Origin of the sequence: Pseudomonas sp. 2024-210 (assembly GCF_045062345.1) — a bacterium.
In the GTDB taxonomy this organism is placed as follows: Bacteria; Pseudomonadota; Gammaproteobacteria; order Pseudomonadales; family Pseudomonadaceae; genus Aquipseudomonas.
Genome location: NZ_JBJGEJ010000004.1, coordinates 340,621 through 395,242, shown reverse-complemented (window position 1 = coordinate 395,242; position 54,622 = coordinate 340,621). Strand labels below are relative to the sequence as shown.

62 protein-coding genes, 4 tRNA genes and 1 pseudogene (2 of these 67 running past the window's edge) are annotated in these 54,622 nt (G+C 56.3%); 30 read left to right on the top strand and 37 right to left on the bottom strand.

Going from position 1 to position 54,622, the window contains the following annotated elements:
- From ACI7MX_RS08780 to ACI7MX_RS08745, 8 genes and pseudogenes are all read right to left on the bottom strand, one after another.
- On the bottom strand, nt 1–690 hold the 5' portion of the coding sequence (locus ACI7MX_RS08780) for a minor capsid protein (protein ID WP_314482505.1). 396 nt of this gene lie to the left of the window's left edge; only the first 690 of its 1,086 coding nucleotides appear in the window; the start codon lies at nt 688–690; its stop codon lies off the left edge, out of view.
- Complete coding sequence (locus tag ACI7MX_RS08775) at nt 665–2,083, bottom strand: DUF4055 domain-containing protein (RefSeq protein ID WP_314482509.1); 1,419 nt, start codon at nt 2,081–2,083, stop codon at nt 665–667. Before ACI7MX_RS08775 ends, ACI7MX_RS08780 begins: the two co-directional genes overlap by 26 nt.
- A complete protein-coding gene (locus ACI7MX_RS08770) occupies nt 2,080–3,402 on the bottom strand; it encodes a terminase (protein ID WP_314482511.1) in 1,323 nt (440 codons plus the stop codon). The genes ACI7MX_RS08775 and ACI7MX_RS08770 overlap by 4 nt, the downstream gene beginning before the upstream one ends.
- On the bottom strand, nt 3,377–3,853 hold the full coding sequence (locus tag ACI7MX_RS08765) for a DUF2280 domain-containing protein (RefSeq protein WP_314482514.1): 477 nt from the start codon (nt 3,851–3,853) through the stop codon (nt 3,377–3,379). Before ACI7MX_RS08765 ends, ACI7MX_RS08770 begins: the two co-directional genes overlap by 26 nt.
- 31 nt (nt 3,854–3,884) lie before the next feature.
- Complete coding sequence (locus tag ACI7MX_RS08760; protein ID WP_314482517.1) at nt 3,885–4,508, bottom strand: putative metallopeptidase; 624 nt, start codon at nt 4,506–4,508, stop codon at nt 3,885–3,887.
- 299 nt (nt 4,509–4,807) lie between these two features.
- Nucleotides 4,808–5,061: pseudogene (locus ACI7MX_RS08755) on the bottom strand (hypothetical protein).
- Between the two features lie 52 nt (nt 5,062–5,113).
- A complete protein-coding gene (locus ACI7MX_RS08750) occupies nt 5,114–5,434 on the bottom strand; it encodes a hypothetical protein (RefSeq protein WP_405590296.1) in 321 nt (106 codons plus the stop codon).
- The gene (locus tag ACI7MX_RS08745; protein ID WP_146386689.1) at nt 5,431–5,760 is read right to left on the bottom strand and encodes an MFS transporter; all 330 of its coding nucleotides are present in this window, start codon (nt 5,758–5,760) and stop codon (nt 5,431–5,433) included. The genes ACI7MX_RS08750 and ACI7MX_RS08745 overlap by 4 nt, the downstream gene beginning before the upstream one ends.
- A gap of 97 nt (nt 5,761–5,857) precedes the next feature.
- Here ACI7MX_RS08745 and ACI7MX_RS08740 point away from each other — a divergent pair, with 97 nt between their 5' ends.
- Together ACI7MX_RS08740 and ACI7MX_RS08735 are read left to right on the top strand one after the other, a co-directional pair.
- Complete coding sequence (locus tag ACI7MX_RS08740) at nt 5,858–6,193, top strand: DUF6555 family protein (RefSeq protein ID WP_405596035.1); 336 nt, start codon at nt 5,858–5,860, stop codon at nt 6,191–6,193.
- Nucleotides 6,180–6,419: a hypothetical protein gene (locus tag ACI7MX_RS08735; protein WP_146386619.1), complete on the top strand. Its 240-nt coding sequence runs from the start codon at nt 6,180–6,182 to the stop codon at nt 6,417–6,419. The genes ACI7MX_RS08740 and ACI7MX_RS08735 overlap by 14 nt, the downstream gene beginning before the upstream one ends.
- Nucleotides 6,420–6,667: 248 nt before the next feature.
- Here the strand turns inward: ACI7MX_RS08735 and ACI7MX_RS08730 are convergent, their stop codons facing one another.
- The 10 genes from ACI7MX_RS08730 to ACI7MX_RS08685 all read right to left on the bottom strand — a co-directional run bounded on the left by ACI7MX_RS08730 (nt 6,668) and on the right by ACI7MX_RS08685 (nt 12,506).
- Entirely contained in the window at nt 6,668–7,249 is a 582-nt protein-coding gene (locus tag ACI7MX_RS08730) for a hypothetical protein (RefSeq protein WP_146386617.1), read from the bottom strand.
- Nucleotides 7,246–7,845, bottom strand: coding sequence for a recombination protein NinG (locus ACI7MX_RS08725; protein ID WP_146386615.1), 600 nt, complete (start codon nt 7,843–7,845; stop codon nt 7,246–7,248). Before ACI7MX_RS08725 ends, ACI7MX_RS08730 begins: the two co-directional genes overlap by 4 nt.
- Nucleotides 7,845–8,261: a recombination protein NinB gene (locus ACI7MX_RS08720; protein ID WP_146386613.1), complete on the bottom strand. Its 417-nt coding sequence runs from the start codon at nt 8,259–8,261 to the stop codon at nt 7,845–7,847. Before ACI7MX_RS08720 ends, ACI7MX_RS08725 begins: the two co-directional genes overlap by 1 nt.
- Complete coding sequence (locus ACI7MX_RS08715; protein ID WP_146386611.1) at nt 8,258–9,124, bottom strand: hypothetical protein; 867 nt, start codon at nt 9,122–9,124, stop codon at nt 8,258–8,260. Before ACI7MX_RS08715 ends, ACI7MX_RS08720 begins: the two co-directional genes overlap by 4 nt.
- Nucleotides 9,117–9,332 (bottom strand): TraR/DksA C4-type zinc finger protein, encoded by a 216-nt coding sequence (locus tag ACI7MX_RS08710; RefSeq protein ID WP_146386609.1) that lies wholly within the window; start codon nt 9,330–9,332, stop codon nt 9,117–9,119. The genes ACI7MX_RS08715 and ACI7MX_RS08710 overlap by 8 nt, the downstream gene beginning before the upstream one ends.
- Nucleotides 9,332–10,144 (bottom strand): ATP-binding protein, encoded by an 813-nt coding sequence (locus ACI7MX_RS08705; protein ID WP_146386607.1) that lies wholly within the window; start codon nt 10,142–10,144, stop codon nt 9,332–9,334. Before ACI7MX_RS08705 ends, ACI7MX_RS08710 begins: the two co-directional genes overlap by 1 nt.
- Complete coding sequence (locus ACI7MX_RS08700; RefSeq protein ID WP_146386605.1) at nt 10,134–10,952, bottom strand: YdaU family protein; 819 nt, start codon at nt 10,950–10,952, stop codon at nt 10,134–10,136. The genes ACI7MX_RS08705 and ACI7MX_RS08700 overlap by 11 nt, the downstream gene beginning before the upstream one ends.
- Nucleotides 10,952–11,713 carry a phage antirepressor KilAC domain-containing protein gene (locus ACI7MX_RS08695; RefSeq protein ID WP_146386603.1) on the bottom strand — a complete coding sequence of 254 codons (762 nt, stop codon included), beginning with the start codon at nt 11,711–11,713 and terminating at the stop codon, nt 10,952–10,954. Before ACI7MX_RS08695 ends, ACI7MX_RS08700 begins: the two co-directional genes overlap by 1 nt.
- Before the next feature lie 61 nt (nt 11,714–11,774).
- Complete coding sequence (locus ACI7MX_RS08690) at nt 11,775–12,197, bottom strand: phage regulatory CII family protein (RefSeq protein WP_146386601.1); 423 nt, start codon at nt 12,195–12,197, stop codon at nt 11,775–11,777.
- A gap of 84 nt (nt 12,198–12,281) precedes the next feature.
- Nucleotides 12,282–12,506 carry a Cro/CI family transcriptional regulator gene (locus ACI7MX_RS08685; RefSeq protein ID WP_405590306.1) on the bottom strand — a complete coding sequence of 75 codons (225 nt, stop codon included), beginning with the start codon at nt 12,504–12,506 and terminating at the stop codon, nt 12,282–12,284.
- A 79-nt stretch (nt 12,507–12,585) separates the two neighbouring features.
- Between ACI7MX_RS08685 and ACI7MX_RS08680 the strand changes: the two genes are divergently transcribed.
- From ACI7MX_RS08680 to ACI7MX_RS08625, 12 genes are all read left to right on the top strand, one after another.
- Nucleotides 12,586–13,398, top strand: coding sequence for a S24 family peptidase (locus ACI7MX_RS08680; protein WP_146386600.1), 813 nt, complete (start codon nt 12,586–12,588; stop codon nt 13,396–13,398).
- Between the two features lie 625 nt (nt 13,399–14,023).
- Entirely contained in the window at nt 14,024–14,488 is a 465-nt protein-coding gene (locus ACI7MX_RS08675; protein ID WP_146386598.1) for a hemerythrin domain-containing protein, read from the top strand.
- 386 nt (nt 14,489–14,874) lie between these two features.
- Entirely contained in the window at nt 14,875–15,321 is a 447-nt protein-coding gene (locus tag ACI7MX_RS08670) for a hypothetical protein (RefSeq protein WP_146386596.1), read from the top strand.
- A gap of 166 nt (nt 15,322–15,487) precedes the next feature.
- Entirely contained in the window at nt 15,488–16,033 is a 546-nt protein-coding gene (locus ACI7MX_RS08665) for a hypothetical protein (RefSeq protein ID WP_146386594.1), read from the top strand.
- A 407-nt stretch (nt 16,034–16,440) separates the two neighbouring features.
- Nucleotides 16,441–16,626, top strand: a complete 186-nt coding sequence (gene csrA, locus ACI7MX_RS08660; RefSeq protein WP_146386593.1) for a carbon storage regulator CsrA — start codon at nt 16,441–16,443, stop codon at nt 16,624–16,626.
- 243 nt (nt 16,627–16,869) lie between these two features.
- Entirely contained in the window at nt 16,870–17,004 is a 135-nt protein-coding gene (locus tag ACI7MX_RS08655) for a hypothetical protein (protein ID WP_280116032.1), read from the top strand.
- A 180-nt stretch (nt 17,005–17,184) separates the two neighbouring features.
- The gene (locus ACI7MX_RS08650; RefSeq protein ID WP_146386591.1) at nt 17,185–17,436 is read left to right on the top strand and encodes a hypothetical protein; all 252 of its coding nucleotides are present in this window, start codon (nt 17,185–17,187) and stop codon (nt 17,434–17,436) included.
- Nucleotides 17,433–17,879: a hypothetical protein gene (locus ACI7MX_RS08645; RefSeq protein WP_146386588.1), complete on the top strand. Its 447-nt coding sequence runs from the start codon at nt 17,433–17,435 to the stop codon at nt 17,877–17,879. The genes ACI7MX_RS08650 and ACI7MX_RS08645 overlap by 4 nt, the downstream gene beginning before the upstream one ends.
- 158 nt (nt 17,880–18,037) lie before the next feature.
- Complete coding sequence (locus ACI7MX_RS08640) at nt 18,038–18,928, top strand: RecT family recombinase (RefSeq protein WP_146386586.1); 891 nt, start codon at nt 18,038–18,040, stop codon at nt 18,926–18,928.
- Nucleotides 18,925–20,568 (top strand): YqaJ viral recombinase family protein, encoded by a 1,644-nt coding sequence (locus ACI7MX_RS08635; protein WP_146386584.1) that lies wholly within the window; start codon nt 18,925–18,927, stop codon nt 20,566–20,568. The genes ACI7MX_RS08640 and ACI7MX_RS08635 overlap by 4 nt, the downstream gene beginning before the upstream one ends.
- Nucleotides 20,568–21,029 carry a hypothetical protein gene (locus ACI7MX_RS08630; protein ID WP_405590316.1) on the top strand — a complete coding sequence of 154 codons (462 nt, stop codon included), beginning with the start codon at nt 20,568–20,570 and terminating at the stop codon, nt 21,027–21,029. The genes ACI7MX_RS08635 and ACI7MX_RS08630 overlap by 1 nt, the downstream gene beginning before the upstream one ends.
- A gap of 78 nt (nt 21,030–21,107) precedes the next feature.
- Entirely contained in the window at nt 21,108–21,458 is a 351-nt protein-coding gene (locus ACI7MX_RS08625; RefSeq protein WP_405590318.1) for a hypothetical protein, read from the top strand.
- Here the strand turns inward: ACI7MX_RS08625 and ACI7MX_RS08620 are convergent.
- A complete protein-coding gene (locus ACI7MX_RS08620) occupies nt 21,441–22,016 on the bottom strand; it encodes a hypothetical protein (RefSeq protein WP_405590321.1) in 576 nt (191 codons plus the stop codon). The two genes, ACI7MX_RS08625 and ACI7MX_RS08620, sit on opposite strands and share 18 nt — an antisense overlap.
- Here ACI7MX_RS08620 and yejK point away from each other — a divergent pair.
- From yejK to ACI7MX_RS08590, 6 genes are all read left to right on the top strand, one after another.
- Entirely contained in the window at nt 21,994–22,998 is a 1,005-nt protein-coding gene (gene yejK / locus ACI7MX_RS08615) for a nucleoid-associated protein YejK (RefSeq protein WP_405590324.1), read from the top strand. The genes ACI7MX_RS08620 and yejK overlap by 23 nt on opposite strands.
- Before the next feature lie 55 nt (nt 22,999–23,053).
- Nucleotides 23,054–23,809 (top strand): GIY-YIG nuclease family protein, encoded by a 756-nt coding sequence (locus ACI7MX_RS08610; RefSeq protein ID WP_405590327.1) that lies wholly within the window; start codon nt 23,054–23,056, stop codon nt 23,807–23,809.
- A 405-nt stretch (nt 23,810–24,214) separates the two neighbouring features.
- The gene (locus ACI7MX_RS08605; RefSeq protein ID WP_405590330.1) at nt 24,215–26,143 is read left to right on the top strand and encodes a DNA cytosine methyltransferase; all 1,929 of its coding nucleotides are present in this window, start codon (nt 24,215–24,217) and stop codon (nt 26,141–26,143) included.
- Nucleotides 26,144–26,312: 169 nt separating this feature from the next.
- Nucleotides 26,313–26,699: a hypothetical protein gene (locus tag ACI7MX_RS08600; protein ID WP_405590333.1), complete on the top strand. Its 387-nt coding sequence runs from the start codon at nt 26,313–26,315 to the stop codon at nt 26,697–26,699.
- Between the two features lie 71 nt (nt 26,700–26,770).
- Entirely contained in the window at nt 26,771–27,010 is a 240-nt protein-coding gene (locus ACI7MX_RS08595; RefSeq protein ID WP_405590336.1) for a DUF4224 domain-containing protein, read from the top strand.
- A gap of 1 nt (nt 27,011) precedes the next feature.
- On the top strand, nt 27,012–28,061 hold the full coding sequence (locus ACI7MX_RS08590; protein ID WP_405590339.1) for a tyrosine-type recombinase/integrase: 1,050 nt from the start codon (nt 27,012–27,014) through the stop codon (nt 28,059–28,061).
- A 98-nt stretch (nt 28,062–28,159) separates the two neighbouring features.
- Here the strand turns inward: ACI7MX_RS08590 and ACI7MX_RS08585 are convergent.
- Nucleotides 28,160–28,233 (bottom strand) — tRNA-Cys (locus tag ACI7MX_RS08585).
- 379 nt (nt 28,234–28,612) lie between these two features.
- Here ACI7MX_RS08585 and ACI7MX_RS08580 point away from each other — a divergent pair.
- On the top strand, nt 28,613–29,044 hold the full coding sequence (locus ACI7MX_RS08580; protein ID WP_314486546.1) for a hypothetical protein: 432 nt from the start codon (nt 28,613–28,615) through the stop codon (nt 29,042–29,044).
- A 159-nt stretch (nt 29,045–29,203) separates the two neighbouring features.
- Here ACI7MX_RS08580 and ACI7MX_RS08575 read toward each other — a convergent pair whose 3' ends face one another.
- Complete coding sequence (locus ACI7MX_RS08575) at nt 29,204–29,767, bottom strand: helix-turn-helix domain-containing protein (protein ID WP_405590342.1); 564 nt, start codon at nt 29,765–29,767, stop codon at nt 29,204–29,206.
- A 93-nt stretch (nt 29,768–29,860) separates the two neighbouring features.
- On the opposite strand from ACI7MX_RS08575, the gene ACI7MX_RS08570 reads away from it, so the two are divergent.
- From ACI7MX_RS08570 to ACI7MX_RS08540, 7 genes are all read left to right on the top strand, one after another.
- A complete protein-coding gene (locus ACI7MX_RS08570; protein WP_405590483.1) occupies nt 29,861–30,790 on the top strand; it encodes a DMT family transporter in 930 nt (309 codons plus the stop codon).
- A 166-nt stretch (nt 30,791–30,956) separates the two neighbouring features.
- Nucleotides 30,957–33,875 carry a monovalent cation/H+ antiporter subunit A gene (locus ACI7MX_RS08565; protein ID WP_405590345.1) on the top strand — a complete coding sequence of 973 codons (2,919 nt, stop codon included), beginning with the start codon at nt 30,957–30,959 and terminating at the stop codon, nt 33,873–33,875.
- Complete coding sequence (locus ACI7MX_RS08560; protein ID WP_003446102.1) at nt 33,875–34,219, top strand: Na+/H+ antiporter subunit C; 345 nt, start codon at nt 33,875–33,877, stop codon at nt 34,217–34,219. Before ACI7MX_RS08565 ends, ACI7MX_RS08560 begins: the two co-directional genes overlap by 1 nt.
- Entirely contained in the window at nt 34,216–35,901 is a 1,686-nt protein-coding gene (locus ACI7MX_RS08555; protein ID WP_314486553.1) for a monovalent cation/H+ antiporter subunit D, read from the top strand. Before ACI7MX_RS08560 ends, ACI7MX_RS08555 begins: the two co-directional genes overlap by 4 nt.
- Nucleotides 35,898–36,386, top strand: a complete 489-nt coding sequence (locus tag ACI7MX_RS08550) for a Na+/H+ antiporter subunit E (protein WP_405590350.1) — start codon at nt 35,898–35,900, stop codon at nt 36,384–36,386. Before ACI7MX_RS08555 ends, ACI7MX_RS08550 begins: the two co-directional genes overlap by 4 nt.
- Entirely contained in the window at nt 36,383–36,661 is a 279-nt protein-coding gene (locus tag ACI7MX_RS08545) for a K+/H+ antiporter subunit F (RefSeq protein ID WP_122782357.1), read from the top strand. Before ACI7MX_RS08550 ends, ACI7MX_RS08545 begins: the two co-directional genes overlap by 4 nt.
- On the top strand, nt 36,658–37,029 hold the full coding sequence (locus tag ACI7MX_RS08540; RefSeq protein WP_314486558.1) for a Na+/H+ antiporter subunit G: 372 nt from the start codon (nt 36,658–36,660) through the stop codon (nt 37,027–37,029). Before ACI7MX_RS08545 ends, ACI7MX_RS08540 begins: the two co-directional genes overlap by 4 nt.
- A gap of 22 nt (nt 37,030–37,051) precedes the next feature.
- On the opposite strand, the gene ACI7MX_RS08535 is transcribed toward ACI7MX_RS08540, so the two are convergent.
- From ACI7MX_RS08535 to ACI7MX_RS08525, 3 genes are all read right to left on the bottom strand, one after another.
- On the bottom strand, nt 37,052–38,542 hold the full coding sequence (locus ACI7MX_RS08535; protein WP_314486560.1) for a DASS family sodium-coupled anion symporter: 1,491 nt from the start codon (nt 38,540–38,542) through the stop codon (nt 37,052–37,054).
- Nucleotides 38,543–38,634: 92 nt separating this feature from the next.
- The gene (locus tag ACI7MX_RS08530) at nt 38,635–39,660 is read right to left on the bottom strand and encodes a GlxA family transcriptional regulator (RefSeq protein ID WP_405590486.1); all 1,026 of its coding nucleotides are present in this window, start codon (nt 39,658–39,660) and stop codon (nt 38,635–38,637) included.
- Nucleotides 39,661–39,863: 203 nt separating this feature from the next.
- On the bottom strand, nt 39,864–41,900 hold the full coding sequence (locus tag ACI7MX_RS08525; protein WP_405590355.1) for an FAD-dependent oxidoreductase: 2,037 nt from the start codon (nt 41,898–41,900) through the stop codon (nt 39,864–39,866).
- Nucleotides 41,901–42,217: 317 nt separating this feature from the next.
- On the opposite strand from ACI7MX_RS08525, the gene ACI7MX_RS08520 reads away from it, so the two are divergent.
- Nucleotides 42,218–43,348, top strand: coding sequence for a carbon-nitrogen hydrolase family protein (locus tag ACI7MX_RS08520; RefSeq protein ID WP_405590358.1), 1,131 nt, complete (start codon nt 42,218–42,220; stop codon nt 43,346–43,348).
- A 4-nt stretch (nt 43,349–43,352) separates the two neighbouring features.
- Nucleotides 43,353–44,393: an AraC family transcriptional regulator gene (locus ACI7MX_RS08515; RefSeq protein WP_405590361.1), complete on the top strand. Its 1,041-nt coding sequence runs from the start codon at nt 43,353–43,355 to the stop codon at nt 44,391–44,393.
- A gap of 256 nt (nt 44,394–44,649) precedes the next feature.
- Here the strand turns inward: ACI7MX_RS08515 and ACI7MX_RS08510 are convergent, their stop codons facing one another.
- The 13 genes from ACI7MX_RS08510 to truA form a co-directional block, all read right to left on the bottom strand.
- Nucleotides 44,650–45,528 (bottom strand): DUF2242 domain-containing protein, encoded by an 879-nt coding sequence (locus ACI7MX_RS08510; RefSeq protein ID WP_405590364.1) that lies wholly within the window; start codon nt 45,526–45,528, stop codon nt 44,650–44,652.
- Between the two features lie 273 nt (nt 45,529–45,801).
- Nucleotides 45,802–45,878, bottom strand: a tRNA-Asp gene (locus ACI7MX_RS08505).
- A 102-nt stretch (nt 45,879–45,980) separates the two neighbouring features.
- A tRNA-Asp gene (locus tag ACI7MX_RS08500) sits at nt 45,981–46,057 on the bottom strand.
- A 55-nt stretch (nt 46,058–46,112) separates the two neighbouring features.
- Nucleotides 46,113–46,188: transfer RNA gene (locus ACI7MX_RS08495), tRNA-Val, on the bottom strand.
- A gap of 203 nt (nt 46,189–46,391) precedes the next feature.
- A complete protein-coding gene (locus tag ACI7MX_RS08490; protein ID WP_405590366.1) occupies nt 46,392–47,162 on the bottom strand; it encodes an SDR family oxidoreductase in 771 nt (256 codons plus the stop codon).
- 5 nt (nt 47,163–47,167) lie between these two features.
- Entirely contained in the window at nt 47,168–48,379 is a 1,212-nt protein-coding gene (locus ACI7MX_RS08485) for an O-succinylhomoserine sulfhydrylase (RefSeq protein WP_405590369.1), read from the bottom strand.
- Nucleotides 48,380–48,456: 77 nt separating this feature from the next.
- On the bottom strand, nt 48,457–49,962 hold the full coding sequence (gene purF, locus ACI7MX_RS08480) for an amidophosphoribosyltransferase (RefSeq protein ID WP_405590372.1): 1,506 nt from the start codon (nt 49,960–49,962) through the stop codon (nt 48,457–48,459).
- A gap of 41 nt (nt 49,963–50,003) precedes the next feature.
- Nucleotides 50,004–50,561, bottom strand: a complete 558-nt coding sequence (locus ACI7MX_RS08475; RefSeq protein ID WP_405590375.1) for a CvpA family protein — start codon at nt 50,559–50,561, stop codon at nt 50,004–50,006.
- A 106-nt stretch (nt 50,562–50,667) separates the two neighbouring features.
- Nucleotides 50,668–51,303, bottom strand: a complete 636-nt coding sequence (locus tag ACI7MX_RS08470; protein ID WP_405590378.1) for an SPOR domain-containing protein — start codon at nt 51,301–51,303, stop codon at nt 50,668–50,670.
- Nucleotides 51,287–52,594, bottom strand: a complete 1,308-nt coding sequence (folC, locus tag ACI7MX_RS08465) for a bifunctional tetrahydrofolate synthase/dihydrofolate synthase (RefSeq protein ID WP_405590381.1) — start codon at nt 52,592–52,594, stop codon at nt 51,287–51,289. Before folC ends, ACI7MX_RS08470 begins: the two co-directional genes overlap by 17 nt.
- A complete protein-coding gene (accD, locus tag ACI7MX_RS08460; protein WP_314487296.1) occupies nt 52,591–53,511 on the bottom strand; it encodes an acetyl-CoA carboxylase, carboxyltransferase subunit beta in 921 nt (306 codons plus the stop codon). The genes folC and accD overlap by 4 nt, the downstream gene beginning before the upstream one ends.
- A gap of 273 nt (nt 53,512–53,784) precedes the next feature.
- Nucleotides 53,785–54,408 carry a phosphoribosylanthranilate isomerase gene (locus ACI7MX_RS08455; RefSeq protein WP_314487293.1) on the bottom strand — a complete coding sequence of 208 codons (624 nt, stop codon included), beginning with the start codon at nt 54,406–54,408 and terminating at the stop codon, nt 53,785–53,787.
- 63 nt (nt 54,409–54,471) lie between these two features.
- Nucleotides 54,472–54,622 carry the end of a tRNA pseudouridine(38-40) synthase TruA gene (gene truA, locus ACI7MX_RS08450; RefSeq protein WP_405590489.1) on the bottom strand. The gene runs 674 nt beyond the window's last position, so 151 of the gene's 825 nt are visible here — the last part of the coding sequence; the start codon falls outside the window, past its right edge; its stop codon occupies nt 54,472–54,474.

Below are 54,622 nucleotides of genomic sequence, written 5' to 3'. Positions count from 1 at the left end.
CAGCGTGGCGACCATCTGGATTTCTTCGACGATATCCGTATTGGCCTTTGCCACCTCCATGCGAGCCTGGGACGACACGTGCTGAATCGCGGTGTGCACGACCGTACTAGCGTTGCGGTTGGTGGTAGCAAGAATCCCGTCCTTGTAGCCGGCCGCCTTGGTGCCACGAATGTTGCGGATGATCTGGAAGTTCGTCTGCCCTTCAAAGAAGCCCTGTCGGATCGTCCCGGTGACTCGCTCCCGCTCTGCATTAGTCCAGTCCTTGATGAAGGTCTTGAGTAACTTCCCACCACCAATACCGCGTAAGCTGAGCGGGTTCGTCAGCACTGCTGTGCGGACTGCAGCAGTCGTCGTAGCGACCACGTCCAGCGACAAGCCAATCGGCGCCGTTCTGGCAAGACTGGTCGCTTCGAACTCGGCCTCGTAGTTGGCAATATCGATCAGGTCGAGGTTCAGCTGCGCGCTGAAGCGGACAAAGATCGCCAGCAACAAACTATCGACCTCCTCCAGTAACGCCTCCAGCCGCTTGACGTTGTACTCGGTAAGGTCAGACTGGGTAAGTCGTTCGCGGATCGAGCGGTCAATCTCTTTTAGGAAGGGGGCGAACTTGCCGACCTCCCCCGCCTTCAACTTTTCGAGGAAGACCGCATGCCGGATCGTGGCGTCAAGGATTGCTTGGTTTACCGCCATTTGGTGTCACCTCGTCGTCCAAGCCCAGTCCATCACGCTGCTCTTGCAGCTCACCATCAATCTGAAGGTCGGTGCGCTCTGGCGCGATCAGGCCCAACTTACGCAGGTACGCCCGAAGATCCGCTTTGGCGAAACCACCGTTCTGCCAGAGACCAACCAGCGCGGTGATCATCTGCGGATCAGCCGTCAGCTCGACGAACTCCTGATTGATCAAATAGGCAACCTTCTTGTCAGCAATGCCCATGTACGTGCAGCACCACATAATTGCCCGAGTGTAGGCCTCGCTGACGTTGGCCACGCAGCCAGCTAGCACCGATGTCGATGCCGACTGGTCACTGCGCGACTCGGTAGCAGTCTTGGCCGCCAATGAGGTCACCACCATACGGGCGCCCAGTTCGATCATCATCTGGTTTTTATCGGCCATCGCCTCTTTAACCAATGTGTTCGGCAGTGGTTGTGCATAGCCGAAAGCACCGCCGGCCGGAAGCATCATCGGCGCCCGAGAGCCAACATAGACGCCATTTTTCTCCATCCAGTCGCGCCAAGACTCATCAAGCCCGGCAATCCATGGCTGCGCCTGTCCGCACCAGAACACACTGTCTTCATAGTCAGCACTGTTCCGGTAGTGGCCCAGGTTGATCATGGCGATGTCGTACAGCGGAGATTCATCGATGCTTGGGTCGTTGTTCTGCGCTCCAACGAAGGTGAACGGGATCTCCTTCAGTCGGCCGCCAGCACCTGAAGGACGGAATTCATCGGTAACCGCTAGAGGCCCGCCATTTTCAGGCCCGGACCGCCGCCATACCCGGCAAACAAAGCCATCATCTTCCAGAGCCAGTTCCCGGTACTGTTCTACCGTCTTGAAGCCGAAGCCATCAGGGATTTCCGGAGACTCCTTCAGTACCACCAAGGTCAGCACGCTATGGCCGTTCACCATGCCGGTGCGCCAGTTGATGATGTCCTCAGCGCAGTAGGTCAGGATAACCGCGTGCCCGCCGATGCCGTCGTCTTGGTGATAGTCGACGTATAGGCCATGACGACCAGCCTCAAGCACCTTTTCCAGTGTGCCCTGAGAATGCTGATAGATGCTCACCCCGGAGCCGTTTGCGTTGTCCTGCAAGTATTCCAACTTCGTCGGCACAGTCAGCGTCGGATCTTTGTGGAAGGCCAGCCCAAGCAGACCGTTTCGGGTGTGACCGGTGGCGTTTTTGAATACCGCACGTTCGCGGTAAGCCTGGTTCCGATCTTGATTCTCTGGCGACTTGTCGTGCGCGTTGATGTACGGCAGCCGATCGACAACCCGGTGCTGACCGGCGCAGACGTCGCGAACGGTCGCCCAGCGGTCCAGCACTGCCGTGTATTCCGCCCGCTTGAAGGAGACGTCGTTGCTCATCGGGCGTATCCCATTTTGATAGAAGTGACGATCGCTTTGATCGGATAGCGCTTGGCAATGAAGTAGCCGGCGGCGTCGTTCATATGGTCGTGACCCTTTTTCGGATCTTTGTCCGGCTCGCCCTTGTCGGTGTAGGTCTGTCGCTCCAGACACAAGGTGAGCTGAGGGCACTGGTCGATGTTGACCTTCAGCCGTCGCTCGCCGTAGGCGTTCAGGAACATGGCGTTCACCGAGTTCACACGGTCCTTCACGCCTGGATTTGTGGAGTTAACGATCACCGTGAATTTTGCTTTTTTCAAAAGCGACAAGTCGGACTCGCTCGCGTTTTTGCTGCTGGTGTTCTGCCCGCTGGCGTCGGGATAGACTGCCACCGAGTGCCCAGGGAATCGTGTCTGGATCTTCTCGATCATCTCCGGCGTGTCCCGAACGCCATGAAACTCGTCCAGGGCCAGCGGCAGATCTTTACGCACGACATAGACGACGGCCGCCATTTTCATGACGTTGAAGTCCATACCGATGTGCAACGCCTCGCCCGGCTTGATTCGCTCGCTGGTTCGGCACTCGTCTCGATTGAATGTGTAGTAGACGACGCCCGCGTAGTTCTCAAAGCCAGCTTCGTACTCTTGCCGGAAGGTGCGCGGGTCCATTTTCCGGCGAGCCGCTTCAAGCTCTTCAGGAGGAACGTTTCCGCCCTGCAATGACGTGTACTGCCAGCTCTTGTGGTCCGGCTCGCCACCTGGTTTGCCGTCCAGATAAGTGTCGTAACAGTGGTTGAAGCCCTTGGGCGTGCCGATTCGCAATGCATGACCACCCTTGCGCATACCAACACCTGGAATCTGGTACTGACAAGTCGACAGCATCGGCCGCAGCACCTCTTCCCACGCAGCCCACGGACAGTCTGCCCATTCATCCACCAGGACGAAGAACAGACCGGAGCCCCGCAGGTTGTCGTAGTTGTCGAGTCCCACCACGCGCATGACGTGGCCGGACTTGAGGGTGATTGAGCATTCCGTCTCGTTCGGGCGGTGTGCACGCCATGCTTCGGGGATAGCCTGCTTCAGGCGCCGCCAGAACACGCGCTTGGCCTGTTTGAAGGTTGGAGCGCCGTACCAGATCTCGTCCTCGACGCTTACCCCCCACTCAGCCGCGAGACGAGCAGCACGGCGCATTTCGGCCTTGCCCAAGAATGTCTTGCCGAATCGCCGACCGCACACGGCATCACGGAAGCGGGCTTCAGGCTGAAAGCCCCATACATAGATATTTGCCTGCTTCGACGTAAGCTTTACTGGCGGATCATAGGTGCGGGGTAGTCGGGACATTCTCGTCTGGCTCCAATGTGTACTCAGCGAGTGCGTGCGGTTGATCCGCTTGAGAGCCAAGAGGCTTTTCAGGTTCGAGACGACGATTTACATACACATCGCCCACCTCCTTGGCTGCCTGCTCCAACAACTGGGCAGTCAGCGCCATGTTCTTCATGTTCTCAGCCTTCTCGGCCATACGCCCCAAGGCTCGCAATCGATATGCACGGTTGGCTATCGGGATATCTGCGGTCTCTTCACGAAAGCGCTTGCGGGTGTCGTGAAACAGGGTCTGCCACTTGGCTGCCAAGTTAACCCCAGCGCGCTTGGTTGGGTCGTGCTGCTCCACCTGCTGACGGGTCACATCAACATCGAATTCTTGCTTCACCGCTTGTGAGACTTGCGTCGGTGTGTCGAAACACGCCAAAGCCTGAACGATGAAGACTTTCACATCGTTTTTCAGGGCTGCCATAGATTGGATTCCGTCTCATGCCTGTCTCATATCAGGCCGACTTGATCAGACAGGTTCCGCAGGCCCTCGCAATATTCAATTTTCCCACCTCGGCGGTTTTTTTTGCAGCGTCCACCAACGCTTGAACGTCAGGGCTCGCACCATAGCGGCGAACCACCCCGACAAACTCCTCGACGTCATGGCCTTGCAGCTTGATCTTCGGTGCACCGTCTTGGGTGAATGCTGGTTGACCGTACTTGTCGGTCGCGTGAGCCAGGTGGTAAAGCTCGTGCTCGATGAGGGCACAGAAGCCGAGGTCGCTGCACTGGGCGCAGTAGTCGGCAGCCAAGGTGATGATGAAGGCCGGCACATCGCCGAACCAATCACGCATCTGCTGCTCCATCCGTGCTTTCTGCCAGCCACCGGCGCGGAACGCTACCTGTTCAGCCTGACCCAGAACTGTTCTGCCCTGCTTCTCGAAACTCGACGAGGCCCACATGACCCGAATGCCTGCACCCAGCAGGTGGGCGTGATCTGAATTGTGAATGCTGCCGGTATCAGCAAGTATCTCGGCTTGAAGCCACTCCCACACATCTGGAGCTGGATGGAGGCGGATGCCGAAGTCGCTCAGATCGGACAGCTCAAGCAATGACGATGGAGGGTATGGCCTGTCCATAACTCACCTTAAGCTTGAAATAGTGGAGTGTTGACGGTATTTGTTTCGCGAGATGCAACGGAGATTGCAGAATGTCAGATCGGTTTATTGTCGTAAACGCCCGACCTATCGAAGGCGGCAGGCGTCGCGATAACGCTAAGCCGTCCCATTGGAAGGTTCGGGGCTATTTAATTTTGGACACGCTGGAGGATCGGAGACTACCGACTTCCTACTCAACTCGGCTTGAAGCACAAGAGGAATGCGATAGAAAAAACAGAAGCCTGTGACCCCCTCCCGTGCTGCACTCACCTGCGGCACACCTACCCTTCCCAGCTACTTAGCAGCACACTAGTCAGCTTCTGTTCACCCAGACGCATCGCGCCCAGGCATTGCAGATCGTCACACTTAGGCCTGAGACCGAATACAATAACCTCGCCCTTAGCGCCTAAATCGTAAGCGCGCCTACATTGCATTTGGGATGCTCGCTAGCATCTAGATCATCAGCAATCTTGCGCAGGGTCTTGCCGGCGTCACGCCAGTCTTCTCGTTTGAACTCCATAACCTCGAGCGTCATTCAGCTTTCAGTGTCGCGTTACAATTCGTTGGGTTCTAAAAAGTGTCGCAAGTTACTTCTGCTTGTCGCAGCCCATGCACTGCTCACAATTGAGCATCCGGCAAAGCCAAGCTTTCACCTGCTTCCAGTACATGACCATGAAGATATGCCGGGCGCCGGCGAGTGCTAAGGCGACGTGCAACGTAAGACCGGCGCTGGTCGGTCCGAAAAAGATGTTCTGGCTGCGCGCCATGACGACGAAGCCGCTGATGGCGATCGTCGAGTAGATCAGCTTGCCCAGAATGCCATCCCTGACTTTTCCGCTCAGCACGCACCAAGTCGCCCACAGTGCGATAAGGCCGCAGGCAATGGAGTTGATCAGTTCAAGATTCATGGTGGATTGCCTCCCCCGAACCTCTGACGGATAAGCGCCCAAAGGTCGGCAGCTTTAATAGCTCGATTGATCGCTGCCAGGAGCGAGCCGCCGAACGTGCCCAGCAGAAAGCCAATGCCAGCGACAATGCTTGGCTCAGTTACGCCCAAGTAAGCACTCACCATTCCTGTCAGATATAGCGAGCAGGAAACCCCAGTGATCAAGAAGATCATCCAAGCCCGCCAATCGGTCAGGTCATCTTTGTGCCACCAACTTGCGACGATCACCCCTAATAGACCCGCTATCAGGAGGTCGAGCCTGTCGAGCAGGCGGTGCAGAAAATCCATGCGCTCGACTCCGTGGGGCATGATTAATAAATGATCCGGGGCAAGCAGAGCTTGGATCTTTAGGTCAAAAGCGTCGCAACCCAAATATGAATGAATTATGAGCGCTGCTGATTGTCGGACAATTAAAGAGACTAAGACGTCAAAGCCGTCATCAGCTGGAGCTGGAATCGACATGAGTCAAGAGCACATTTTCACCATTGAATACAAACTTCATGGAGCTCCCAAAAAACTTTTAATCCGGGCATTGCACCTGACTGATGAAGATGCGTGGCAATGGGCAGGCTGTGATGCCGGTGCAGTGCCCATCCCCAAGCCTGGGAAGCCTCCACTCAAGCTATTCTCAAAGCCAATGGCTGAAAGACTCGGTATTACCGAGGTGCATTGGCGCGGTCCTGGATCTGTCCACGGGTGCAAACCACATGAACACAGTTAGATTTAGATTCGCGAAGAATGAATATTGGGAGGCGCAGATCACTCTCAATGCCAGTCTCTTTTTCGAAGCTGATAGGCTCGAGGCTGCTGCCTACGTGATCATCGCCGATGGTTTTGATAGCCCTGAGGTTTGGAAGCGATTTACAGAAGCCAAAAAAGCCGCTGAAGAGAAGCGTCAAGTGGCGTGGCTGGATTGGATGCGCATCCAACAAGCTTGGAAAGAATAACGTTGGCAGCCCTGTGTTGCTCCTCCTTACAAGCCTCAGAGGTTAGGGTGCGCAGGATATCGGTGCTTGTCCGGAGCAACGCACATCCGGCTCATCATTGTCCAGACGCCCCGAAGGCTGCTCTGGCTGCAGTGGATCGGCTTTTTCTGGGCAATAAAAAACCCGACGCAGTGGCCGGGTTTTCAGAGCAAGTTGCCGTAGGCAAAATACTAACTATGGCGAAATGATGCCGTCAGCCGGGCGGGAAGTCAAGCGGCCTCTTTCATCTGGTAAATAACCCCGCCAATTGGGCACAAGGCTTTAGCATCAATGTCATAGCAAGCATCGAAGCACAACTGCACAAAAGGCTCCCAATCTCGCCCCCAGCGATCCGAGATCAGTCCAATATCGTACTCAGCCTTAAGCCACGCCCGAAATACTTCAGGCTTGCGCATCGGATCAGGATTCGCCGATTGCCCACCCTGATGCATATACCGATATCGGCGGAACACCCCCTTGGCCACATACTCAGCACGCTCCCGCTTACTAGTCGTCATTCGCTCCACGCGCGAGCACGCCAGGTTGAACACGGCTTGCTCTGCATCCTCCACGTCATCGGCGCATGGCTCGGCGGCATACATGGCATTGCCGAATGCGCGGAGCTGGAAGTGCAGGCGAGCAATTGCTGACTGGATCTGCCCGGCCAAAGCCCCGTGCACTGCGTGATTAGCTGTAGGCCCGCGTTGAGTGCCCTGCACTACCACACCTAACTCAGCTGCATCGGAGGTCTGGCCCGGGGCCGGGTTGTAATTGCAGTCATGCCAAGCCTGACGTGCCGAGTCAATTCTCATGCTGCTGCCCTCTTCAGTTCTCTGCTCTTTGCGCGGTAGTCGGCCTTGATGACCTTTATCTCGTCTACGGTGTACTTGCGGGCCGGATGAGGCCCTTCCAGCCAATCCACCTTTTCGGCGCCGATGCGAAGCACCAAGCGGATGCGGTACTCAACGGCGTTACCTGACAGGTTGCGATTGCACCTCACGCACTGCCGGTGGATGTTCAGCAGCTCAAAACGCAGTTCAGGGCAGGCGCCCACAGATCGGTAATGCCCGGCGTCCCATCGACTACCCGTCATGAGGTCGTTGTCGCTCGGCGTCGAGTCGCAACTGATGCACGGCAGGTGTGCGTCACGCAGCCGGATGAACTCGTTCACCGCGGCCTGAGCCTCCCGCAAGTGATCCGCCCTGCTCTTCAACTGTTCCTTGCGGACCTTGATCTCCCTGCGCCCAACCTGGGCCAGCGACTTGACGGCCCGGTCCAGATTCTTTGGAGCATCAAGAATCGCGCAGGCCGGACTGCACACTGCTTGGCCAAGGCGCGCAGGGACGAATGAGGCCCCGCATTCAGCGACCCGGCACTTCTTCAACTTGCGTTGCTTGATCGCGAGCATCAGTACCGCCCTCCCCACACATCCTGGGCAGACCACTTGACACCATTTTGCGAGCCAAACGCTTCCACCCAAGTGATCAGGCTTGCGCACTGCTTAACGCTCAGCTTTGACGTATGCTCGAAAATCATGTCGATACCGTGGCCGTCCAGCGCCGGTACCAGCATTGGAGAGTGTCCGTCCTCCCTAAGCCATGCGGCGGTACACAAACGCTTCCAGACGACGACAGAGAGCTTTTGCCCGTGCCATTCCACTTGGGCGGCAACCTGAGTCAGCAGCTTGTGGAGCACTTTGTTCTGCTCTCCATTGCGGTCTTGATCGACGATCGCCAATTTCTTGGGCTTGGCCAGGTCAAGACCATGCAGGTATCCAATAGCGCGAGTTCGGTCAGATTCGTTGCGGAGCATGAGGTCAGTCATGGCTGCTCTCCCTTGTCCATGGCGGCGCTCTCTTCTTCCCACGGGAAAGGACTGTATGACTCCAAGTTAGTCTCCCAGTGCGCTGGCTCCGTCATGCCTACGTTGTCGTAATGCGCCTGACAGTGGTCACACCTGAAAATGTAAAGGCCTGATCCCTTCTCGAAATAGTCCTCCCGATACTCAAGGATCTCGGCCTGAATCAAGACCAACTGTTCGACGGTGATCTGGCCGCTGATAGCGCTAATGAACGGATCATCGCCATCGCTGTTAAAGACCTCGATCCAAACCGACTCTTCGCCATTTCGCCAAGCGTTGGCGTCGTACTCTTTCTGTTCAAGATCATCGCGCAGCTTCTCAACCTCAGCCTTCAACTCCGTATTAACCAGCTCGTAGGCCTCGAAGCCAGTCTTGAGCCCAGCGTTCTCGGCGCGGTACCTGTCTATGCTCACTTCCTGTCGGCGGATACGTGATGCAGCCGCGAGCAGAACGATGGCAAACGGATCGCTCTCACCATGATCCAAGTTGTCTTGAAAGGACTGGGCGTTGTCGACGAGCTCCTTGATCAAGTCTTCCGCCAGCCAGTCATGCGGCCCCTTTAGTGCTTCGTTCTCAGCGATCAGGGCCATTAGCTGTGGCAACGCATTGACGACAGCTACTGCCAGCCATGAATCGCGCTTGAAGCTGAAGTGAGCCCACGGCTCTTCCTTGGCCCAAGTTTTACCAATTTGAAACGGCTCGCCAGCACAGCAGATGCCACCCATGCTTTGAGCTGTCTCAGCCCATTGCCCCGGCTTGTGTTCGGCCTGCTCGATAGCGCGATTCAGCGACTCAGTCAGCCTCTTCAACTCGGAATGCTCAGCCACGACGAACACCTCGCAGTTTCAGCGCAGCCCGCTCGGCGCAGGTAATGCAGTCCCGAACACCCGGAACTGCCAGGCGACGACCTTCGGAAATTTCTTCGCCGCACTCGCATTCATGGGCGCTTTCGCCACTGTAAATCACGCGAGCAGCAAGGGCTGATGCCAGCTCTTTCTCGATACGCGCTTCTGCAAAATCAACGTCATCAGCCATTAAAAAATCTCCTTGCCGCGGTGTGATTCCCAGTTGAACGGAACAACGATCAGGCCACCCTCGCGCAAACGATCCACGCAGCGCTCACCCATAGCGCCCGGCAACTGCCCAGCGGAAAGGTTGGTAATCACCACTGTTGGGCGCTGCTGCTCGTAACGTCCGTTGATGATTGCGAACAGGGTGGTTAGCTCGAAGTCGCTCGGCTGCTCTTTGCTAACGCCGATTTCATCCAGAACCAGAAGATCGGGGTTGACCAGGCTGGACAGGATGTCTGATTCACTTCGCTCGCTTTTGCGGTCGAATGTCGCCTTGATAGCCTGCAGAACTGCACCGACGGTGCGGTACACGGCTGTGCGGGAGGTTTTGTGCAACAGCTCGTTTGCGATTGCTGCGCCCAGATGGGTTTTGCCAGTACCTGGCTTGCCAATCAGCACCATGCAGCGCCCGGACTCGTACATCCGGTCAAATTCGGCGACGTAGTGACGGCAAAATTTCAAGGCGTGACGTTGTTCGCCATGCTCGACCACGTAATTTTCCAAGTTACTGCCTTGGAAGCGCTTCGGAATCAGTGCATCCCCAAGCTTGCGGGTCAAGGACAGGCGCAGTTCGTGCGCGGCAGCGGCTTGAGCGCTCGCTTCACGCTCAGCGGCAGCGGCTCGCATGCACTCAGGGCAACCACCCTTCAGCTCACGACTCAGGATCACAGTTACCTTTTGCTCGAAAGGCCCGTGCTTCTCGCAGTCTGCTGGTTGGACGCGAACGTTGGTGCTCGTAACGGCATCTGTGATTTGAACGATTTTTTCAGAGCGCATAGGTGCCATCCTCTCGTTGAATCAGGTCGGCGGTGTAGTCGCGCTCGGCAAAGCCGGTGTGGCGGGACGGGGTTTCACGCTTCACGAACTGGCGGACGTTACTGGCGCGGTTCTTGTCGTCCTTGACCCACTTCACCAGCAGGGATACCCATTTGGATTGAGTGTTCAGGGTTCCAGCCGTTTCGTGGTGAGCCGTGAACGGGGCAACAGCCTCTCGAGTGAATAGGTCAGTGGATACACCGAAATGCACGCAGTAGGTCTTCAGGAGATTGGTGTCAGGCGTCCAGTCCAGGGTCATTTCAACCGGGGCCTTTGGGTTGACAGGTTCCGGAGCAGGCTCTGGCTCAAACTCAATCTGCGGAATTTCTTCGCCCGCGTTGAGAGAGTGGTGTTGATCTTTTGGTCCTTGGTTAGTGGTTAGTGGTTCTTGGTTAGGTGGTGATTCGTTCACGACTGGTGCACGCTTCGTGCTATCGCCTGCACGCTTCGTGCGTTTATCCGCCTCTCGCTTCTCGGCAATCTCTCTATTTTTCAAGGCCATTGCGTGATAAGCATTGACCTCATCTTGAATTCGAGCTTGAACGTAGCGACCGCCAACCAGCTCAAAGAACTTACTCAGCACGAAGGTTACAGCTGAAATTTCTTCTGGTGACCTGGCCCAACACCAGTCAATAGCCTCCTCCATAGTAGGGAAGCGTTCCCGGTCATAGCACGCATCAAGCAGAAGCGTGTACGCACCGTGCTCCACCATAGAGAGACGGCCAGCCTTCTTGTGGTAGTCGCCGATATTGCGTTTGAAGTAATGCATTACAGCTCCCCCTCAAGGTTGTATTGCGCCCACAACCCAGCCACCCAGTTGACGCCCTTGGGGGTGAATTTGGACTGGTTGTAGGCATGACCGCTGTCACTGGTGCCGGCTTTGACTTCAAAGCGCTCTGCGTCGATATGAGGCTGATAGGCCTGCCACTCACCACCCATGCGGTACATGATTTTTTTGTCGAGCAGAAATTCACGAAAGCGGGATTCGTTGGCCTTGAGCAGTTTGGCGGTTTGGCGAAAACCTTTAAGGCCGGTCGAGTCGACATAGCGGTCTACAAACTGAATTTTTGGGGCGGCCTCAATCAGGGCCTGGCTGGCTTGTTGCTGAAGCTCAAACTGTTCTGCCCAGGCGCGAGCCGCAGCTGCGGGGTTGGAAAAGTCAGGAAGGGTCGCAATCACCCGCGGGCCTTCGAGCTTCGACTGCAGCTCGTTGAGTCGACGGATCACTTTGTGGCGAAGCGGGATGCTGTAACCGGTCAGGAGCGTTTCTGTCAGTTCTTTATCCAGCTCGAAAAGCGTCGTGTACCCGCGCCCGTCCTTTGTCTCTCGGACATGGATCAGATCTGAGCCATCTTTTTGCAGCTCGGCGAGCATCTCGCGAATGTCACGGATAACGTTCTTGTGAAGCTTTCCTGTCAACTCGGCAATCTCCGAGCTGCTCATGGTCACGGTGCGCGACACGTTTTCAGTTTCGACAAAACGTGTCGCGACACGTGAAGGGGTATTGACGAGATTCGATTGTGGATTCATTATTAACTCGCAGATTTAGCAATGAGCCGGGCCGTAATCCCGGCTTTTTTGTGTCTGAAATTCAGGCGACCTTCACTGACTCATCCATCACATCCAGGCTTTCTCGGATGTGGCTGATTTCGCGGCGAATGGTGGATTTGTCGAATTGGCACACCCGACCGTCTTGCAGGGCTTCGTGCACAGCGATGGTCAGGTCGGCAAACTCTTTGCCGACGCCAATCATTGATTTGGTGAGTTCTTGAGGTTTTGGAGCGTTCTTCGCGATCAAATCAAAACCAAACTCATGGGACAGAGCTATCAGCGGACGCATGTCGCCTGTGTGCAGCAAGATCCCGTACAGATGCTCAATCGTTAGGTGATGGGCATCGTTATCCGGGTTGGCACGCTGAAGTAGGCTCACATGCGCAACACCCATCTTTGCCGCCAGCGTCTTCGCCTCGTTATCCAGAACAGCGCCCTGGCAGGCCCGCAGAAAATCTTCCATTCGTAAAACCTCAATTCTGTTTCCGTGGCGCCCTGCCAAGGAGTCGGCGAAAATTTGTTCCGCAGCGCAGCTGTAGGAGTTGCTTTAAGCGGCGGTTTTTTGGGACGGAAACGGACGCTGCTCCAGCGCCGAAAGACTCCCGTCTTCGTTACAGGTCACGACTACATCGCGACCGACTCGGATAGCTTTGCTCAGAGCACCCTGGGTGCAGACAAGCATCTGCGCAGCCTTGGTATGGCCGTGCTCTTTAGCGAAATCAGAAAGCGGGATACGACGCATGACGACGCCCTCAACGTAATTACTAGCCATCAGTATGACCTCCGGTATTGTTTACAGTCAATACCGCCGATATTGGCTGGTTGAATACCGCAGGTAATAAGATTCACTAATGACTAAAGACTCTCGAAGACTCCCTCTTGCCGATTGGCAGCTGGAAGACAGTGACCGCCTGAAAGCAATTTTTCAGAAAAAACGCGGGCAGCTAAAACTCACCCAAGAAAAGATTGCGGCCGAGCTAGGCGACGGAGTGACGCAGGGTGCAGTGAGTCATTTCATGAACCGGCGGACAGCCTTGAGCCTGCGAGCTGCAGCAGTATTTGCTCGCATGCTTGAGGTTCCAGTGGCCGACTTCAGCCCTGTTTTGGCTGAGCAGCTTGAAAAGTTGAGTTCGTCCTTGACGCCTTCTCAGGGCTCATTCCCGCACAAAGATTCAGCACTAACTGCTCCCGCCAACACCCCCTTCCCTGCTGGTGATGATGTCGAGGCCGTAGAGGATAAATACGCCTTCATCCCTCAGTACGATGCAAGCGCAGCCGCTGGTCTGGGGAGTGAAAACCCGCACGTTGAGATTCGCACCACTCTTGCCTTCAAGCGTGACTGGTTGAGAGCGAAAGGGGCAAACCCACAAAACCTAATGGTCATCTACGCCGAAGGCGAAAGCATGTGGCCCACCATTAGCGATCGTGATGTGATGCTGATTGATAGGTCGAAAGTCGAGCCTACCAACAAACAAATTTATGTTCTGGTTGGTGCGGAAAAAGGCGCGATTGTGAAGCGCCTAATACAGACGCCAATCGGCGACTGGATTCTCCGCAGCGACAACAATGAATGCGGCGAATACCCAGATCGCGTTATTTCTCGAAGCGAGTTTAATGAGCATCGCATCCTCGGCCGAGTCATCTGGCGTGGCGGAGACTTGTAGGAGGCTCCATGCCCCTCACCAAGCCCAATCAAGAACTCAAGCGCGACCTGCGGGGTATCGCCTCAGACCTGAAGTGATCCGCCGCAAAGCTGAAGATGTGCGCCGTGTTTCAGGCTGGGGGGGATCGGCTGGCGGGGTATGCGGATGAGGTGAAGCCGGGAGGAATTATGCGCGCGGGAGGCTGACTAGGTAGCTTGAGCGTCTCAAAAAACGAATATTGGCCAAGACATTTTGCATAGATAAGATTCCTTTAAAGGTTTTTATTTTCCCATCAAGCAACACCTGCTTTCCAAATGCCATATCACTGCACTCAGCAGTTCATGGATGCGTCAAAGAAACAATTGTTGTGGTCGGCAGTCTAGTTGTAGTTCGCTTCGTTACCTGTGCCAGCTCTATCCACGGTAACTCATTCGATCCTAGGTACCGAAACAATGAGCATGGCTTATTGCATCATACAAATGCCGACGCCGTGCAGTCTGCATGAGTGCCAATAGCCACTATTACACCTAACGCTCTGATTTATAAGAATTTAGTACTCCCTCAACAATGGCACAGTTAATGCGAGACCTACGCAGACCTCGCCGACAGAGATTGGCGAAAAACATCCGTGATAGTGAGGCAGCAAATGAACGCCATTGATCTTTTGAAAGCCGACCATGAGAAAGTTAAAGCCATACTGACCCAGTTGAGCGAATCAACTGATCGCGCAGTCAAGACACGCTCCGATCTTCTAAAAAAACTTGAGATGGAAATTACTATTCATACTCAACTTGAGGAAGAAATCCTTTATCCAGCTTTTAAAGCAGCCGGCGGTAAAGACGAAGCGGAGATGTATTACGAGGCAAAAGAGGAGCACCGGACAGTCGATTCACTTGTGCTTCCCGACCTTAAAGAGACCGATCCAACATCACCTGAATTTGCAGGACGAGTAAAGGTGGTAAAGGAACTGCTTGAGCATCACATCGAAGAGGAGGAAACAGACATGTTTCCCAAAGCCAAAAAGCTATTAGGTCAGGCGAAACTCGAAGAGCTAGGTGAAGAAATGGTGACTATGAAAGCCTCTCTAAAAAAGACTCTTGCAGCAGCGTAGGTAATACTTATACAGAAACAACTCGAACATATGAGCCCGGCCCATCGCCGGGCTTCTTGTATCTCCCTTGCAATCCTCCACGCCCCGCCTAGAATCCAAACACCAAGTAGAGGGTCCAACCTCTCGGTGTTAGCCCGCCTGTTGCGCAGACGGGCCTTTTCTATGCGACAGATGCCCAGCCCGCCAGTTTCATGTTTCTGCCCTCAACCTCGACAGCGTTTCGCGCCTCTTGTGCGGAGACACCTCAGCTCACAAGCACAGCTCTACCCTGCTGAATCCATCGGACTTAGTGCGCGAGTACATAATTTTCTGCGCACTCATTAAAGATTCAAATGGTCTGTCCGACACATATAGTGGCACTTAGCCGTAATCTCGGGGAGCAGTAGATGGGAATCGTTCTGGCCATTTTGGTCGGCCTGTTTGGCCATAAATTGTTAAAAACAAATTTATTCGCTGGTAGATACACAGTAAGCCAAGCATTTTGGGGGTTTGGCGCGATTGGCGGAATTATTGTGCTCGGTATCGCCGGTTCCTACGTGTCGTATGTGTTGAGCGGGGACCAAAGCAGTGGCGCTGGCTGGACTTTGGCAGCCATTCGCGGCGTAGCCGTTCCGGTAGGTCTCTACGCCTTTGTCACATTCGTAGGGATATGGCGATCAGCCGCGAACTGTGAGACTTGGGTAAAGATCGTTGTCCGCTACTTCTCCGTATTCTTTCTCAGTACTGCAGCCGCTTGCGTGATGTGGGGCTGGTTCAATTTCCTCATTGCTGGCGGAGTTTACTGGTTGATGCAACGCTGGCAACGCAATCGCACCGTCAGCGTGACGTCGTAAAGCATTAAGCTCAAACGATTATAAGATCCTGATCAGAGCCCGCCTCGGCGGGCTTTTGACTGTCTAGCAGTTCTTGACCCAAATAAGCATCCTCCGCCCCCCCCCACTCAATGGTGGCTGTGCGCCACGAATGGTAGAGTTCGGCATCACTTTAAGGAGCGGCACAATGAAAGGCTTCGGGATTTTCATTCTGATAGCGGGTTTCTGCTGGATGATATTCGCGCTGAACATGGATGTATCCGTTTCCACTGGTATGGGCAGAGTCAATAACCTCGGGCTTATGGCTGATCGCCAGGTACATACGATTGTGGGCGGAATGATTGCCTTGGCGGGCATCATGATGGTGATTTTTGGCGGCAAGGTATCGGTCTCGCCCGCTTCAATACCGGCTCAGACGGACACCCGACCCTGCCCTCTGTGCGCCGAAACCATCAAGAATGCAGCCATCAAGTGCAGGCATTGTGGCGCAGATATCGAGCAGGCTACGCGCTCAATTCCTGCTACAGGCTGGACAGTCCGCATACCTTGCCGGCCAGGTATGGAATTCGATGCAACACAGAAAATCGTCAGCGACGAAGGCCTGCCCTGCGAAAACCCTGATGGTGCAGTAGTGGTTATCGGCCCCTACGAGAAAAAAAATGAAGCCGTTGAGGTGCTAAAACTGATCAGAGTGAACCACTCCTTTTTTGGCGAGCTCTCATACAAAGGCTGATTTAGCCCAAAACAGACAATTCAAATTGCAGCCCGCTCAGTGCGGGCTTTTTTACGCCCGCTCAAAAATATATGACCGGAGGTATTGACCGGCATGCAATACCGGCGGTATTGTTTCTTCCATCGCAGCAGCACACCGCAGCGACCCGCTCTTTAACAGCCTGCGCAAGAAACGTAATACCAATAGACCGCATTGCCTCTACCGGCGACCGGCGATTAGACGGGTCAGATAGCCCGCCCACGACAGGAACACCCTGTACGGCTGATCGAAGGCGAAATGCCTTAACCGTATGAATGACCCGGCAAGCAGTGCGCTCCGCTCAATCCGGCGGTAATGGGATGGAATTTTTCACTGCTGCACCTGGGCAACCGGGTGCATTGGGAAAACCACCAACAAGGAGAAGGACCATGTTGATACTCACCCGCCGCGTAGGCGAAACCATCCGCATCAACGACGACATCAGCATCCAGGTGCTGAGCGTTAGCGGTCAGCAAGTGAAGATCGGAATCGTCGCGCCGGAAGATGTTGCGGTGCATCGGGAAGAGATTTGGAAGCGGATTCAGACGGAGCGCGAGACTGAAAGCGCGGCCTAAGTAGCAACAAAAAACCAGCGCCAACGACAGCCTGTCGCTAACTGCCCGATCCCTCACGGGAGGTCGCATCGATCTGAAACGCAGGCCGGAAGGTTCCCCGGACAACCGGCATGCCGGAGTAAGTTTAGGCAGATCACGCTCCGATGCGACCATTCATCAATCAAGGTTGAAGAAAATTTGAATTAGTAAGCGGCTAGCTCAGTCAAGAATTATGAACGCAGTAAATCTGACGAGGTAACAGCAATGACTATCCAAGCAGAGACACTCGTACAACTGACCGAAGAGTTACAAAAGCATGGCCTACAACTGGTTTCAGATGTCCATTTCACCCGCGCCCCGTATCGACAAAATCACCGCTGGATCTGCATCGTTGAGTAAAGCTTCATTTCGCTGACGGACTGGCTTGATAGCCAGCCGTTGGCACCTTAGCGAAATATTCCTTCCGCCCTACCCCCGAAATCACTCGCATGCATTCACTTCCGCGCCTAATGGCAACCAGCGGAACAGATGGGTGCATCCGAAATTTGTTGAATTCATACCGCCACTCTGGAGGCGACCATGCATCAAAGTATTCAATCGCGCCGCGACATTGTCGACGGCTTGCATCAGCGATCCCGCATCGCCACTAACGATTTCTTCAGGCTGATTGGGCGGCCGGCGCCGGTGGTCCCCTACCGGATGACAGTGAAGCCGGCGGGACGCGACTTCTTCCATGTGGTGGACAGCCGTACGGGTAAGGTCATGGGATTTCGCCGCCACCATAACGAAGCCTGCGCACTTGCTCGACGCCTGGAAGGAAGCGAATCATGACTGATTTTCTCGATACGCCAGAAGGGCCGGATTGGCTCCACGATGCAATCAATTCGCTGATCTGCGGCGACAATGTCACGGCGCCCCGAGCGCATCGCAAATCAGTTGCCCTGGTCACTCCGCAGTCGTTGTGGGAAGCGCTGGCCGAACACCTTGGCGCGCAGGAACACATCGCTCCGCTGCTGACCGACAACCGTGAGTATCCGATTGAGCGAATGATCTGCGAAGTCATCGCCGATGGCCGTCGAGCGCGCAGCCTAATTTATGACCTCGCCATTGCAGCGCTTGGACAGCCTAAAGGGAACCATCCAACTGCATTGCACGACGTCGCTGAAACGCTGATCCGACCTCACGCAAATGAGTATGGTCGGGCTCGCGCAGAAGAGCTGGACTCTGATCGCGCCGCTGACCTAGCGGAACAGCGTAAGGCAGATGCAGCATGACAGTCCGACAACGCGCCAGACGCTTCGTATTCTGGCGCAGCTCTTTCTTCGCACTCGGTACCTGCACCGCACTCATGTTGTTCGGCGCCCTCTCGGCGCCAATCCCTCAATAGCACAAATCTTTCGAAAGCTGCGCCAGTGCGCGGCAAGGAACTGTCATGTCCGCACAAAGCGTGGCGCCGGTGGCGCACGAACAAACCTTGCACATTCTCCCTAATGCTGCGACCAGTACCAGCGCTCTGGTGCTCGATGGCGACAGCTTGGACAAGATGATGCGCCTTGCCGACGTCATGGCCACCGGCCGCGCCACGGTACCGAAGCATTTCAACGGTAACTCGGCGGATTGCCTGGCGGTCGTCATGCAATCAATGCAGTGGAAAATGAACCCCTTTGCAGTTGCGCAGAAAACGCACCTGGTGAATGGCGTGCTCGGCTACGAAGCCCAGCTTGTGAATGCAGTTATCACCACCTGCGCACCGGTTCTGGATCGCCTGCACTACGAGTGGTACGGCACTTGGGAAAAGGTGATCGGCAAGTTCGACATCAAGACCAATAGCGAAGGCAAACAATACCGTCAGCCAGGCTGGAAACTCGAAGACGAGGAAGGCCTGGGCGTCAAAGTTTGGGCCACCTTCCGCGGCGAAGATGAGCCCCGCGTTCTTGAGTTACTGCTGGCACAGGCCCGCACCCGCAACAGCACGCTGTGGGCTGATGATCCTCGCCAGCAGCTGGCCTACCTCGCCACCAAGCGCTGGTCGCGCCTGTATTGCCCTGATGTGATACTCGGCGTGTACAGCCCGGACGAACTCGAAGAAGCCGCCCCGGTTATCCGCGATGTCTCGCCGCCTAAGGGCCGGGCCACCGCAGAGCTTCCACCCTACCCCGACGACAAGTTTGCCGAGAACCTGCCCAAGTGGCGCGTAGCGGTCGACTCCGGAAGGTCAGCACCTGACCACCTGATTGCAACCGTCAGCAGCAAATTCACACTGAGCGAAGAACAGATCGCAAAGATCAAAGCGCTAGCCCCCATTGAAGGAGAGCAAGAATGAAAATCCATAACGTCGCTCAGGGCTCCGAAGCCTGGCATGCGCTCCGCTCCAACTACCTCACCGCCTCCGAGGCGCCGGCCATGATGGGTGCTTCGAAGCAGATGAAGCGCACCGAACTGCTCAGCGCCAAAAAGACCGGCCTCGACCGCGATGTGTCGTGGTGGGTGCAGAAATACCTGTTCGACAAAGGCCACGAAGCTGAAGCGATGGCTCGTCCAATTCTGGAAGGTCGGATCGGCGAAGACCTGTTCCCCATTGTCGGAACTCACGGCGACCTGCTCGCCTCGCTCGACGGCTGCACCATGCTCGGCGAAACGCTGTTCGAGCACAAAATGTGGAACGAACAGCTCGCCGCCGATGTGCTGGCTGGGAACCTTGACCCGCACTATTACTGGCAGCTCGAGCAGCAGCTGTTGGTGAGCGGTGCCGAGAAAGTGATCTTCGTTTGCTCCGACGGCACAGAAGACAACTTCGTGTCGATGGAATACACGCCAGTGCCCGGCCGCGCCGCGACACTCGTTGCCGGCTGGAAGCAGTTCCAAGCCGATTTGCTCGACTTTACTCCGACCGAGGTCGTGCCCGAAACGGTTGGCAAGAAGCCGGATAGCCTTCCAGCGCTACGCATCGAAGTCACCGGCATGGTCACCGCCAGCAATCTGGAGCAGTTCAAGGTTCACTCGCTGGCTGTCTTCGCGTCGATTAACACCGAGTTGGAAACGGATCAGCACTTTGCCGACGCCGAGAAGACCGTCAAATGGTGCGGTGACGTCGAAGAGCGGTTGGCCGCGGCCAAACAACATGCGCTGAGCCAGACCGAAAGTATCGACGCCCTTTTCCGAACCATCGACGAGATCAGCGCCGAGGCGCGCGCAAAGCGCCTTATGCTCGACAAGCTGGTGAAGGCCCGCAAGGTGAGCATCCGCGAAGATATCGTCATGATTGCCGCGAAATCGTTGCAGGCGCACATAGACCAAATCAACACCTCGCTGGACGGAAAGGTCCGCATGCCGGTCGTTCCTGCCGACTTCGCCGGCGCCATCAAGGGTAAGAAATCGATCAGCAGCCTGCGCGACGCCGCCGACTCTGAGTTGGCACGGGCCAAGATTGCCGCCAGTCAGATCGGTGACAGCATTCGCGCCAACCTTGCCAGCTATGGCGAACTCGCCGTAGACCACACGTTTTTGTTCAATGACCTCCAGCAGCTTGTGTTGAAGGCCAACGACGATCTTGTGGCGCTGATAAAGGTGCGAATCGCTGACCATCAGAAAGCCGAACAAGTGACAGCAGAAGCCACTCGGACGAGGATTCGAAACGAAGAGCTGCAACGGATCGAGGATGAAGCCAAAGCCGCCGCCGTCGTCGAACCTGTAGTTCAGTCTGCACCTGTCGCGACGTCGGCCCCGACCAGAGCCGCTCTGGTATCACAGGCAGCCCAGAAGCCCACCGCAACGCAAACCACTCAAACTGTAGCGATGCAGGCTGACGTCTACGACTTAGATGCTTTGATCAAGGCTGTCGCCTTCGGCCAAGCCCCAATCTCGATGCTGAAAGTGGATTGGGAAAATCTCGACGCCCTTGTCACGGACCTGGGCGCCGAGTTCAGCATGGCCGGCGTGAGGCTGGTGAAGGTGGCCGCATAATGAGTAAACGTAAACCGCATAACCTCAAGGCCCGGATCGACCGATCATGCCGAGCACTGCTGGCCGCCAACCACGTCGCAGTAGTGAGCATCGACCCCAGCGGCCGCCAGGGCATGATCAATTACAAATCGCTGCAGAGCATCGCACCCGGGAAGATTGGGCAGGCAGTGTGCGGCATTGCCCACCGCTGGACGATCTACCTCAGCGCTCTCTGTATTGATGCTCGCGGTGAACGCTACAGCAAATCCATTGAGGTGGCGCCTGATGGTGTCTATCTCTCCGACCATCTGGAGGACGTAATCGAGCATTGCTACAAGCAACTGCGAGACGCAGCCAACCAAAACCAGATGGTGGCCTCGGGGTGGATCGCTATTCCAGAGACGATATCGCTCGAAGAAGATCACGCAGCGAGGATCTTTGAGGCAGTCGGCGCCTGGAGCCAGCAAAAGGTTGCGGCATGAAACGCATAGCCCGCATCCAGCAACGCAAACGTCAAACATGGCTGGCACTGCCGGCCAGCGGAATTGAAGAGGTGTCTAATGGCTGCAGCGCAGAAAGATCGATCGGCAAAGACTGCGGCGAGGCGAAAGACTCGCGGCGAGGAAGAGTTGCGAATGCATGCCATGGCCGGCACCCGGCAAGCGCTGGCTGACTTGATGGCCTGGCACGGCATCGAGGAACAGGGCGAGGCAATGACGCTGATGATTCATCATCTTCATGCATTAGGGCCTCAAAAGTCCGCCCCGTTGTTGGCCCCACCTCGACACGTTATCGAGCTTTCCCAAAACGTGTCGCTGGCTTTTCACCGAAAGAGCCTTCTGATGCTTCAGCAAGATCCGGGGGATGAAACAATCACCCCAAAAGACGGACTATTAAGCTTTCGAGGGTGAGTACATCACGCGTCTTACGACTGCTACCAAGGCTTTGTAACCGTAGTTTTGATCGTCGCGATTTAGGAGTAATTCTCCCTCAGCCGACAGAAGTCCAGCCTGCGATATAAGAAACCGGCTTATTTCGAAGTGCTCGCCAGTGACCAGGTCTTGAAGTGCCAGTGCAACTTCAATGACTCCGCTTTCATCTCGCCCTAGTGGTGAATAATGGATGGTGAACTTTTTACCGAGCACTTCGGCATCAAATCTATTTTCCTGTGGTGCCGCAACAATCTTAATTGCTCCACCCAAATATTCCCGGCCCAGTTGCTCCCAATGCTCGGTGAGTTCAATCAGCCTCTGCGTGGCACTCCGTATTGCGAATTTGTCTACTCCTAATTGTCTTTGGAACAGGTCCGCATCGAACTCAAAATCCGTCTTATCCATATCCAGCACTCTGATTGCACGGCCAAATTGCCGGTCATCCGTAATACCCCAACCGAAACTAAAATGCCACCACCGGTCACGGAGGGCGGCGCCATCCCGAGGTAATCCCATGCCCATACGCCACAGCATCATTCACCAGATCGACAAGAAGCCAGACGGCTCCCCTGCTGTGCTGCACGCCAGTGACAAAGAACTGGTCGAATCCCAGTCCACTGAAAACCTGCTTAACGACTTCAACGAGGCGTACAACGCCAAGCAGGCCAAGGGCTGGGGGTTTTTCCACCCCGAGTCCGGCGCCTACCCGTTGAGCGGCTGGCTGAAGACCTTTAACGATGGCGGCGAGTTCATCGAATTCAGCCGCACAGCAGTCGAACACCTGGCCAAGCTGATGGAAGAATCGAACCTTTCAGTTGGTGGCCACGCTCTGTTCGCTCATTACCAACAAGGCATGACTGAGTACCTGGTCATAGCCCTTCTCCAGCACAGTGAAAGCGTGACGGTGAATGCCGACCTCAGCGTCACACCTTCCAAGCATCTGGACTTAGGCAACACCCACTTGGCTACTCGGATCAACCTCTCGGAATGGCGTAACAACCCACAGTCGCGGAAGTACATTTCATATCTCAAGGGCTCCAAAGGCCGTAAAGCAACCGATTACTTCCGCGACTTCATCGGCTGCCAAGAAGGCATAGACGGCCCGGGCGAAACCCGCACGCTGCTTAAGGCGTTCAGCGATTTTGTTGAGAGCGAAGACGTGCCGGAAGAATCGGCCCGCGAGAAGACCCATGCCTTGGTCAGCTACTCAATGGCCCAGGCCAAGCTCGGCGAACCGATCACCCTCGACGAACTGTCTGAGCTGATCGACGAAGACCGCCCGAAAGCCTTCTATGACTTCATCCGCAATAAGGACTACGGCCTGTCGCCGGAGATTCCAGCGGACAAGCGCACGCTGAACCAGTTCCGGAGATTCACCGGACGTGCTGAGGGGCTGTCGATCAGCTTTGAGGCTCACATGCTCGGATCGAAGATTGAGTATGACGAAGAGGCAGGCAGCCTGTTGTTGCGCGGCCTGCCAACGCAGCTTACTCAGCAGCTCAAGCGTGCTTCCGCCTGACGCCAACGAAAGCGCAGCTGCTTGATACGGGCGCGGCGCATGCATGGAGAAAGCCATGGCGAAGTTTTACTACCAGATCAAAGGCCTCCGGCCAGCCGGCCCGCACCGCGAAGCCGAATGGGCGTGGCCACCTGTGTTCAGCGGAATGGTCGAGGCAGAAAACCGCAAGGTAGCCAAGGCTCAGGTCGAAGAAGAATACGGCCGCAAGTTCCCGTCACGCGTGCTGCGCAAAGATATCGAACAGCACGCCTACCTCCTCCACATCCAAGAACTGCACGAGCACGATACATACCTGCTGCGCCGGTTCGAGGACACCGCCTGCAAAGAGTGCGGCGCGGTGTTCAAGCTGATCGACAAGTACAACGATCCAAACACCGAAACGACCAGTCACGACTACTGCACAGAGGCCTGTAAGCAGGCCGCCCGGTTCCGCGACGTGCAGGAGTTCAGGCTGGTAAACGAAGGCCGGTCACCCGCCGTGATCTACCAGGTGCGACAAAAGTCCTCTGGCCGGGTGTACGTCGGCCAAACCACCCAGCCCTTCACGCTGCGCTGGTGGCAGCACCTGAGCAACCCCACAAGCTGCAAGTTCCACTCGGCACTGGGCGGCTCAGAAATCACCAACTGGGAATTCTCAGTGCTTGAGGTGATTGCCTACCCGGAGGGCTGCACCAATCGAGCGGCCTACATCACTCAGCGGGAAAGCCACTGGGTTGATGTTCTGGCAGCGGTTGAAACAGGGTTCAACACCGTTCGCCCTACCGGAGTCGATCAAGTCCAGGTGTCGCTGCCTCTTGCGGATATTGCCTGACCATCTGCAGAGCGCCGCGCCCGATAGGGAGCGCGGCATCTGGCAAAGACTCATTTGTTGTTTAGAACGCCGCTACCAACCCGGAACCCCACATCAAACGCCTCCTCGGCTGATGCGTAACTTCCTTCGCGATGCCTTAGAGCGGGAAGGCCTTCAACTCTGATGGTCACAATGATCCATAGATCAAGGGTTCTCCCATTGTGTTCGTTCGTCACTTCCACCGTTACGCCGTTGACTGTCTTTGAAAGCATGTCACACCTCACTCCATTGAATTGAGTCATGACAATGTCCCTGGCCAGATAAAAAATCAACAACCGCCTATCGCGTAACTTATTGATTATTCAACAAATAGTTGAATAGAAACCCATTCAAAACTTCGAATCACGCCACTGGCGAGGTATCCGCATGTCCGCACACCAGAAGAAACACCCCTTCGATTTCAAAACCCAATACGGCCTTGGCTTCAACCAGCAGGACGATGAGATCGTCGTGGACTTCTTTTGCGGCGGCGGAGGCGCCGGCACAGGGCTGGAAATAGGGCTTGGCCGCGCGGTAACTGTCGCAAAAAACCACAGCCCTGCCGCGATCAGCATGCACACCATCAACCACCCACATGCGAAGCACTTCACCACTGATGTGTTTGAGGGTGATCCTGATACTGAGTGCGGTGGCAGGGCCGTAGGCTGGTTCCATATGTCGCCGGACTGCACCCACCACAGCCAGGCAGCCGGTGGTCAACCGCGAAAGCGTGAGATTCGGAACCTATCGTGGATCGGCTTGAAGTGGGCAGGTATAAAGCGGCCCCGGGTGATCAGCCTGGAGAACGTGAAACAGATCCTGCAATGGGGGCCGCTTATAGCCAAGCGCTGCAAGTCAACCGGGCGTGTCATAAAGCTGGGTGGTGTGATTGCTGAACCGGGAGAAGTTGTTCCAGTGGGCGAACAGTTCTTGGTTCCAGACTCAAGACGTCGCGGTCAGACGTGGGCGGTGTTTGTCTCCGAATTGAAACGCTTGGGCTACGCCGTCGAATGGCGCGTGATTAGGGCTTGTGACTTCGGCGCACCGACCAGCCGGGAACGCCTGTTCATGATCGCACGGTGCGATGGTCAGCCCATCGTGTGGCCTGAGCCAACCCACTCCAAGAATCCTGCTAAGGGTCAGCAGAAGTGGCGCACCGCAGCAGAGTGCATTGACTGGACGATCCCAAGCAAAAGCATCTTTGGCCGTAAAAAGGATCTGGCTCCGGCCACCCTACGCCGTGTGGCCAAAGGCATGCGCAAGTTCGTCCTTGATGCAGCCAACCCATTCATCGTACCGATCGCGAACTGGTCCGGGGAAAGCGTGCAGTCTGCGGACGAGCCGCTGCGTACCGTGACTTCCTACCCAAAGGGCGGCGCTTTCTCGATAGTCAGCCAAGTGCTTGTAGGTGCAGGCGGCCCGGTGTACTCAGGCAAGCCGGTAGCAGTTGATCAGCCAGTCGGTACTCTTATGACGCAGAATCATCATGCAATCGCCGCTGCGGCACTTGTACAACTTGGCAATGGCGACAAACCCGGATCCCCTCCGCGCAGCGCCGACCTTAGCCAGCCGTTAGGAACCATCATGGCGTCTGGCGGCAAGTACGCAGTTGCCACTGCATTCATGGCCCAAATGAACGGCGGTTTTAATACGACTGCCGCAAAAAACATCGAAGACCCGATGACAACAGTCACCAATACCGGCAGCCAGCAGCAACTGGTCACTGCCAACCTGGTGCACTTGCGTGGTAACTGCGATGCACGGGACTTGCACGACCCGCTGCATACCATCAGCGCCGGAGGCACACACCACGGGTTAATGACCGCATTCATGGAGCGGCAGTTCGGGGCAAGTGTCGGCCAAGGTTTGGAAGACCCAGCACCGACCGTCACAGCGGGTGGTGGAGGCAAGAGTTCGTTAGTTGAGCTGCAACTCTCACCAGAGGTTGAAGCCGGTGCGCTTCGTGTCGCGGCATTCCTGATCAGCTATTACGGCACCAGTGATGCAGGCAACATAGCAGCGCCCGCCCCGACCATTACAACCCGTGACCGTCTGGCACTGGTCACCGTGACAATCAAAGGCACGCCGTATGTGATCATCGATATCTGCCTTCGGATGCTGCAACCGGCCGAGCTGTACAAGGCCCAAGGCTTCCCGGCCAACTACATCATCAGCCACGGCGCCGACGGCAAGCCATTCACCAAAACCCAGCAGGTTCACATGTGCGGTAACAGCGTAAGCCCGCCGCCGATGGCTGCTCTTGCCCGAGCGAATGATCCATGGCGCGCAATCGAACGGCAGGCGGTTGCAGCATGACTGCCCTACGCCGAACAGTCCGTTTAAACGGTGGCCCCATGCGGCCGCTGGATCTGCAAACAGTCTGCGACCAATGCAATAAGTCGCGCGCCCACGGCAACCATACGATATGCAGCAAGTTGCGCCAGGCCGATGCGATTGAACGCCGCGCACGGGAGAAGCTTTGAGCATGCATGCGAAGAAAGATGTTCTCGATGAAATGACAAAGGATGACTTGGTGGCCTGGATCAGGGACCAGCCCTTCTTCCGCCCCAAACGAAGCGATGTTTTGTACATCCGCTGGCAAAGACAATCAGCTGAAGTGCTTGAGGAAATGCAAAAAGAAAATCGCGCGCTCGATGGGGTGGACTTCAAAGCTCGTGACAAGCTGGCCGCGAGGTTCAATGAGACGAAAGATCCCGCAGAAAAACTTCGGCTTCTTGAACTGATACAACCCTATGACAAGGCAATGTCAGATCACATTAAGCGATCCCAGGCTCTCGACAAGAAACGCAAAAGGGTCGATGCCCTCTATGAGCAGATTGATGTAGAGCGTCAGAAAGAGCGCAACAGCTGATACGCACGCGACTAACCATCCCTAGATAAACCGCCCACTGCCGCCAAGAGCGGCAGCATGGAGATATGCGCATGGAAACTGAAATTCTCTCCGAAGAAGAGTTAGCTGATCTTACCGGCTACAAACACCGAGGCTATCAACGTCAATGGTTAAAGGACCGCAACTGGACTTTTATTGAAAGTCGCGGTGGGCGCCCACTTGTAGGCCGGATGTTCGCCCGCATGAAGCTGGGAATAATCTCGCCAACGCTGGCAACCCAACCGCCGCCACCCACTCCCACATGGACTCCTGACTTTTCTCGAGTAAGTTGAAATGCGCCCTCGCAAAACCGAAAACCAACACCTACCGCCAAGGATGTACCAACGCACGCGCCTGCGTAAAAACGGCAAAGTGTGGACGGCTTACTATTACCGCGATGCAACGGGCCATGACATTCCGCTAGGCAAGGATATTAATCAGGCGCGCATGAAGTGGGCCGAGCTGGAGTCAAAAGAGAAACCTTTAGACCTGCTTGTAATGAGGGGGATATTTGATCGATACGCCAGAGACATCATTCCAAAGAAGGCGCCAAGGACTCAAAAAGACAATGCCGCCGAACTTCGCCAACTGAGAGCTGTATTTGATGACGCGCCTATTGATGCAATATCGCCGTCAATGGTTGCTCAATACCGTGATGCCCGATCTGCCAAGACTCGAGCAAATAGAGAACTTGCTTTGCTGTCGCACGTTTTCAACATCGCCCGGGAGTGGGGTTTAACTCGACAGGAGAACCCGTGCCTCGGTGTTCGCAAGAATAAAGAGAAGCCCAGGGACTATTACGCCAATGACGACGTATGGGGAGCTGTTTATGGCTGCGCTCCGCAAGAAGTTCAAGACGCAATGGACTTGGCCTATCTGACAGGGCAACGTCCGGCAGATGTTTTGGCGATGCGCCGCGACGATATGGTGGGGGATTTTCTGCTGGTACGCCAAGGCAAGACCGGCAAGCGCCTGCGCATTCACTTGAACACCAGTATCGGCCGCAGCAGTCTAGGGCTGTTGCTTGACCAAATCATGCAGCGCAATGCTGCTCACACCTCGCCTTATTTCATTCTCAGTAAAAGCGGTGTGCGGGTGTCTTGGCAAATGATGCGCAACCGCTGGGACGCCACTCGCTTGCTTGCCGCTGACAGGGCAAGAGCATCGGGATCAGAGGAGGAAGCAAAGCGGATCATGCAATTTCAATTTAGAGACATCAGGCCAAAGGCAGCGTCGGAAATTGCAGATATTTCGGAGGCGAGCGCACTTCTTGGGCACTCAAAAGAAGGGATTACGGAACGGGTTTACCGGCGTATCGGAGCCGTCGCCAAGCCCACAAAGTGAAATAGTTATGGAACACCATGCCCAAAGTAATGGAACACTTCACTTTTTCACGCTCAATAAAAAACCCCGTAGACCTTGATCTACGGGGCTTTCGAATGTGGAGGCCGAAGCCGGAATCGAACCGGCGTGGGCGGATTTGCAATCCGCTGCATAACCATTTTGCTATTCGGCCAAATATTTTTGAAATTCAACTCTCTAGATCAAAAATAAAATCTCGCCAGGACGATTCTATCGTCGCAAGCTTATGAATCTTCAGTCATTCAGGGTGTTGCCCCGAGCTGATGGCGCGCATTATGTACGAGAAGAACGATGCTGGCAACCCCCTGAATTCTAATAATTTTTAGTGCATCACTCCTCACGCTGTAGCACGTCATAACACTCCGGGGTTTGCAGGCTCACACCTTCTTGAAGGTGGGCTTGCCTGTCCTACTTAACGCGTCACTTTTACCCACAACCTCGTTGGACTTTGGCCGACTTTCACCCATTAAGTGCTGACGTAAAGTCTCGCCGCCGTTAACGAACGGACTGACGCACTTTTTTGGAGCTTTGCAATGAACAAATTATGGATGTCTGCAGCTGCTGCTGTAGTGGTATTGACTACAACAGGCTGCATGAGCCACAACGTTAGCCAGCCTAACGCTCCGATTGCAGGTACTGTAACTGCCGACCTGAAGGCAAACATTGACGTAGGCGGGGAAATCACAGGCCAGTCGACTTCAAACATTTTGTTTGGCGTGCTGAAAATCAGTGGCGACAGCGAGTTCGCAGACGGTGTGACTTACGGCGGTCCTGCTCCAGCCTTCAGTCTGCCAGATCCAATATCGGCTACGAAAGCCGCAGCTGCGTACAAAGCGGTCAAGAGCTCAGGCTCTGATTTGATCGTTGCCCCGCGCTATGCCGTGTCTGTTGAAGACTATTTCATCTTCAAAAAGGTGAATGTGACCGTGACTGGCAACAAAGGCAGCATCAAAAGCATCCGTTAAGTGATTGCATGTTCCAGCCTGCCAGGTGATAGGTGCTCGGGCTGATTCCCCAGTCAGCACATACCCTGCTTGCGCAGTTTCACCTGATGAGCTGCAAAAGCTGCGAGTGCCAATTCCCAGCAGTCTGGTTCGGCGGGACTTATGTCCCGCCACCTGCCCTCATATCACTACATTGCGGATAAATCGCACGACTACATCGCCATCGTTGCGGTAAGCATGAGGCGTGTTACTGGGGTACATGTAGAACTCGTGTGCACCAAAATTCAGTACCAGATCGTCAATGACCAAGGTCAAGCAGCCTTCAACTACGTATAGCTGCTCGCTCCAGCCTTCCGCATCGGCTTGAGATTGATACTCTTCCCCCGGCTCCAGCGTCCATTCCCACAACTCCACTTCCTTTTTGGCCACGGCCTTGGCCAATAACACGGCTTTGCTTCGCGCAGTTGATCCCGTCCAGGCCACTTCATTGATACGACTGGTATCAGCGGCCCCCGGCGCTTGTATCAAGTCACTGAATGCAACATCCAACGCTTCGGCTACACGATCGAGTGTACTCAAGCTGACATTTTTCTCGCCCGCCTCAATAGCCACCAACATGCGACGGCTGACGCCCGACAACTCGGCCAGTGAACTCTGGCTCAAGTGCGCAACCAATCTCAGACGTCGTACGTTCTGACTGACATGTTGTAAAACCGATGCACGCTGTGAATTTTCTTTGGGCACTATATTGCTCACCGTGTGGGGCTGCGCAGTATACTGCTCAGCTTTGGCGCATTGTGCGTCCCTCCACCGGCAGCGTGCAAGGCAATGACGATGTTGAAACATTCCAAACTGTTATCTGTTACGTCCCGTTTCAGCAAGGCCGAGTGCGTGCTGATCCTTATTACTGTCGTTTGGGGAGTCACTTTTCTACTCGTCCAGCATGCGCTGACGTCAAGCGGGCCGATGTTTTTTGTCGGCCTGCGATTTGCCGCTGCAGCCCTGATCGTTGCCCTGTTTTCGATTCGCAACCTGCGCGGGTTTACGGTGCTGGAAATAAAGGCTGGGGTGTTTATCGGTGTGGCTATCATGCTCGGTTACGGTTTGCAGACCATTGGTTTGCAAACCATACCCAGTAGTCAGTCGGCTTTTATTACCGCCCTCTACGTCCCTTTCGTACCACTTTTACAGTGGTTGGTACTGGGCCGCAGGCCCGGCCTGATGCCGAGCATAGGGATCGTTCTGGCATTTTCCGGATTGATGCTTCTGTCCGGACCTAGCGGCGCATCGCTGAATTTCAGCTCGGGCGAAATCGCTACGCTGATCAGCGCTATTGCCATCGCCGCAGAAATAATCCTCATCAGCGCCTATGCTGGCAAAGTCGATGTTCGCCGAGTCACGGTCATACAACTGGGTACGGCGTCTCTGTTGGCGTTCTTGATGACAGTCCCCACACAGGAAGCCATCCCTGATTTCTCATGGCTTCTGTTAGCCAGCGCCCTGGGTTTGGGTGCTGCCAGTGCCGTGATTCAGGTTGCCATGAACTGGGCACAGAAGAGTGTTTCACCTACACGGGCCACGCTTATTTATGCAGGAGAACCCGTATGGGCCGGGATCGCAGGGCGTTTGGCCGGCGAGCGCTTGCCCGCCATTGCCTTACTCGGTGCGGTGTTGATTGTTGCGGCAGTGATCGTGAGTGAGTTAAAACTCAAAGGTAAAGCCCTCCCTGATAACGGGGCGAAACCAAACAATGAAGCCTGTGACTGATGCGCCAGGCACATTCCCATACGCTAATGGGTACATACAGGGAGGTAATTGAGCAGTGCCACTGACTTTTTGCACACATTTTGTAGGATTCATCTCCAGCTTCCTTATTGGTGATCGACCTGCCGCCACGTATGATCGCTCACAAACTCCTGCAGATTAGAAGCCTATGTCCCTGATAGTTCTACTGCTTCTGCCCTTTGTAGGCAGCTGTCTGGCGGCTGTTTTGCCGCACAACGCACGTAACAGTGAATCGCTGTTGGCCGGTCTTATTGCACTGATCGGTACAATCCAGGTTGCCCTGCTCTACCCACAAATCGCCCACGGTGGCGTGATTCGTGAAGAGTTTATGTGGCTGCCCAGTCTTGGCTTGAATTTCGTTCTGCGCATGGACGGGTTCGCATGGCTGTTCTCGATTCTGGTATTGGGTATCGGCACGCTGGTGTCGCTGTATGCCCGCTACTACATGTCGCCCGATGATCCGGTGCCGCGCTTCTTTGCTTTTTTTCTAGCCTTTATGGGGGCGATGCTCGGCCTGGTCCTTTCAGGCAATTTGATCCAGATCGTATTTTTCTGGGAGCTCACCAGCCTTTTATCTTTCTTATTGATTGGTTATTGGCACCATCGCTCAGATGCCCGACGCGGCGCCTATATGGCGTTGATGGTCACAGGCGCGGGCGGATTGTGCTTGCTGGCGGGGGTCATGCTGCTTGGCCATGTCGTCGGCAGCTATGATCTGGATGCCGTGCTGGCAGCAGGCGATCAAATTCGCGCACACAGCCTGTATCCGATTCTGCTCCCTCTTATTCTGATCGGCGCGCTGAGCAAAAGTGCGCAATTCCCGTTTCACTTCTGGTTGCCCCATGCGATGGCGGCACCGACACCCGTCTCGGCTTATCTGCACTCTGCAACCATGGTCAAGGCCGGGGTGTTTTTGCTCGCCCGCCTCTGGCCCTCGCTGTCGGGCACTGAGGAATGGTTCTGGATCGTCAGCGGGGCTGGCGCCTGCACCTTGGTGCTCGGCGCCTACTGTGCAATGTTTCAAAATGACCTCAAGGGCCTGCTGGCATATTCCACCATCAGCCACTTGGGCCTGATTACATTGCTACTTGGCCTTAACAGCCCTTTGGCCGCCGTCGCTGCGGTGTTTCACATTCTTAACCATGCGACTTTCAAGGCTTCACTGTTTATGGCTGCGGGCATCATCGACCATGAATCGGGTACCCGGGACATCCGCAAACTCAGCGGCCTGTTCAAGTTAATGCCTTATACGGCGACACTGGCGATGGTTGCCAGTGCCTCGATGGCAGGCGTGCCTCTGCTAAACGGCTTCCTGTCAAAAGAGATGTTCTTCGCCGAAACGGTGTTTATCAACTCCACCGCCTGGGTTGAAATTGCCTTGCCGGTGATCGCTACTATCGCCGGTACATTCAGCGTCGCCTACGCCCTGCGCTTTACCGTGGATGTATTCTTCGGCCCACCGCCGACCGATCTACCGTTAACACCCCACGAGCCGCCGCGCTGGATGCGCGCTCCGGTTGAGCTGCTGGTGTTTACCTGCCTGATGGTCGGTATTTTTCCGACGCATACCGTAGGCCCATTACTGGCCGCTGCTGCGCAACCGGTAGTGGGAGGTGAACTGCCTGAATACAGCCTGGCCATCTGGCACGGTTTGAATGCACCGATGATCATGAGCCTGATCGCCATGTCTGGCGGGATCCTGCTATATGTCGTACTGCGCAAACAACTCAAACTGGGCCGTTATGCGTTGCCCCCACTGATCAGCTTCTTCAATGGCAAGCGCTTCTTCGAGCGCAGCGTGGTAGTACTGATGCGCGGAGCACGGCGCATCGAGCGGCGCATCAGCACTCATCGCCTGCAAAGCCAGTTGTTCCTGCTCATCATGGTTGCGGTCATTGCTGGCCTGATCCCCATGTACAACAGCGGTCTGACCTGGGGCGATCGGCCGAAGATACCTGGTTCGATCGTCTTCGTGACCCTGTGGCTGCTGGCGATTGCCTGTGCATTGGGCGCGGCCTGGCAAGCCAAGTATCACCGTCTGGCAGCACTGACCATGGTCAGCGTCTGCGGCCTCATGACCTGCGTAACCTTCGTATGGTTCTCGGCACCTGATCTGGCACTGACCCAGTTGGTGGTCGAAGTGGTAACCACCGTGCTGATTCTGCTCGGTCTGCGCTGGCTGCCTCGCCGTATCGAAGAGGTCTCACCACTGCCCGGCACGTTGCGTAAAGCGCGTATCCGACGTCTGCGCGACTTGCTGCTGTCCGCTGCGGTGGGCGGCGGCATGGCCTTGCTGTCTTACGCCATGCTGACACGGCAGACGCCAAACGATATTTCCTCGTTTTACCTCAGTCGCGCCTTGCCTGAAGGCGGTGGCAGCAATGTGGTCAACGTCATGCTGGTGGACTTCCGGGGTTTCGATACGCTGGGTGAAATCACCGTACTGGTCGCTGTGGCGCTGACAGTTTTTGCCCTGTTACGTCGCTTCCGCCCTCCAAAAGAGAGCATGGAATTGCCCGCCCAACAGCGCCTGTTGGCTAAAGACGTCGTAACTGACCTGGTTAACCCGCGCAGCGCCAGCGATACCGCCTTGGGCTTTATGATGGTGCCAGCCGTGCTGGTGCGCTTGCTGCTGCCGATTGCTTTTATGGTGTCGATGTACCTGTTTATGCGTGGTCATAATCAGCCGGGCGGCGGTTTTGTCGCCGGCTTGGTGATGAGCGTCGCGTTTATTCTGCAATACATGGTGGCAGGTACGCAGTGGGTCGAAGCGCAGATGAGTTTGCGACCGCTACGCTGGATGGGCACAGGCTTGTTGTGCGCCACACTGACCGGGATTGGCTCGATCCTGCTGGGCTATCCATTCCTGACAACCCATACCGCGCATTTCAACTTGCCGCTGCTGGGCGACATCCACGTCGCCAGCGCTCTGTTTTTCGACATTGGCGTTTACGCCGTCGTCGTCGGTGCCACCTTGCTGATCCTCACGGCACTGGCGCACCAGTCTGTTCGCGCCCATCGTCCAGGTAATCAGCCTGGCGCTCAACCCAAGACGGGAGCCGCCTGATGGAAGAAGTCATTGCTATTGCAATCGGGGTGCTCGCGGCGTCCGGGACCTGGCTGGTCCTGCGCCCGCGTACTTTTCAAGTGGTTATGGGCCTGTGCCTGCTGTCCTATGGGGTAAACCTGTTTATCTTCAGCATGGGCAGCCTGTTTATCGGCAAAGAGCCGGTGATAAAGGACGGCGTGCCCCAAGACCTGCTCAATTACACAGATCCATTGCCACAGGCTCTGGTTTTGACCGCCATCGTCATCAGTTTTGCCATGACCGCGCTGTTTCTGGTGGTCTTGCTGGCCTCTCGGGGCTTGACCGGTACCGACCACGTTGATGGCCGGGAGCCTAAAGAATGAATTTGATGCCCCATCTGATCGTCGCGCCCATTCTGCTCCCGCTGCTGACGGCTGCATGCATGCTGTTACTGGGCGAAAAGCGTCGCCCGCTCAAGGCCCGAATCAATCTGATCTCCACCTTGACGGGTGTAGGCATTGCGGTGCTGTTGCTGCTCTGGACACAACATCAATCAGCGCCGGCCGCTATTGGCGTATATCTGCCCAGCAACTGGAGTGTTCCGTTCGGGATTGCGCTAGTGGTTGATCGTTTATCCGCATTGATGCTGGTATTGACCTCAATCATGGCCAGCTGTGCACTATTGTTTGCCATGGCCCGCTGGGACCGTGCCGGCGCCAGTTTTCATGCCCTGTTCCAGATCCAGCTGATGGGCCTGTACGGCGCATTCCTGACCGCAGACATTTTCAATTTGTTTGTGTTCTTCGAAGTCCTGCTCGCGGCGTCCTATGGCCTGATGCTCCACGGTTCCGGCAAAGCACGCGTGTCTGCTGGTCTGCATTACATCTCCATCAACCTGCTGGCGTCTTCTTTGTTTCTGATCGGTGCGGCCTTGATCTACGGCGTCACCGGTACGCTGAACATGGCGGATCTGGCGCTTAAAATCCCGTTGGTCCCAGAGGCCGATCGCGGCTTACTGCATGCGGGTGCGGCCATTCTGGCCATTGCCTTTCTGGCCAAGGCCGGGATGTGGCCCCTTAATTTCTGGTTGGTCCCTGCGTATTCCGCTGCCAGTGCACCGGTTGCCGCCTTGTTCGCGATCATGACCAAAGTCGGGGTGTATACCCTGCTGCGGCTATGGACACTGCTGTTTTCAGGGCAGGCCGGGGCTTCGGCCTACTTTGGCAGTGACTGGCTGATTTACGGTGGCATGGCCACTATTGTCTGCGCCGCCATTGCCATTCTTGCGGCCCAGCGACTGGAGCGCTTGGCTAGCCTGAGCATTTTGGTGTCCGCCGGCATCCTGCTATCGGCGATCGGTTTCGCCCAGCCCAACCTGACCGCTGCGGCACTGTTTTATCTGATCAGTTCTTCGCTGGCCTTGTGTGCCTTGTTCTTGCTGGCTGAGTTGATTGAGCGCTCACGCTCTTCCAACGAAATGATGCTGGAGGACGATGTCGGTCAACTGCCGAGTCTGATGGAGTCATTGAACCCACCAAGGGGCACCAATCTGGATGACGAGCAAAAAGCCGTAGTCGGGCAGATAATTCCCTGGACCATGGCTTTGCTGGGGTTGAGCTTTATCGCCTGCGCATTGCTGATTATTGGCATGCCGCCCCTCTCCGGCTTTATCGGCAAGCTCAGTTTGCTCAACGCATTGCTTAATCCTGCGGGCCTGGGAAATGCACCCGACGCACCGATCTCGGCTGCCGCGTGGGGCCTTGTGGCCTTATTGATACTCTCAGGTCTGGCGTCCTTGATTGCGTTTTCGCGAATGGGCATTCAGCGTTTCTGGACCCCTCTTGAACGCCCCTCCCCCTTGCTGCGTCGCTATGAGTACATCCCCATTGTGCTGCTGCTGGGATTGACCGTGGTGCTGACCATCAAGCCCGAGCCCGTGTTGAACTACGCCCACGCCGCTGCCGAGAGCCTGAATAATCCCGAGCATTACGTCATGTCGGTGATAGGCACCCGCCCTATTCCGAGCCCTGAATCCAAGGCGGCGATGCTGGAGGTACAGCCATGAAGCGTCTTTTTCCCGCGCCATGGCTGTCGTTGTCATTATGGGTGCTGTGGCTGCTACTCAATCTCTCATTGAGTGCCGGTAACCTGTTGCTCGGTGCTGTGCTGGGTTTTCTCGCGCCACTGATGTTCGCGCCGCTGCGGCCATTGCCCATTCGCATTCGCCGCCCGGGGGTGATAATCAAGTTGTTCTTTTTGGTAGGCCGCGACGTTGTCATGTCGAACATTGCCGTTGCCTGGGGTGTGCTCAGGGCGGGCAAACAGCCGCCGCGCTCGCGGTTTATCAAAATTCCGCTGGACTTGCGCGATGCCAATGGGCTGGCTGCCTTGTCGATGATTACTACGGTAGTGCCGGGCACTATCTGGTCAGAGCTGGCGTTGGATCGTAGCGTTCTTCTGTTGCATGTGTTCGATCTGGATGACGAAGCGACGTTTATCGAGCATTTCAAAACGGCCTATGAACGCCCCCTCATGGAGATCTTTGAATGAGTGCCCTGCTCTCCAATGCCATCTTGCTCAGCCTGTTTATATTCAGCGTGGCCATGGTGCTGACCGTGATCCGGCTGTTCAAGGGGCCGTCTGCTCAGGATCGAGTACTGGCGCTGGACTACCTGTACATCCTGGCGATGCTGATGATGCTCGTACTGGGTATCCGTTACGCCAGTGACACCTACTTTGAAGGGGCACTGCTGATTGCTCTGTTCGGCTTTGTCGGTTCATTTGCACTGGCCAAATTCCTCTTGCGAGGCGAGGTAATCGAATGAATTCAATCAGCGAGTTATCACTGTGGATCGAAATTCCGGTGGCTGCGCTGCTGGTGTTGAGCAGTGTGTTTGCTCTGTGTGGCGCTATCGGGTTGCTGCGCCTTAAAGACTTTTTCCAGCGCATGCACCCACCCGCACTGGCATCGACCCTGGGCGCCTGGTGCGTGGCGCTGGCTTCAATCCTGTACTTTTCAGCGCTCAAATCGACGCTTGTGCTGCACGCGTGGCTGATCCCGATTCTACTGGCGATCACAGTGCCAGTGACGACGTTGCTACTGGCTCGAACGTCATTGTTTCGCAAGCGCATGGCTGGCGAAGAGGTACCGCCGGAAGTCAGCAGTGGCGGGGGTAATGAAGGCGGGAGCTAGACTTTTGAGCTCCCGTACCACTTTACATCCAGCCCAGCCAACTCCAGTACGTCGCCCCAAACAGCAGCATCAGTAAGTAACCCACCACCGTGACAATCAATCCCACTTTGGCAAACTGTTTGGCGGTGAAGGTTTGCGTGCCGAGACAGACCATGTTTTGCGGCGCATTGATGGGCAGAATAAAGCCGTAACTGACCACAAAGCCGAGCAACATGGTCATGCCCAACCGATTGAATTCCCCCGGTAGGGTTTGCAGCACGGCAATCAAAATGGGCAATAGTGCCGAGGTCAAGGCCGTGGCGCTGGCGAAGCCCAAGTGAATCAGAATCAGAAACGCGCCCAGAATGGCAAAAATCCCCAACGGCCCGACCTGATCCAGCCCGGTGTTTTCCACCACCTGACTTCCCAGCCATTGTCCGGCTTGCGTGGTCAGTAACGCAGTACCCAAACTGATGCCGACCCCGAACACAATGACCGTGCCCCATGGGATACGCGACTGAACATCTTTCCAGGTCATTACGCCGTAGCGCGGTAACAGTAAAAACACCAAACCGGCGTAGGTGGTCGAGGTGGTGTCAAAGCTGTGCAGTTTGCCTTCGGTGGCCCAGGCCAGCAGCAAGGCGACCGAGACCGCCATCAAGCGTTTTTGTGGCGCAGTCATCGGGCCCAACTCGGCCAGCGATTGTTCAACCGCTTCTTTGCCACCGGGAATACTGTCGCTTTCCGGTGGCAGCATCTTCAGCACCACAAACAGCAACACCGCCGACATGATGATGGCCCACGGCGCCCCTGCAATCAGCCAGTCGAGCCAGTTCACCCGCTCGCCCAGCATCTTGTCCATAAAACCCACGGTCAACAGGTTCTGCGCAGCGGCGGTTTGAATCCCGACGTTCCAGATACTGGTGCCTTGAGCAACGACGATCATAATGCCGGCGGCAATATTGGAGCGCTTGTCCACGCCAAACGCCATGATCACGCCCATCATGATTGGCACAACGCACGCACTGCGGGCGGTGGCGCTGGGCACCACCAAGCTAAGCAGGATAGTCACCGCAATGGCGCCCAGCAAAATGCGCCGGGTGCTGGTGCCGATACGCGACAGCGTCACGAGTGCAATACGTCGGTCCAGCCCGGTATGGGTCATGGCGGCGGCAATGAACAAGGCACCAGCTACCAGCGCCAGCGCGGCGTTGGAGAACCCGGTCAAGGCCATGGTGATGCCGGCATTGGTGCCATACAGCTTGCTCGGGTCTTGCAACGTAGGGGCCATGCCGATCAAGAACGCCATGAGCGAGGTAATCATGATCGCACTGGCTTCATAGGACACCGCCTCGGTGATCCACACCACCACGGCGAAAGCCAGAATCGCCAGCATGCGATGTCCGGCAACGGGCAAGTCGGCGGGCAATGGTAAGAGCAACACCCCCACCATCACCAACACGGCAATCACCAGGCCCAAGGGCAGTTTCATTTTTGCCGCGGATGGCTGCGGTGTGGTTGCGGGGGCGCTCATGGCCTTCTCCTGATGCCTGAAAACGCATGGAGCATAGGCCAAGCGTGAGGCAAAGGCCTTGATACGGGTCAAGCTCCCTCACCCGGCACAGGTTACTTGGTCAGGCGCACCTCCTTGGACGGCCTGTAGCCAAAATAGGCGCTGTAGCATTTGCTGAAATGACTGGGTGAAACAAACCCGCAGGCGACCAGCACATCGACCTGCGACAGCTGGGTGTGTTGCAACAGCCGCCGCGCTTCCGTGATGCGCAGTTCCAGGTAATAACGCTGTGGCGTAGTGCCCAACTGCTCTTTGAACAAACGTTCGAGCTGACGTCGAGAACGCCCCACGTAGACAGCCAATTGCTCCAACTCCAGCGGCTCTTCCAGGTTGGCATCCATCAACTTGACGACTTCACGCAACGGCGCACTCACGCAAATGTTTTCGGCAGGTTTGATGCGCCGATAGCGTGACTCTTCGAACGCGAGAATATCCTCAATTCCCTCGATCAACGCCTTGTCATGCAGCCCCTTGATCCAGGCCAGCGCCATTTGAAAAGCACCCGTGGGGCTTGAGGCGGTCAGTCGATCACGATCAATCACAAAAGACTCGCTGGTAACCTGCGCTGTCTTGGCGACTTCCGCCAATGCAGGACGGTGTTCGGGATGAATGGCGCATCGGTAACCGTCAAGCAGCCCGGCGCAGGCGAGAAACCAAGGCCCGTTCCATAAGCCGCCCAAGGTAACGCCCGCCTGTGCCGCCGCCCTGAGCAGGTGAGTGAGTTCATCGCTGGTTTTCAATTCAGTGCGGTAGCCACCGCAAATAACCAGCAAGTCCAGCTCATGGACCATTGCCGGGGAGATCCGCGCATCTGGTCTAATCACCAATCCCAAATCGCTCACCACCTCGCCATCACTCAATCCATAAGTACGCGATGAGAACAGCCCGGCGCGCAGCAGGTTGGCAGTAATAATCGTGTCCAGTGCCTGAGTAAATGCGGGCAGCGAGAAATGCTCTAGCAATACAAAACCCGTGCGTACCGGCGGGCCCGTTGTGCTGGGTGTGTCTTTCACAAAGCGCAGGTTTTTGCCCTGCATGCCGCCGCTGAATTGACGTCGCTCGGTCAAGATCCGATCCATTTTCTGAGGTGGGCGATCACGCATTTAGATGCGTTTACTTGTTGGCGCCATGCTAACCGCCATCCCGATAAAAAGCTCTTGCTGGCAGTAAGCGAATGCGCTGAATCGCCGGCGACAAAAAAACCTGCACCACGTCCTGCTTAAGGCAGTGTGTGGTGCAGGTTTTTAACGAGTGCAGCATTTTGACCGCTGTAGATACTTCCCTACAGCACAGCCGCCAACCGCGAGCCCTGATTGATCGCGCGCTTGGCATCCAATTCGGCCGCCACATCCGCGCCGCCAATCAGGTGCACGTTCTGCCCCGCCGCAACCAGACCGTCCTGCAACTCGCGCAAGGGGTCTTGCCCGGCACAGACCACGATGTTATCGACCGCCAACAGCTGCGGCTCACCGTCGCCCATACGGATATGCAAACCTTGATCGTCGATGCTCAGGTATTCAACGTCGTTGAGCATGTGCACATGCTTGCTTTTGAGCCCTGCGCGATGAATCCAGCCCGTGGTCTTGCCCAGCCCTTCACCCACCTTGGTTTTTTTGCGTTGCAGCAAAAACACTTCGCGTGCCGGTGCTGGCACTTGTGGCTGGATACCGGCAACACCGCCACGGGCTTCAAGCTTGCAATCAATGCCCCACTCCTTCCAGAACGCATCGCGATCCTGGCTGGTAGCAACCCCTTGGTGAACCAAAAACTCGGACACATCAAAACCAATCCCGCCTGCGCCTATGACTGCAACCTTGGCGCCCACTGGCTTGCGCTCAAGGATCACGTCCAGGTAACTCAGCACTTTGGGGTGGTCGATGCCTGCAATCGCCGGCGTGCGGGGTGCAATCCCGGTGGCCAAGATAATTTCGTCATAGTGAGTGGCCACCAATTGCTCCACAGTGGCGCGGGTGTTGAGGCACACCTCTACGCCGGTGGTTTTTAACTTGCGCTTGAAGTAACGCAGGGTTTCGAAAAACTCTTCTTTGCCCGGCACACGCTTGGCCACGTTAAATTGCCCGCCAATCTCGCTGGCCGAATCAAACAGTGTCACTTGATGGCCACGCTCCGCCGCCACGGTAGCGGCCGCCAGGCCAGCAGGGCCAGCACCGACCACAGCGATATGCTTCACTGCCACGGTCGGCAGGTAGTTCAGTTCAGTCTCATGGCACGCACGCGGATTAACCAGGCAACTGGTGAGCTTGCCGCCAAAGGTGTGATCCAGGCACGCTTGATTGCAGCCGATACAGGTGTTGATCTCATCACTGCGCCCCGCCGCTGCCTTGTTGACGAACTCCGGGTCGGCCAGGAATGGACGGGCCATGGACACCATGTCGGCGTCGCCCTCGGCCAATATCTGCTCGGCGATTTCTGGCGTGTTAATGCGGTTGGTGGTGATCAACGGCACCTGAACCGCGCCACGCAGCTTGGCTGTGACTTTGCTGAAAGCTCCCCGGGGCACCTTGGTGGCAATGGTCGGAATACGCGCTTCGTGCCAGCCAATGCCGGTGTTGATCAGCGTGGCACCCACTTGCTCAACCGCTTGCGCCAGCTGCACGATTTCTTCCCAGACGCTGCCACCGGCGACCAGATCGAGCATCGACAGGCGATAAATGATAATGAAGTTCGGGCCAACGGCTTCTCTCACACGACGCACGATTTCGACCGGCAGACGCATGCGGTTTTCGTAGCTGCCGCCCCAGCGGTCGGTGCGATGGTTGGTCTGAGCCGCCAGAAACTGGTTAATCAAATACCCCTCAGAACCCATGATCTCAACGCCATCGTAGCCCGCGCTCTGAGCCAATTTGGCGCAGGTTACGAAGTCACTGATCTGCTTCTCGATACCGGCTTCGTCCAGCTCTTTAGGGGTGAACGGGTTAATGGGCGCTTGAAGCGCGCTGGGTGCGACTTGCTTCGGGCTATAGGCGTAACGCCCGGCGTGAAGGATTTGCAGGCAAATCTTGCCGCCAGCATCGTGTACCGCGCGGGTCACGACCACATGTTTTTCGGCTTCTTCAACCGTGCTCAGTTTGGCCGCGCCGCTGTACACACCGCCCTCGTCATTAGGCGCAATGCCGCCTGTAACAATCAGGCCGACGCCGCCTCTGGCCCGCTCGGCAAAGTAAGCCGCCATGCGCTCAAAGCCACCGGGCTTTTCTTCCAGACCGGTGTGCATCGAGCCCATCAGGGTGCGGTTGCGCAACGTGGTAAAACCCAAATCCAACGGGACCATCAAATGCGGGTAAGGCTGGGCAATCATCCGGTCGCTCCACAACAAATCATTCACGGAACGAGGAGGCTCTGCGGCCCCCGTCGTTGAATATCAGGCACCTTAAAGACCTGACACCGCTCGCTCAATGCCCCGAAGTGACAAATTAATAACCCAAATGTGCACCCTATGGTTCTGCACTGATGTCTTCGCGGACGAGAACGCACACTCCGCGCTCAACCCGGCTACAGGCCATAAAAGCGGGATTGTCGGGGAAAAAAGGCCGTTAACACCGGGTTTTACGTTACCCTTGAGCCAAACCCGAACCCACTGCCCTGTCTCTGCTTACGGCTAAAGCTCTATTTCTCATGCGCAAATTAATTGGCTGCACCTTATTTATTGCCCTTGTTGCCGCTGCCGCCGGTTATGGCATGTGGACCCAAAAACGTGACGTCGGTCATTACCTGTCCGATCTGCGAATCCAGGTCGCCATCAACGACGGCGTCAATCAAGAACGTGGCAATTTGCTGGGCATTGAGCCGGAACTGTCACCTCGTGATTATCAAAGCCTGGAACTTGTCCACTTGAAGCTGGGCGCTTACTTGAACAGTGCGCGCCAGGCCGGGTTGCTGAATGACAAAACCATTGTGGTGTTACCTGAACACATCGGCACATGGTTGGTATTTAGCGGGGAAAAGAATGAGCTGTATCAGGCCGCCAATTTGAATGACGCCATGCGCTGGCTGGCCCTTAGCAACCCACTGGATTTTGCCAATGCCTGGCTACGGGCTGACGGTGAAAGCCGGACCAACGACGCGCATCTGCGCATGAAAGCAGCCAGCATGGCCCGCGACTATCAGACCCTGTTCGGTGGGCTGGCCAAAGAGTACGGCGTCACTCTGGTGGCAGGCAGTATTGCCCTGCCCGAGCCTCGCGTGGAAAACGGCACCTTACTGCCCGGCAAAGGACCGCTTTACAACATCAGCGTGGTATTTGGTCGCGACGGAACTCCCCAAGGCACACCACAACCTCAACTGCTGCCCACCTACGAAGAGCAAAGCTATATTCAGCCCAGCCCAGATCACGAGCTGAATGTGGTCAGCACGCCTGCGGGGCGGCTGGGTATATTGTTGGGCAGTGACAGCTGGTACCCGGAAAACTACCGCACCCTCAACGACAAAGGGGCACAGCTGATTGCAGTGCCAGCCTTTATCATCGGTCAAGACACTTGGCACAGTCCGTGGGGAGGCTATAAAAGCGTGTCGACACCGAGCGAAATCAGCCTCAAGCCCGGTGAGGTCAGCGAAGGGGAAGCCTGGCATCGTCTGACGCTGATCAGCAGCGTTCCCAGCAGCAACGCCCTGGCCGGGATCACAGTCTTTCATCGCGGCAAATTCTGGGACAAACGCAGTGTTGGGCACGGGTTTATCAGTCGCAACGGCCAGACCAGCCCGGAAATACCCGGCACAGGCGCCCGACTGTTGAACCTTTGGTTGTAAACCCGTGAAACCGCTGACCATTCGCTTGGGCGACCTGTCGACAGGCTTTGTCGATTGCCTGGCAGATGCAGTGCGCAGCTATGGCTACAACCCGCTGCCTTTACTGACCGAATACGGGTTGGACCCGGCGCGCCTAGCCCAACCCCTGGCGCGCTTATCGATACCTCGCTACATGCGCCTGGGGCACGCCGCAATTATCCTCACCGGCGAACCCGCGCTGGGCTTGCGCATGGGGCAGGTCAGCAAGCTGCCACATGCTGGACTGGCCGGTGTCACAGCCGCGCAAGCGCCGACCGTGCGTGAAGCCGCCCGCACCTTGATTCGTTTTGAACCCCTGTACGGTTCCAATTATCGCGGCCAGTCGAGCTTTCACGAAGACACTCAGGGTGCATGGCTGCGCTTTTATTCGATCAGCCCGTACAACGCCTACAACCGCTTTGTAGTCGACTCGATTATCGCCGGCTGGCTGCAACAGCTTTCTTGCGTCGCAGGCGAGCCTTTGCACAGCGAGCACATTGACATTGAATTCGCTGAGCCTGAATACGCTGAGGCCTACGGCACACTGAGTCTTGCACCGATCAACTTTGGGGCACAGACCAATCAACTTCGTCTTGACCATGCCACCCTTGAGCTGCGCAACCCTGTGCACTGCCCGAGCACGTGGGCGCACTTGCTGCAATTATGCGAACGCGAGCTGGAGCAAATGACCCGCACCCGCAGTCTGCGCGAGCGTATTACACAATTGCTGGGCCCCTTGCTCAACGGGGGCCAGGAACCCGGACTCGAAGAAGTTGCTGCACGCCTGAAGCTGCCCACCTGGACCTTGCGTCGCAAGCTGGCGGAAGAAGGAACGCAGTTCCGGGCGGTTATCAATGACACACGGCGCGACCTCGCCATGACCTACATCCGTGATACGGAATTGGCCTTCGGCGAAATCGCATTTTTGTTGGGGTTTGCCTCGCCAGAGGCATTTCAGCGTGCCTTCAAACGCTGGAACCGGGAAACTCCGGGAGAGTTCCGCCGTCGCCAGCGTCAACCTGTCTGAACCACACAGGCCCTTGATTACAGCTCGGTAGCGTCTTCAGCAGGTTCCAGCGGATCTAGCTCGAAAGCCTGAAGCTCGAGCAGTTCTTCTTGATAGTCATCCATGGCTATTTCCTCTTTAGGTCTATTCGTTTACGACATGCCAGAGCGGCTTTGCCAGTGAGCTTAAAGTGTCCGCATGAAGAAAACATGACAGCTCATGGGCACTTGCACACCGACTGATAAACGTAGCAGACCTTTGCCAGTTTAGCCCTGCCTTATTGGGCAGGGGCAGGCTCTACGACAGAGGGTGCAGGGGTTGCAGCCGGCTCTGGCTCAGGCAGGCTCGGTGACGGCTCTGGCGTCGTTACCGGAGCTTCTGCGGGCGGCACGACCGGCGTAATGGGCGCGGCTTCCACGGGCGGCACAACCGGCTGTGAACCGATAGGCTCAGTGATCACAGGTTCAGGCTGCGCAGGTGCAGGTGCAGAAGCGGGCTTAACGACGGGCGTTGGTTCGGCGGGAGCGAGCGACTGTGGCGCAGCGGGCGTCTCGATTTTGGCAGGCGCGACCTCTGGTACGCCCAGATCAGCCTTTGGCTTATCCGGAATGTGCGCCTCTTTCTTCACGCTTTTGGGCAAAAACACTTCGACCAGCGCGAAGAAGCGGTCATAGAACTGCGCTGAAGACACCGTCTCGCTGGCCACTTTAACCATCGAGTCATCGGACGATCCAATGGGCATCGAGACCGAACCCAGCACACCCACACCCAGACTGGCGGAATTGTTGACCTTCTTCAGTGCATAGCGATCCTGCAACGCGTTGGCAAACATGGTGGAGTGATGCGCCGCACCGCCATCGTCAGCGCAGACGATGTTAAAGCTGATTTCCAGATGGCTTTCACCTGTCTGCTGGAAGCTCTTGTGGCCACTGATCATCTTGGGGTCATTACTGGTGATGATATAGCCCTGACTGAGCAGTGCCCGGCGTGCAGCCTCACACGTGGCCTTGTCGGCAACCGGGTAGTTACGCGAGAACGTCCCTGAATCATCGAAGTTTTCATTCTCGTAAACGGCTGCTTTCTTCGATGCACAACCTGCGATCCCGACCAGCACAAGGGCTGCGACAACGGTACGCAAGGGAAATGACCTAAACATTGATGATCCTGAAAAGAACGGTACGGGGCGCATTGTGCATCAGTTCTGGGTGAGCGGGCGCAGTTTGATTGGATCAAGGGTCGCACACGACAGGTAGTCGCTGGCGAAGGCTGCGATGGTTTATCCAAGTGCAGGTCACCCTTGAAAGCCCTGAGACTACTTCGCAGCCCTCGGCAGCGACTACTGACATCGTAAAATCTCAGGCACAAAAAAAGCGACCCTAAGGTCGCTTTCTTTGCAGCTTCAGAGAGTTCAAGGGCTCTGAAGCAAATATGGCGCAGCGGACGGGACTCGAACCCGCGACCCCCGGCGTGACAGGCCGGTATTCTAACCGACTGAACTACCGCTGCGTATCGCTCGGACTTGCGCCCGTTTGAAACCTTTAAAACCTGTGATTTAACAGCTTCGGTGCTGTTGAATCGCAAGCCAGGCGAACCTGACTTGTACAAATATGGCGCAGCGGACGGGACTCGAACCCGCGACCCCCGGCGTGACAGGCCGGTATTCTAACCGACTGAACTACCGCTGCGCGTCGGTTGGTTGCTCTTTTCAGAACAGCCTTCTCTTTCGAGAAACTCAAGAAGTGGTGGGTGATGACGGGATCGAACCGCCGACCCTCTGCTTGTAAGGCAGATGCTCTCCCAGCTGAGCTAATCACCCTTTGCTTCGTTGAGGCCGCGAAATTTACGCAGGTATTGAACCTAAGTCAAGGACAAGATTGAGTTTTTTTTAAAAAACAGCTGACGGCAGCTGCAAGCTTCAAGCTGCAAGCTTCAAGATAGAGCTTCAAGCAAGAACAAGAGCGACAAGCCATCACCCCGCCGCTTTTTCTTGCCGCTTGAAGCTTGAAGCTCGTGACTGCTTTATTCCCCATACACCATTTTCTTGCTCATGCCACCGTCGACCACAAACTCCTGCCCGGTGACAAAACCCGCATTACGCGAAAGCAGCCACGCGACCATCGCCGCAACGTCTTCCACGGTGCCGACCCGACCTGCCGGGTGTTGAACATGATCAGCGTCGGTCAGCGGCTCTGCACGCCTCACTGAGGGGTCTCGCGCATCAATCCAGCCGGGGCTGACCGCATTCACTCTGATCTCCGGCCCAAGGCTGATCGCCAGCGCGTGGGTCAAGGCCAGCAAGCCACCTTTGCTCGCCACATAAGCCTCGGTATCAGGCTCAGACTGGCGAGCACGGGTTGAGGCCAGGTTAACGATCGAGCCGCAATGCGCACGCAAATAGGGCGCGCAGTGCTTGGCCAGCAACATGGGGCCGGTCAAATTCACCGCCAGCACCCGATTCCAGTGATCGAGATCGAGGCTTTCGAGCGTCATATTGTGTGGGTCGGCAATTGCAGCATTGCTCACCAACGCATCTAGACGCCCAAACTGACCCAGTACTTGCGCCACGCACTGAATAACCTCGGCTTCGACCGAGACGTCCATCGCCACAAACCAGGCGTTCTCACCCAGCGCTTTGGCCACTTTCGAACCGCGAGCGCGGTCAATGTCGGTTAACACGACTTGCCAACCTTCACTGATCAGCCACGCCGCGATGCCCAGGCCAATTCCGCGCGCGGCACCGGTCACCAGCGCAACCCGCCCATTACCGGCAACCGGTTCCTGTAGAGTCATCTCGATCACAGTGCTGCCAGACCCCGCGACAGATCGGCTTGCAGGTCGCCCACATCTTCCAGCCCCACTGCAATGCGAATCAGGCTGTCCCGAATGCCCGCCGCCTCACGCTCTTGAGGCGCAAGACGGCCATGTGACGTTGTGGCCGGGTGGGTGATAGTGGTTTTGCTGTCGCCCAGATTGGCCGTGATGGAAATCAGTCGGGTCGCGTCGATAAAGCGCCAGGCGCCCTCTTTGCCACCTTTGACTTCAAAACTGACCACCGCGCCAAAGCCACGCTGCTGACGCTGGGCCAACTCATATTGAGGATGACTGCGAAGACCGGCGTAATGAACCTTCTCGATACCGTCCTGTTGTTCCAGCCACTCAGCCAGCGCCTGAGCACTGGCGCAATGGGCGCGCATGCGCAGGTTCAGGGTTTCCAGGCCCTTGAGGAAGATCCAGGCGTTAAACGGGCTGAGGGTTGGCCCGGCAGTGCGCAGGAAACCCACAATCTCTTTCATCAGCTCGCTGCGCCCGGCAACCACCCCGCCCATGCAGCGCCCCTGGCCGTCGATGAACTTGGTCGCCGAATGCACCACGATATCCGCGCCCAGCGTTAGCGGCTGCTGCAAGGCTGGCGTGCAGAAGCAGTTATCAACCACCAGCAGCGCGCCCTTGGCGTGAGCCACTTCGGCCAGTGCAGCAATGTCGACTAACTCGGCCAACGGGTTGGACGGTGACTCGACAAACAGCAACTTGGTGTTGGGCTTGATAGCGGCATCCCACCCCGACAACTCGGCCAGCGGCACGTAATCGACTTCTACGCCAAAGCGTTTGAAGTACTTCTCGAACAGGCTAATGGTTGAACCGAATACGCTGCGCGATACCAGAATATGGTCGCCTGCGCTGCACAGGCTCATAACCACCGACAAAATGGCCGCCATGCCCGTCGCCGTAGCGACGGCCTGCTCTGCCCCTTCAAGCGCTGCAATACGCTCCTCGAAGGCACGCACAGTGGGGTTGGTGTAGCGCGAATACACATTGCCCGCCACTTCGCCCGAGAACCGCGCCGCTGCATCGGCAGCGGTACGGAATACGTAGCTGGACGTCAAGAACATCGCATCACCGTGCTCGCCTTCTGGCGTACGGTGCTGGCCAGCACGCACAGCCAAGGTGTCGAACGCTACGCCCTCAAGGTCGCTATTCAGCCGACCGGCATCCCAATCCTGACTCATGCTGCCCACTCCTTGCTCGTATTAATTGCTTTGTATGCAAATGCAAACCGGCCCATCAGGGCCGGTTTGGTAAACACTTAGTTGTTGTACAAGCCTATCGTCGCACCGACACCTTGAGCAACCACCTTGGAGGCATCGTTGCGCGCACGCTCGATTCTATCCAGGTAGTTTTCATCGACATCGCCAGTCACGTACTTGCCATCAAAGACCGCGCAATCGAACTTCTCGATCTTGATCTTGCCACCACCCACTGCATCAATCAGATCAGGCAAATCCTGATAGATCAGCCAGTCAGCACCGATCAACTCAGCCACTTCCTGAGTCGTGCGGTTGTGGGCGATCAGTTCATGAGCGCTTGGCATGTCGATGCCGTACACGTTCGGGTAGCGCACCGCAGGAGCCGCCGAGCAGAAGTACACATTCTTGGCGCCAGCTTCGCGGGCCATCTGAATGATCTGCTTGCAAGTGGTACCTCGCACGATCGAATCATCGACCAGCATCACGTTCTTGCCACGGAACTCAAGCTCAATGGCATTGAGCTTCTGGCGCACGGATTTTTTACGCGCAGCCTGGCCGGGCATGATGAACGTACGGCCGATGTAACGGTTTTTAACGAAGCCTTCGCGGAACTTGACGCCCAAGTGGTTGGCCAGCTCAAGCGCTGCGCAACGGCTGGTGTCCGGGATCGGGATAACCACATCGATATCGTGATCCGGGCGCTCGCGCAAGATCTTGTCAGCCAGCTTTTCGCCCATGCGCAGACGCGCTTTGTAAACAGACACACCGTCGATGATCGAATCGGGGCGAGCCAGATAGACGTGCTCGAAAATGCACGGCGTCAATTGCGGGTTTACCGCGCACTGACGGGTGTGCATCTGGCCATCCTCAGTGATGTAGACCGCCTCACCGGGTGCAAGGTCGCGGATCAGGGTGAAGCCCAACACGTCGAGGGACACGCTTTCGGAAGCGATCATGTACTCGACGCCTTCATCGGTATGACGCTGACCGAAGACAATCGGGCGAATGCCGTTAGGGTCGCGGAAGCCAACGATGCCGTAGCCGGTGATCATCGCAACCACGGCGTAACCACCACGGCAACGGTTGTGAACATCGGTCACCGCAGCGAACACGTCTTCTTCCGTCGGCTGCAACTTGCCGCGCTGAGCCAGCTCATGGGCAAAAACGTTAAGAAGAACTTCCGAGTCGGAGTTGGTGTTGACGTGGCGCAAGTCAGATTCGTAAATCTCTTTGGCCAGTTGTTCAACGTTGGTCAAATTGCCGTTATGCGCCAGCGTAATGCCATAGGGCGAGTTGACATAAAACGGTTGTGCTTCAGCTGAAGTCGAGCTGCCAGCGGTTGGATAGCGCACGTGACCAATGCCCACGTTGCCCACCAGACGCTGCATGTGACGCTGATGAAACACATCACGCACCAGCCCGTTGTCCTTGCGCAGAAATAACCGGCCGTTATGACTGGTCACAATACCGGCAGCATCCTGGCCGCGATGCTGAAGGACGGTTAGCGCGTCATACAGCGCCTGATTGACGTTCGACTTACCGACGATACCGACGATGCCACACATGCGACGCAACCCCTACTTTATGGATCTGTACTGAACACCGCTCACTTGGGCTGTGTAGCCGGCAAGAGGTGCTCCTTGAACGGAATATCAGCAGGAACGCTGATTCCGCTGGCGAGCCACTGACTGCTCCACCCCAAAATGAGGTTTTTGGACCAGTCGGCAACCAATAGAAATTGTGGCACGAGCCGTGACTCTTGCCACCACGAGTCTTGCTGTACCGGCCCCAGGCTAAGCAGCCCAACCGCCACGACCACCAGCAACGCACCGCGTGCAGCGCCAAAGGCCATGCCGAGAAAACGATCGGTCCCGGAAAGTCCGGTGACGCGAATCAGTTCGCCGATAAGAAAATTGATCATTGCGCCTACCAGCAAAGTGGCGACAAACATGATGGTGCACCCAACGATGACGCGGGCGGAAGGTGTTTCGATGTAGGCCGCCAGATACTGCGACAGCGAGCCGCCGAACATCCAGGCAACGACCCCGGCAATGACCCAGGTGCACAGCGACAATGCTTCTTTAACGAAGCCGCGCTTCAAGCTGATCAAAGCGGAGATGGCGACAATTGCAACGATCGCCCAGTCAACCCAGGTAAATGGCACGGTTCAGCCTACGGTCAGATAAGGCGGCGCATTTTAGCAGAGCGCCGCCACTCAGGTAAGCCGATTTATCACCGCACGCGCAATCAGATTGAACCTTTGACGGCGCTTAACCTCGCTCGGGCTGGAAGCGCACGACAAAACCCTTGAGATTTTGCTGCTTGCCGAGCATGTCACGTAGACGATCAGCCTCGGCGCGCTCAAGCAAAGGACCGACAAAAACTCGATTCATCCCCCCGGAAGAACGCACATAAGCGTTATAACCTTGATTACGAAGGGTTTTTTGAAGGTTATCAGCGCTTGCACGGTTCGACAGGCTCACCAATTGAACCGACCAACTAACGGGCAAGCCATTGGCGTCTACACGTTTTTGTGTGGTGTCGAGCTTGGCAGGCGCATGCGCAACCGTCTGAGCCGGAGTGACGGCCGGTGGTTTGACTGCCGCCACCGGTTTGCTCACTACAGCGGCCGGTGCCGGCGCAGCAGGCGGCGGAGCCACTTGCTCTTGAGCAACGTCTTCTGGAGGGGCTGGCTCTTCGGCAATAGGCTGCGGCTCAGGTACGGGAACAGGCTCTACCTGAACCTGAGGCATCACTGGAACCTGAGGTGCCGTGGGTACATCCACCTGAATTTGCCGTTGCTCATCTTCACGGGTGAACAGCATCGGCAAAAAAATCACAGCCAACGCCACTAACACCAAGGCACCGACCATCCGTTGCTTGTATACCTTATCCAGCAAAGCCATTTGCCGACTCCTCCGTGGCGCGCCGCTCCAGCCATTCAAGCGCTTGTGCGACGCAATAAAATGAACCGAACAACAAAATTTCGTCTTCGGGGGTTGCACGCTCGCACTGCGCCTCGAGTGCAGCATCAACACTGCCAAACGCCAAAACCGAAGCCCCGAGGTTTTTCAGCGCAGCCTCAAGCTCATCTGCCGGACGTGTACGCCCCGTGTTCAGCGGTGCCACGGCCCAATGAGTGACAACAGGCGCTAGCGTTGACACTACGCCATCCAGATCCTTGTCCGCCAGCAAGCCAAACACCGCAAGCCGTTGACCTGCCACTGGACGCTGCTGCAAGCGCTGAAGCAAATAGTGGGCTGCATGGGGGTTATGGCCCACATCAAGCAGCAAATTCAGAGTTTTACCCTGCCAGTTAAAGCGCCGGCGATCCAGGCGTCCGGTAACGTGCGTGTCCAGCAAGGCTTGAACGATCCGCTCAGGCTGCCAAGGCAAGTCCGTCAAGGCATAAGCCTGCACGGCCAGCGCGGCGTTTTCCATGGGCAAATCGAGCAACGGCAAATCTCGCAGCTCCAGCGGGCTTCCCGTAGCACTCCGCCCTTTCCAGTGCCAGACCGATCCAGCTGCAGACAGATCAAAGTCACGCCCGCGCAAGAATAGCGGGCAGCCCAACTCACTCGCTTTGTCTAACAAGGGTTGCGGGGGGGCCAGATCGCCGCACAATGCAGGCTTGCCAGCACGCAAGATGCCCGCTTTTTCATACGCCACTGACTCACGGGTGTTACCCAGGTACTCCACGTGATCAACACCGATACTGGTGATCAACGCCATGTCAGCATCGACCAGATTGACCGCATCCAGTCGCCCGCCCAGGCCGACTTCCAGTACCACGGCATCCAGCTGAGCACGCTCGAACAGCCAGAAGGCCGCCAGCGTGCCCATCTCAAAATACGTCAACGACGTCTCGCCACGCCCAGCATCCAGAGCCGCGAATGCCTCGCAGAGCTGTTCATCGGATACTTCGGCACCGTCGATTTGCACGCGCTCGTTGTAGCGCAGTAAATGCGGCGAGCTGTATACACCTACTTTGAGGCCTTGGGCCCGCAGCAGTGAGGCTACAAATGCACAAGTCGAGCCTTTGCCGTTCGTTCCAGTAACCGTCACCACCCGAGGCGCGGGCTTTTGCAAGCTCATGCGACTCGTTACCTCGCGCGCGCGATCCAGGCCCATATCGATGGCTGCTGGATGCAACTGTTCAAGATAGGCGAGCCACTCGCCAAGGGTGCGCTGGGTCATAGGTTGGCTGGCGCAGGCGGAACAACGATGGCTTCAACCGGTGGCGCGACGAATACCGGGGTCGGCAAGCCCATCATTTGTGCCAGCAGGTTGCCCAGACGTGGACGCAATTCCTGACGAGCAATGATCATGTCAATTGCACCGTGCTCCAGCAGGAATTCACTGCGCTGGAAGCCTTCAGGCAATTTTTCGCGCACGGTTTGCTCAATAACACGCGGCCCGGCAAAACCGATCAGCGCTTTGGGCTCAGCCACGATCACATCGCCGAGCATTGCCAGACTGGCCGATACACCGCCGTATACCGGATCAGTCAGTACCGAAATAAACGGAATGCCTTCTTCACGCAGACGCGCCAGCACCGCAGAGGTCTTGGCCATTTGCATCAGGGAGATCAGGGCTTCCTGCATACGCGCACCACCCGAGGCCGCGAAGCAAATCATCGGGCAGCGGTTTTCGAGTGCATAGTTGGCGGCACGCACAAAGCGCTCACCCACGATCGCGCCCATCGAGCCGCCCATGAAGGAGAATTCAAACGCCGACACCACCACCGGCATGCCCAGCAACGTACCGCTCATCGAGATCAGTGCGTCTTTCTCGCCAGTCTGCTTCTGCGCGCCGACCAGACGGTCCTTGTACTTTTTGCTGTCGCGAAACTTCAGGCGATCAACAGGCTCCAGGTCAGCGCCCAGTTCGTCGCGACCTTCGGCATCCAGGAAAATATTGATGCGGGCACGCGCACCAATGCGCATGTGGTGATTACATTTAGGGCAAACGTCCAGGGTCTTTTCCAACTCAGGACGATAAAGCACAGCGTCACAAGACGGGCATTTGTGCCACAGGCCTTCAGGTACCGAGCTCTTTTTGACCTCGGAACGCATGATCGAAGGAATCAGCTTGTCTACCAACCAGTTGCTCATGCTTTTTTTCTCCAGTACCGGCGACCTGAACACTTGGGTTCAGGCCCCGTGTATGCCCTTGAGCTAATTTCAATAGATATGCGGCGATGGTGCTCGAAGGCAGCGGTCAGCACAGGGCAAACCAGCCTAACCCCCAAGAAACCCTCAGCCTTCCTGACAACACGCCCCAGAGCGGTTGCCATGTTAATTTTTGCCCGTCAAACCACAGGGCCCGCCTGCTTTTCACAGCGGTATTGATGGACGGTGGCAGACTGCCAACCGTCACATAACGCATCAGTTTGTTGCGCGCACGTTATGCATGAAGGCACGAATCTTGTCGTGATCCTTGATGCCCTTGCTCTTTTCCACCCCGCCACTGACATCCACGGCATAAGGTCGCACCTGAGCAATAGCCTGTGCGACGTTGTCGACGGTCAAGCCGCCCGCCAGGATGATGGGCCGGGATAAATCCTGCGGTATCAAAGACCAGTCAAACGCCTGACCAGTTCCCCCCGGCACGCCTTCGACATACGCATCGAGGAGTATACCGCTGGCACTTGCATAGGTTTTGCAAGCACCGGCGATGTCGTCGCCCGCCTTTACCCGCAGGGCTTTGATGTAAGGACGGTGATAGCCTTCGCATTGCTCAGGGGTTTCATCGCCGTGGAACTGCAACAGGTCCAGAGGTACGGCATCAAGTGTTTCGTTCAGCTCACAAGCACTTGCGTTAACGAACAACCCGACCGTTGTGACGAAAGGCGGCAGCGCCGCAATGATGGCCCGTGCTTGCACTGCGGTCACAGCCCGCGGGCTTTTTGCGTAAAACACAAAGCCGATGGCGTCAGCACCGGCTGCAACTGCAGCCAGTGCATCTTCTATGCGGGTAATACCGCAGATCTTGCTGCGAACAACGGACATCTCGATAACACCCCGACATTTGAGCGCGAAAGTCCCGGATGGTAACAAATGCTTATCCGGGCGTCAGCCGCCGAGTTCGGTAAAACCCGTTAAGAAATGTGGGCCAATGTAACGCTCTGGCAACTGGAACTCGTCCCGATACTCAACCTGAACCAGATACAGGCCATAGGGGTGCGCCGTTACGCCCCCAGAACGACGAGCGCGGCTTTCAAGA

Bases quoted from the DNA above. Each gene is read 5' to 3' on its own strand.
- ACI7MX_RS08775 (WP_314482509.1), bottom strand. From the start codon at position 2,083: ATGAGCAACGACGTCTCCTTCAAGCGGGCGGAATACACGGCAGTGCTG.
- ACI7MX_RS08770 (WP_314482511.1), bottom strand. From the start codon at position 3,402: ATGTCCCGACTACCCCGCACCTATGATCCGCCAGTAAAGCTTACGTCG.
- ACI7MX_RS08765 (WP_314482514.1), bottom strand. From the start codon at position 3,853: ATGGCAGCCCTGAAAAACGATGTGAAAGTCTTCATCGTTCAGGCTTTG.
- ACI7MX_RS08760 (WP_314482517.1), bottom strand. From the start codon at position 4,508: ATGGACAGGCCATACCCTCCATCGTCATTGCTTGAGCTGTCCGATCTG.
- ACI7MX_RS08750 (WP_405590296.1), bottom strand. From the start codon at position 5,434: ATGAATCTTGAACTGATCAACTCCATTGCCTGCGGCCTTATCGCACTG.
- ACI7MX_RS08745 (WP_146386689.1), bottom strand. From the start codon at position 5,760: ATGGATTTTCTGCACCGCCTGCTCGACAGGCTCGACCTCCTGATAGCG.
- ACI7MX_RS08740 (WP_405596035.1), top strand. From the start codon at position 5,858: ATGAGCGCTGCTGATTGTCGGACAATTAAAGAGACTAAGACGTCAAAG.
- ACI7MX_RS08735 (WP_146386619.1), top strand. From the start codon at position 6,180: ATGAACACAGTTAGATTTAGATTCGCGAAGAATGAATATTGGGAGGCG.
- ACI7MX_RS08730 (WP_146386617.1), bottom strand. From the start codon at position 7,249: ATGAGAATTGACTCGGCACGTCAGGCTTGGCATGACTGCAATTACAAC.
- ACI7MX_RS08725 (WP_146386615.1), bottom strand. From the start codon at position 7,845: ATGCTCGCGATCAAGCAACGCAAGTTGAAGAAGTGCCGGGTCGCTGAA.
- ACI7MX_RS08720 (WP_146386613.1), bottom strand. From the start codon at position 8,261: ATGACTGACCTCATGCTCCGCAACGAATCTGACCGAACTCGCGCTATT.
- ACI7MX_RS08710 (WP_146386609.1), bottom strand. From the start codon at position 9,332: ATGGCTGATGACGTTGATTTTGCAGAAGCGCGTATCGAGAAAGAGCTG.
- ACI7MX_RS08705 (WP_146386607.1), bottom strand. From the start codon at position 10,144: ATGCGCTCTGAAAAAATCGTTCAAATCACAGATGCCGTTACGAGCACC.
- ACI7MX_RS08700 (WP_146386605.1), bottom strand. From the start codon at position 10,952: ATGCATTACTTCAAACGCAATATCGGCGACTACCACAAGAAGGCTGGC.
- ACI7MX_RS08695 (WP_146386603.1), bottom strand. From the start codon at position 11,713: ATGAATCCACAATCGAATCTCGTCAATACCCCTTCACGTGTCGCGACA.
- ACI7MX_RS08690 (WP_146386601.1), bottom strand. From the start codon at position 12,197: ATGGAAGATTTTCTGCGGGCCTGCCAGGGCGCTGTTCTGGATAACGAG.
- ACI7MX_RS08685 (WP_405590306.1), bottom strand. From the start codon at position 12,506: ATGGCTAGTAATTACGTTGAGGGCGTCGTCATGCGTCGTATCCCGCTT.
- ACI7MX_RS08680 (WP_146386600.1), top strand. From the start codon at position 12,586: ATGACTAAAGACTCTCGAAGACTCCCTCTTGCCGATTGGCAGCTGGAA.
- ACI7MX_RS08675 (WP_146386598.1), top strand. From the start codon at position 14,024: ATGAACGCCATTGATCTTTTGAAAGCCGACCATGAGAAAGTTAAAGCC.
- ACI7MX_RS08670 (WP_146386596.1), top strand. From the start codon at position 14,875: ATGGGAATCGTTCTGGCCATTTTGGTCGGCCTGTTTGGCCATAAATTG.
- ACI7MX_RS08665 (WP_146386594.1), top strand. From the start codon at position 15,488: ATGAAAGGCTTCGGGATTTTCATTCTGATAGCGGGTTTCTGCTGGATG.
- csrA (WP_146386593.1), top strand. From the start codon at position 16,441: ATGTTGATACTCACCCGCCGCGTAGGCGAAACCATCCGCATCAACGAC.
- ACI7MX_RS08655 (WP_280116032.1), top strand. From the start codon at position 16,870: ATGACTATCCAAGCAGAGACACTCGTACAACTGACCGAAGAGTTACAA.
- ACI7MX_RS08650 (WP_146386591.1), top strand. From the start codon at position 17,185: ATGCATCAAAGTATTCAATCGCGCCGCGACATTGTCGACGGCTTGCAT.
- ACI7MX_RS08645 (WP_146386588.1), top strand. From the start codon at position 17,433: ATGACTGATTTTCTCGATACGCCAGAAGGGCCGGATTGGCTCCACGAT.
- ACI7MX_RS08640 (WP_146386586.1), top strand. From the start codon at position 18,038: ATGTCCGCACAAAGCGTGGCGCCGGTGGCGCACGAACAAACCTTGCAC.
- ACI7MX_RS08635 (WP_146386584.1), top strand. From the start codon at position 18,925: ATGAAAATCCATAACGTCGCTCAGGGCTCCGAAGCCTGGCATGCGCTC.
- ACI7MX_RS08630 (WP_405590316.1), top strand. From the start codon at position 20,568: ATGAGTAAACGTAAACCGCATAACCTCAAGGCCCGGATCGACCGATCA.
- ACI7MX_RS08625 (WP_405590318.1), top strand. From the start codon at position 21,108: ATGGCTGCAGCGCAGAAAGATCGATCGGCAAAGACTGCGGCGAGGCGA.
- yejK (WP_405590324.1), top strand. From the start codon at position 21,994: ATGCCCATACGCCACAGCATCATTCACCAGATCGACAAGAAGCCAGAC.
- ACI7MX_RS08620 (WP_405590321.1), bottom strand. From the start codon at position 22,016: ATGATGCTGTGGCGTATGGGCATGGGATTACCTCGGGATGGCGCCGCC.
- ACI7MX_RS08610 (WP_405590327.1), top strand. From the start codon at position 23,054: ATGGCGAAGTTTTACTACCAGATCAAAGGCCTCCGGCCAGCCGGCCCG.
- ACI7MX_RS08605 (WP_405590330.1), top strand. From the start codon at position 24,215: ATGTCCGCACACCAGAAGAAACACCCCTTCGATTTCAAAACCCAATAC.
- ACI7MX_RS08600 (WP_405590333.1), top strand. From the start codon at position 26,313: ATGCATGCGAAGAAAGATGTTCTCGATGAAATGACAAAGGATGACTTG.
- ACI7MX_RS08595 (WP_405590336.1), top strand. From the start codon at position 26,771: ATGGAAACTGAAATTCTCTCCGAAGAAGAGTTAGCTGATCTTACCGGC.
- ACI7MX_RS08590 (WP_405590339.1), top strand. From the start codon at position 27,012: ATGCGCCCTCGCAAAACCGAAAACCAACACCTACCGCCAAGGATGTAC.
- ACI7MX_RS08580 (WP_314486546.1), top strand. From the start codon at position 28,613: ATGAACAAATTATGGATGTCTGCAGCTGCTGCTGTAGTGGTATTGACT.
- ACI7MX_RS08565 (WP_405590345.1), top strand. From the start codon at position 30,957: ATGTCCCTGATAGTTCTACTGCTTCTGCCCTTTGTAGGCAGCTGTCTG.
- ACI7MX_RS08560 (WP_003446102.1), top strand. From the start codon at position 33,875: ATGGAAGAAGTCATTGCTATTGCAATCGGGGTGCTCGCGGCGTCCGGG.
- ACI7MX_RS08555 (WP_314486553.1), top strand. From the start codon at position 34,216: ATGAATTTGATGCCCCATCTGATCGTCGCGCCCATTCTGCTCCCGCTG.
- ACI7MX_RS08550 (WP_405590350.1), top strand. From the start codon at position 35,898: ATGAAGCGTCTTTTTCCCGCGCCATGGCTGTCGTTGTCATTATGGGTG.
- ACI7MX_RS08545 (WP_122782357.1), top strand. From the start codon at position 36,383: ATGAGTGCCCTGCTCTCCAATGCCATCTTGCTCAGCCTGTTTATATTC.
- ACI7MX_RS08540 (WP_314486558.1), top strand. From the start codon at position 36,658: ATGAATTCAATCAGCGAGTTATCACTGTGGATCGAAATTCCGGTGGCT.
- ACI7MX_RS08535 (WP_314486560.1), bottom strand. From the start codon at position 38,542: ATGAGCGCCCCCGCAACCACACCGCAGCCATCCGCGGCAAAAATGAAA.
- ACI7MX_RS08530 (WP_405590486.1), bottom strand. From the start codon at position 39,660: ATGGATCGGATCTTGACCGAGCGACGTCAATTCAGCGGCGGCATGCAG.
- ACI7MX_RS08525 (WP_405590355.1), bottom strand. From the start codon at position 41,900: ATGATTGCCCAGCCTTACCCGCATTTGATGGTCCCGTTGGATTTGGGT.
- ACI7MX_RS08520 (WP_405590358.1), top strand. From the start codon at position 42,218: ATGCGCAAATTAATTGGCTGCACCTTATTTATTGCCCTTGTTGCCGCT.
- ACI7MX_RS08510 (WP_405590364.1), bottom strand. From the start codon at position 45,528: ATGTTTAGGTCATTTCCCTTGCGTACCGTTGTCGCAGCCCTTGTGCTG.
- ACI7MX_RS08490 (WP_405590366.1), bottom strand. From the start codon at position 47,162: ATGACTCTACAGGAACCGGTTGCCGGTAATGGGCGGGTTGCGCTGGTG.
- ACI7MX_RS08485 (WP_405590369.1), bottom strand. From the start codon at position 48,379: ATGAGTCAGGATTGGGATGCCGGTCGGCTGAATAGCGACCTTGAGGGC.
- purF (WP_405590372.1), bottom strand. From the start codon at position 49,962: ATGTGTGGCATCGTCGGTATCGTCGGTAAGTCGAACGTCAATCAGGCG.
- ACI7MX_RS08470 (WP_405590378.1), bottom strand. From the start codon at position 51,303: ATGGCTTTGCTGGATAAGGTATACAAGCAACGGATGGTCGGTGCCTTG.
- folC (WP_405590381.1), bottom strand. From the start codon at position 52,594: ATGACCCAGCGCACCCTTGGCGAGTGGCTCGCCTATCTTGAACAGTTG.
- accD (WP_314487296.1), bottom strand. From the start codon at position 53,511: ATGAGCAACTGGTTGGTAGACAAGCTGATTCCTTCGATCATGCGTTCC.
- ACI7MX_RS08455 (WP_314487293.1), bottom strand. From the start codon at position 54,408: ATGTCCGTTGTTCGCAGCAAGATCTGCGGTATTACCCGCATAGAAGAT.